This is a genomic window from Nonomuraea sp. NPDC050547, from assembly GCF_044457345.1.
Lineage (GTDB): Bacteria > Actinomycetota > Actinomycetes > Streptosporangiales > Streptosporangiaceae > Nonomuraea.
This window is the reverse complement of the sequence record NZ_JBITGW010000001.1, coordinates 165,923-223,593: the sequence shown is the minus strand read 5'-3', so window position 1 is coordinate 223,593 and position 57,671 is coordinate 165,923. Positions and strand designations below refer to the sequence as shown.

The 57,671-nt window shown below is 71.9% G+C and carries 47 protein-coding genes (2 of these 47 running past the window's edge); 25 read left to right on the top strand and 22 right to left on the bottom strand.

The window, feature by feature from the left end; genetic code table 11:
- Positions 1-195: the final stretch of a DUF4191 domain-containing protein gene (locus ACIBHY_RS01050; RefSeq protein WP_379611558.1), read on the top strand. The gene continues 480 nt to the left of window position 1, outside the view; the window shows 195 of its 675 coding nt (coding positions 481-675); the start codon falls outside the window, past its left edge; its stop codon occupies positions 193-195.
- Positions 195-956, top strand: coding sequence for a class I SAM-dependent methyltransferase (locus tag ACIBHY_RS01045; protein ID WP_397305556.1), 762 nt, complete (start codon positions 195-197; stop codon positions 954-956). The genes ACIBHY_RS01050 and ACIBHY_RS01045 overlap by 1 nt, the downstream gene beginning before the upstream one ends.
- On the opposite strand, the gene ACIBHY_RS01040 is transcribed toward ACIBHY_RS01045, so the two are convergent.
- Together ACIBHY_RS01040 and ACIBHY_RS01035 are read right to left on the bottom strand one after the other, a co-directional pair.
- Positions 940-1,860, bottom strand: a complete 921-nt coding sequence (locus tag ACIBHY_RS01040) for a hypothetical protein (RefSeq protein WP_397245627.1) — start codon at positions 1,858-1,860, stop codon at positions 940-942. The genes ACIBHY_RS01045 and ACIBHY_RS01040 overlap by 17 nt on opposite strands.
- A complete protein-coding gene (locus ACIBHY_RS01035; protein ID WP_397305555.1) occupies positions 1,857-2,468 on the bottom strand; it encodes a TetR/AcrR family transcriptional regulator in 612 nt (203 codons plus the stop codon). The genes ACIBHY_RS01040 and ACIBHY_RS01035 overlap by 4 nt, the downstream gene beginning before the upstream one ends.
- 119 nt (positions 2,469-2,587) lie before the next feature.
- Between ACIBHY_RS01035 and ACIBHY_RS01030 the strand changes: the two genes are divergently transcribed.
- Complete coding sequence (locus tag ACIBHY_RS01030) at positions 2,588-6,871, top strand: GH92 family glycosyl hydrolase (protein ID WP_397305554.1); 4,284 nt, start codon at positions 2,588-2,590, stop codon at positions 6,869-6,871.
- A gap of 11 nt (positions 6,872-6,882) precedes the next feature.
- On the opposite strand, the gene ACIBHY_RS01025 is transcribed toward ACIBHY_RS01030, so the two are convergent.
- From ACIBHY_RS01025 to ACIBHY_RS01005, 5 genes are read right to left on the bottom strand one after another with little or no spacing between them, the layout of a single operon-like run.
- A complete protein-coding gene (locus ACIBHY_RS01025) occupies positions 6,883-7,968 on the bottom strand; it encodes an SMP-30/gluconolactonase/LRE family protein (protein ID WP_397305553.1) in 1,086 nt (361 codons plus the stop codon).
- Positions 7,965-8,723 carry an SDR family NAD(P)-dependent oxidoreductase gene (locus ACIBHY_RS01020; RefSeq protein WP_397305551.1) on the bottom strand — a complete coding sequence of 253 codons (759 nt, stop codon included), beginning with the start codon at positions 8,721-8,723 and terminating at the stop codon, positions 7,965-7,967. Before ACIBHY_RS01020 ends, ACIBHY_RS01025 begins: the two co-directional genes overlap by 4 nt.
- On the bottom strand, positions 8,720-9,562 hold the full coding sequence (locus ACIBHY_RS01015) for an amidohydrolase family protein (protein ID WP_397105126.1): 843 nt from the start codon (positions 9,560-9,562) through the stop codon (positions 8,720-8,722). Before ACIBHY_RS01015 ends, ACIBHY_RS01020 begins: the two co-directional genes overlap by 4 nt.
- Positions 9,552-10,733 carry a mandelate racemase/muconate lactonizing enzyme family protein gene (locus ACIBHY_RS01010; RefSeq protein ID WP_397245615.1) on the bottom strand — a complete coding sequence of 394 codons (1,182 nt, stop codon included), beginning with the start codon at positions 10,731-10,733 and terminating at the stop codon, positions 9,552-9,554. Before ACIBHY_RS01010 ends, ACIBHY_RS01015 begins: the two co-directional genes overlap by 11 nt.
- Entirely contained in the window at positions 10,733-12,073 is a 1,341-nt protein-coding gene (locus ACIBHY_RS01005; protein ID WP_397305549.1) for an aspartate aminotransferase family protein, read from the bottom strand. The genes ACIBHY_RS01010 and ACIBHY_RS01005 overlap by 1 nt, the downstream gene beginning before the upstream one ends.
- A 218-nt stretch (positions 12,074-12,291) precedes the next feature.
- On the opposite strand from ACIBHY_RS01005, the gene ACIBHY_RS01000 reads away from it, so the two are divergent.
- The 9 genes from ACIBHY_RS01000 (at position 12,292) to ACIBHY_RS00960 (ending at position 23,240) form a co-directional block, all read left to right on the top strand.
- Positions 12,292-13,032 (top strand): IclR family transcriptional regulator, encoded by a 741-nt coding sequence (locus ACIBHY_RS01000; protein ID WP_397305548.1) that lies wholly within the window; start codon positions 12,292-12,294, stop codon positions 13,030-13,032.
- Positions 13,033-13,204: 172 nt separating this feature from the next.
- Positions 13,205-15,154 (top strand): hypothetical protein, encoded by a 1,950-nt coding sequence (locus ACIBHY_RS00995; RefSeq protein ID WP_397305547.1) that lies wholly within the window; start codon positions 13,205-13,207, stop codon positions 15,152-15,154.
- Positions 15,155-15,188: 34 nt separating this feature from the next.
- Complete coding sequence (locus ACIBHY_RS00990) at positions 15,189-17,270, top strand: hypothetical protein (protein ID WP_397245607.1); 2,082 nt, start codon at positions 15,189-15,191, stop codon at positions 17,268-17,270.
- A complete protein-coding gene (locus ACIBHY_RS00985) occupies positions 17,271-18,497 on the top strand; it encodes a Gfo/Idh/MocA family protein (RefSeq protein WP_397245605.1) in 1,227 nt (408 codons plus the stop codon).
- A gap of 28 nt (positions 18,498-18,525) precedes the next feature.
- Positions 18,526-19,746 (top strand): ABC transporter substrate-binding protein, encoded by a 1,221-nt coding sequence (locus ACIBHY_RS00980; RefSeq protein ID WP_397305546.1) that lies wholly within the window; start codon positions 18,526-18,528, stop codon positions 19,744-19,746.
- Positions 19,743-20,591, top strand: coding sequence for a carbohydrate ABC transporter permease (locus ACIBHY_RS00975; RefSeq protein ID WP_397245601.1), 849 nt, complete (start codon positions 19,743-19,745; stop codon positions 20,589-20,591). Before ACIBHY_RS00980 ends, ACIBHY_RS00975 begins: the two co-directional genes overlap by 4 nt.
- Before the next feature lie 2 nt (positions 20,592-20,593).
- Positions 20,594-21,478 carry a carbohydrate ABC transporter permease gene (locus ACIBHY_RS00970; protein ID WP_397245599.1) on the top strand — a complete coding sequence of 295 codons (885 nt, stop codon included), beginning with the start codon at positions 20,594-20,596 and terminating at the stop codon, positions 21,476-21,478.
- Positions 21,478-22,401 (top strand): hydroxyacid dehydrogenase, encoded by a 924-nt coding sequence (locus tag ACIBHY_RS00965; protein ID WP_397305545.1) that lies wholly within the window; start codon positions 21,478-21,480, stop codon positions 22,399-22,401. Before ACIBHY_RS00970 ends, ACIBHY_RS00965 begins: the two co-directional genes overlap by 1 nt.
- On the top strand, positions 22,398-23,240 hold the full coding sequence (locus ACIBHY_RS00960) for a GNAT family N-acetyltransferase (protein ID WP_397305544.1): 843 nt from the start codon (positions 22,398-22,400) through the stop codon (positions 23,238-23,240). The genes ACIBHY_RS00965 and ACIBHY_RS00960 overlap by 4 nt, the downstream gene beginning before the upstream one ends.
- Position 23,241: 1 nt before the next feature.
- Here the strand turns inward: ACIBHY_RS00960 and ACIBHY_RS00955 are convergent, their stop codons facing one another.
- Entirely contained in the window at positions 23,242-23,703 is a 462-nt protein-coding gene (locus ACIBHY_RS00955; protein WP_397245593.1) for an RDD family protein, read from the bottom strand.
- A gap of 90 nt (positions 23,704-23,793) precedes the next feature.
- On the opposite strand from ACIBHY_RS00955, the gene ACIBHY_RS00950 reads away from it, so the two are divergent.
- Complete coding sequence (locus tag ACIBHY_RS00950) at positions 23,794-24,720, top strand: hypothetical protein (protein WP_397305543.1); 927 nt, start codon at positions 23,794-23,796, stop codon at positions 24,718-24,720.
- A gap of 93 nt (positions 24,721-24,813) precedes the next feature.
- Positions 24,814-26,238, top strand: coding sequence for a type I glutamate--ammonia ligase (glnA, locus tag ACIBHY_RS00945; RefSeq protein WP_184970754.1), 1,425 nt, complete (start codon positions 24,814-24,816; stop codon positions 26,236-26,238).
- Positions 26,239-26,286: 48 nt separating this feature from the next.
- On the opposite strand, the gene ACIBHY_RS00940 is transcribed toward glnA, so the two are convergent.
- Positions 26,287-28,329: a tetratricopeptide repeat protein gene (locus tag ACIBHY_RS00940; RefSeq protein ID WP_397305542.1), complete on the bottom strand. Its 2,043-nt coding sequence runs from the start codon at positions 28,327-28,329 to the stop codon at positions 26,287-26,289.
- Between the two features lie 101 nt (positions 28,330-28,430).
- Between ACIBHY_RS00940 and ACIBHY_RS00935 the strand changes: the two genes are divergently transcribed.
- The 3 genes from ACIBHY_RS00935 to ACIBHY_RS00925 are packed head-to-tail and all read left to right on the top strand — an operon-like array spanning position 28,431 to position 30,779.
- Positions 28,431-29,462, top strand: coding sequence for a hypothetical protein (locus ACIBHY_RS00935; protein ID WP_397245587.1), 1,032 nt, complete (start codon positions 28,431-28,433; stop codon positions 29,460-29,462).
- A gap of 20 nt (positions 29,463-29,482) precedes the next feature.
- Positions 29,483-30,247, top strand: a complete 765-nt coding sequence (locus ACIBHY_RS00930; RefSeq protein ID WP_397245584.1) for an aminoglycoside phosphotransferase family protein — start codon at positions 29,483-29,485, stop codon at positions 30,245-30,247.
- A 4-nt stretch (positions 30,248-30,251) separates the two neighbouring features.
- Positions 30,252-30,779: a GNAT family N-acetyltransferase gene (locus tag ACIBHY_RS00925; protein WP_397305541.1), complete on the top strand. Its 528-nt coding sequence runs from the start codon at positions 30,252-30,254 to the stop codon at positions 30,777-30,779.
- Here the strand turns inward: ACIBHY_RS00925 and ACIBHY_RS00920 are convergent.
- Together ACIBHY_RS00920 and ACIBHY_RS00915 are read right to left on the bottom strand one after the other, a co-directional pair.
- Positions 30,776-31,426 (bottom strand): GPP34 family phosphoprotein, encoded by a 651-nt coding sequence (locus tag ACIBHY_RS00920; protein ID WP_397245580.1) that lies wholly within the window; start codon positions 31,424-31,426, stop codon positions 30,776-30,778. The two genes, ACIBHY_RS00925 and ACIBHY_RS00920, sit on opposite strands and share 4 nt — an antisense overlap.
- 79 nt (positions 31,427-31,505) lie before the next feature.
- On the bottom strand, positions 31,506-34,469 hold the full coding sequence (locus ACIBHY_RS00915) for a bifunctional [glutamine synthetase] adenylyltransferase/[glutamine synthetase]-adenylyl-L-tyrosine phosphorylase (RefSeq protein ID WP_397305540.1): 2,964 nt from the start codon (positions 34,467-34,469) through the stop codon (positions 31,506-31,508).
- Positions 34,470-34,546: 77 nt separating this feature from the next.
- Here ACIBHY_RS00915 and ACIBHY_RS00910 point away from each other — a divergent pair, with 77 nt between their 5' ends.
- A complete protein-coding gene (locus ACIBHY_RS00910; RefSeq protein WP_397305539.1) occupies positions 34,547-35,077 on the top strand; it encodes an HXXEE domain-containing protein in 531 nt (176 codons plus the stop codon).
- On the opposite strand, the gene ACIBHY_RS00905 is transcribed toward ACIBHY_RS00910, so the two are convergent.
- The gene (locus tag ACIBHY_RS00905; protein WP_397305538.1) at positions 35,034-35,735 is read right to left on the bottom strand and encodes a type 1 glutamine amidotransferase; all 702 of its coding nucleotides are present in this window, start codon (positions 35,733-35,735) and stop codon (positions 35,034-35,036) included. The genes ACIBHY_RS00910 and ACIBHY_RS00905 overlap by 44 nt on opposite strands.
- Before the next feature lie 51 nt (positions 35,736-35,786).
- On the opposite strand from ACIBHY_RS00905, the gene ACIBHY_RS00900 reads away from it, so the two are divergent.
- Both ACIBHY_RS00900 and ACIBHY_RS00895 read left to right on the top strand, forming a co-directional pair.
- Positions 35,787-39,227 (top strand): protein kinase, encoded by a 3,441-nt coding sequence (locus ACIBHY_RS00900; protein ID WP_397305537.1) that lies wholly within the window; start codon positions 35,787-35,789, stop codon positions 39,225-39,227.
- Positions 39,228-39,236: 9 nt separating this feature from the next.
- Complete coding sequence (locus tag ACIBHY_RS00895) at positions 39,237-40,106, top strand: alpha/beta fold hydrolase (RefSeq protein WP_397305536.1); 870 nt, start codon at positions 39,237-39,239, stop codon at positions 40,104-40,106.
- A gap of 4 nt (positions 40,107-40,110) precedes the next feature.
- Here the strand turns inward: ACIBHY_RS00895 and ACIBHY_RS00890 are convergent, their stop codons facing one another.
- Positions 40,111-40,824 (bottom strand): PaaI family thioesterase, encoded by a 714-nt coding sequence (locus ACIBHY_RS00890; protein WP_397245568.1) that lies wholly within the window; start codon positions 40,822-40,824, stop codon positions 40,111-40,113.
- A 254-nt stretch (positions 40,825-41,078) separates the two neighbouring features.
- Here ACIBHY_RS00890 and ACIBHY_RS00885 point away from each other — a divergent pair, with 254 nt between their 5' ends.
- On the top strand, positions 41,079-42,323 hold the full coding sequence (locus ACIBHY_RS00885; protein WP_397305535.1) for a serine hydrolase domain-containing protein: 1,245 nt from the start codon (positions 41,079-41,081) through the stop codon (positions 42,321-42,323).
- Positions 42,324-42,339: 16 nt separating this feature from the next.
- On the opposite strand, the gene ACIBHY_RS00880 is transcribed toward ACIBHY_RS00885, so the two are convergent.
- Together ACIBHY_RS00880 and ACIBHY_RS00875 are read right to left on the bottom strand one after the other, a co-directional pair.
- A complete protein-coding gene (locus ACIBHY_RS00880) occupies positions 42,340-44,574 on the bottom strand; it encodes a M9 family metallopeptidase (RefSeq protein WP_397245564.1) in 2,235 nt (744 codons plus the stop codon).
- Positions 44,575-44,923: 349 nt separating this feature from the next.
- The gene (locus ACIBHY_RS00875; RefSeq protein WP_397245562.1) at positions 44,924-46,984 is read right to left on the bottom strand and encodes a SufS family cysteine desulfurase; all 2,061 of its coding nucleotides are present in this window, start codon (positions 46,982-46,984) and stop codon (positions 44,924-44,926) included.
- 196 nt (positions 46,985-47,180) lie between these two features.
- Between ACIBHY_RS00875 and ACIBHY_RS00870 the strand changes: the two genes are divergently transcribed.
- On the top strand, positions 47,181-48,392 hold the full coding sequence (locus ACIBHY_RS00870; protein ID WP_397305534.1) for a helix-turn-helix domain-containing protein: 1,212 nt from the start codon (positions 47,181-47,183) through the stop codon (positions 48,390-48,392).
- On the opposite strand, the gene ACIBHY_RS00865 is transcribed toward ACIBHY_RS00870, so the two are convergent.
- Both ACIBHY_RS00865 and ACIBHY_RS00860 read right to left on the bottom strand, forming a co-directional pair.
- A complete protein-coding gene (locus ACIBHY_RS00865; protein ID WP_397305533.1) occupies positions 48,349-48,834 on the bottom strand; it encodes a methylated-DNA--[protein]-cysteine S-methyltransferase in 486 nt (161 codons plus the stop codon). The two genes, ACIBHY_RS00870 and ACIBHY_RS00865, sit on opposite strands and share 44 nt — an antisense overlap.
- Positions 48,835-48,850: 16 nt before the next feature.
- Positions 48,851-49,663 (bottom strand): TetR/AcrR family transcriptional regulator, encoded by an 813-nt coding sequence (locus ACIBHY_RS00860; protein WP_397245556.1) that lies wholly within the window; start codon positions 49,661-49,663, stop codon positions 48,851-48,853.
- A 69-nt stretch (positions 49,664-49,732) separates the two neighbouring features.
- On the opposite strand from ACIBHY_RS00860, the gene ACIBHY_RS00855 reads away from it, so the two are divergent.
- Positions 49,733-51,370 (top strand): right-handed parallel beta-helix repeat-containing protein, encoded by a 1,638-nt coding sequence (locus ACIBHY_RS00855; protein ID WP_397305532.1) that lies wholly within the window; start codon positions 49,733-49,735, stop codon positions 51,368-51,370.
- Here the strand turns inward: ACIBHY_RS00855 and ACIBHY_RS00850 are convergent.
- Complete coding sequence (locus tag ACIBHY_RS00850) at positions 51,367-51,765, bottom strand: nuclear transport factor 2 family protein (protein ID WP_397305531.1); 399 nt, start codon at positions 51,763-51,765, stop codon at positions 51,367-51,369. The two genes, ACIBHY_RS00855 and ACIBHY_RS00850, sit on opposite strands and share 4 nt — an antisense overlap.
- A gap of 64 nt (positions 51,766-51,829) precedes the next feature.
- Between ACIBHY_RS00850 and ACIBHY_RS00845 the strand changes: the two genes are divergently transcribed.
- A complete protein-coding gene (locus tag ACIBHY_RS00845; protein ID WP_397305530.1) occupies positions 51,830-52,393 on the top strand; it encodes a TetR/AcrR family transcriptional regulator in 564 nt (187 codons plus the stop codon).
- On the opposite strand, the gene ACIBHY_RS00840 is transcribed toward ACIBHY_RS00845, so the two are convergent.
- Positions 52,390-54,159, bottom strand: a complete 1,770-nt coding sequence (locus ACIBHY_RS00840; protein ID WP_397245547.1) for an NAD+ synthase — start codon at positions 54,157-54,159, stop codon at positions 52,390-52,392. The genes ACIBHY_RS00845 and ACIBHY_RS00840 overlap by 4 nt on opposite strands.
- A gap of 68 nt (positions 54,160-54,227) precedes the next feature.
- Positions 54,228-55,442 (bottom strand): MDR family MFS transporter, encoded by a 1,215-nt coding sequence (locus ACIBHY_RS00835; protein WP_397245545.1) that lies wholly within the window; start codon positions 55,440-55,442, stop codon positions 54,228-54,230.
- Between the two features lie 59 nt (positions 55,443-55,501).
- Between ACIBHY_RS00835 and ACIBHY_RS00830 the strand changes: the two genes are divergently transcribed.
- On the top strand, positions 55,502-56,488 hold the full coding sequence (locus tag ACIBHY_RS00830; RefSeq protein ID WP_397305529.1) for a DUF5937 family protein: 987 nt from the start codon (positions 55,502-55,504) through the stop codon (positions 56,486-56,488).
- Here ACIBHY_RS00830 and ACIBHY_RS00825 read toward each other — a convergent pair.
- Positions 56,432-56,920: an expansin C-terminal domain-related protein gene (locus ACIBHY_RS00825; protein ID WP_397245541.1), complete on the bottom strand. Its 489-nt coding sequence runs from the start codon at positions 56,918-56,920 to the stop codon at positions 56,432-56,434. The genes ACIBHY_RS00830 and ACIBHY_RS00825 overlap by 57 nt on opposite strands.
- Positions 56,921-56,950: 30 nt before the next feature.
- Positions 56,951-57,671 carry the 3' portion of a terpene synthase family protein gene (locus ACIBHY_RS00820; RefSeq protein WP_397245539.1) on the bottom strand. Its footprint extends 236 nt past the window's final position, so only the last 721 of its 957 coding nucleotides appear in the window; its start codon lies off the right edge, out of view; it ends in the stop codon at positions 56,951-56,953.

Here is a 57,671-nt window from a genome sequence, read left to right as displayed (position 1 = left end):
CAGTGCGGTGACGGCGAGGGCCAGATCCCGCTGGCCAAGCTGCAGCGGCACATCATGAAGCTGCCGCGCAACCTGAAGAAGCCCGCGGTCAACGAGGTCAAGGACCGGCTGCGTTCGCTGCCCAAGAACATGCCGCTGCCCAAGGGCCCGATGCCCAAGGGCGCGCGGGTCCCGCGCGGCCCCAAGATGCGCTAGTGCTGTCGCCGTCGTCGCGGGCCAACCGCTGGTGGTGGGACGGCAACGCCGACGAGTACCAGGTCGAGCACGGCCACTTCCTCGGTGACGCGCGGTTCGTGTGGTGCCCGGAGGGTCTCGACGAGGCCGAGGCCCGGTTGCTGGGCGAGGTGCGCGGGCGCGAGATCCTGGAGATCGGGTGCGGGGCCGCGCAGTGCGCGCGGTGGCTGGCCGGGCAGGGCGCCCGGGTGGCCGCCTTCGACATCTCCCACCGGCAGCTGCGCCATTCCCAGCGCATCGACCTGGAGACCGGGGTGACGGTTCCGGCCGTCCAGGCGGACGCCGAGGCGCTGCCGTTCCTCGACGCCCGGTTCGACCTGGTCTGCTCGGCTTTTGGGGCGCTGCCGTTCGTGGCCGATCCGGCGGCCGTCCTCCGTGAGGTGCGCCGGGTGCTGCGGCCGGGCGGGCGGTTCGTCTTCTCGGTGAGCCATCCGATCCGGTGGGCGTTTCCCGATGATCCCGGGCCGCGGGGGCTGACCTCCGACCGGTCCTACTTCGACCGCGCGCCGTACACCGAGACCGGCGAAGGCGGCGAGGTCACCTACGTCGAGCACCATCGCACGCTGGGTGACTGGATCGGGCTCGTGGCCGCGGCGGGACTGCGGATCGACGGGCTGGTCGAGCCCGAGTGGCCGCCGGGGCACGAGCGGGTGTGGGGTGGCTGGAGCCCGTTGCGCGGGCGCAACCTGCCCGGCACCGCGATCTTCAGCTGTAGCGCCTAGCCATGGCGCGGAAGACCGCCTTCGGCTCCCAGCGGGTGTCGTCGAGCATCCTGACCACGCCGTAGGAGCCGAGGTCGCCGGCGTTCTGGCGGGTGTAGCCGGCGAAGGTGAACCACAGCGCGGTGTCGACGCCCTCCCGCTCGAAGACGTCCATCAGGTCCTCGAGGTAGCGGACCTGCTCCTGCTCATCGGGTACGGCGTCCGCCGGCGGCTGCCAGGCCATGCCGCCGAGCAGACCGGCCCCCGTGTAGGCGCAGGTGCCGAACTCGGTCACCACGACGGGCTTGCCGTGGCGGGCGTGGGCGCGGATCTCCTCGGGAAAACTCTCCAGGTTGTACGCCGCGCGGTAGGCGTCGACGCCCACCAGGTCGAACGGCGTCCAGTCGATGGGCTCCCACGGCGCGCTGGCATAGGTGACCGGGCCGTCGAAGTGCTCGCGCACCGTCTGGGCGGCCTCCGCCAGGAAGGTGTTGAGCCGTTCGATGATCGGGCCGAGGTTCTCCCACCAGGCGGTCTCCGCGTCGGCCATCAGCTCCAGGCGCTCGGAGTAGGTGTCACCGGGCATGAAGCCCTGGCCGAAGGCGCTGGTCTCGCAGCCGGTCACCATGACCGTCCGGCCGTCGAGCGCCTGGGCGCGGCGGGCGCACTCGGCGTAGAGGTCGAGCATCTCGGCCGTGGACCGGTCGACGGGGAACGGCGCGAAGTAGACCTCCAGCCCGGCAGCGACGGCCTCCTCCGCCGCGACGCTCAGCCGCCCGGGGTCCCTGCCCGACACACGTACGGTCGAGCAGTGCAGGTCACCGGCGATGACCCGCATGTCGGCGCGGGCCGTCTCCCGGTCGAACACCGCTCGCGTGCCGGGCTCCGGCAGGAAGCCGGTGTCGTAGTTGATGCCCTTCTTCATGTCCCATGTCCCCTTTCCAGCAGGTCGAAGGCCCGATCCACGTCGGGACGCAGCGACTCCCCCGCCTCGCGCAGGCCCATGCCTCCGGCCAGGCGATCGAAGAAGGCCTCCTGCAGCAGCAGGATCGTCGCGGTGATCTGGGCCGCCATCAGGTCGGCGGTGAGGTCGTCGGCGGGCAGGTGCCAGGTGTCGCGCCCGCTCAGGACCATGGCCAGGGCGGCGCGCTGGCCGTACTGGATCTCCTGCATGGCGGCGGTCAGCGTGGGGCTCGCGATGATCACTTTCATCCTGGTCATGAGCTCCGGTATGTCCACCTCCGCCTCCAGGTGCTCGGCGAAGAGCAGGTAGTGCTCGCGCAGGGCGCGCAGGGGGGTCTGGCCACGTCTGCGGCAGCCGACGACGCCGGCGATGTCCTCTTCGACGCCGTCGAGTACCAGGGCCTCCTTGTTCGAGAAGTAGTTGAACAATGTCACCTTGGCCACGCCGGCCGCCTCCGCGATCTCGTTGACCGTGACGGCCTCGAAGCCTCGTTCGGCGAACAGGCGCAGGGCGGTGTCGCCGATGTGCTTGCGCCGCTGCGCCTTCTTCTCCTTGCTCACCCCGACCATGAGAGGAACGATAATGCGTACCGGGTTCAAAAGTAAACCCGGTACGGTTCTGTGCATCGGCCATTGACAACGTTGTCTTTTGGGTTTCTTCTGGTGACAACGTTGTCAGGGAGGCTCGTATGCGCAGAACGCATCTGGCGGTCGTGACGGCCGTCGCCGTGGCGGTGTTCGCGGGGTTATCCGGGGTGGCGGCGGCCGATCCACCGCCGTCACCGCTGCCGTCGGACGCCCCGTCCGCGGCCCCCACCCATCCGGCTCCGATCGAGGAGCGGCCCTCGGCCCCGCGGGCGGCGGGCCCGAGCCGGGTCGGCGCGGCGCCGCCCGGGGCGCTGTTCCACTCCTCCTTTGAAACGGGGCAACCCCAGCCCGACTGGGTCAACACGCCCGAGGAGGGCAGGCCGGCGGAAGGGGTCACCGGGAGCACCACGGGCGGGATTCCGGGCAACATCACCGACGAGATCGCCGAGGTGGCGGCCAGCGGCGAGTACTCCCAGGCGGGCGAGGTCAAGGAGAACCTGCTCGACGGGGACGTCAACACCAAGTGGCTCGTGTTCACCTCGACCGGCTGGGTCTCGGTCAGGCTGACCAAGCCGATCAAGGTCGTCCGCTACGCGCTGGCCAGCGCCAACGACGCGGCCGAGCGGGATCCGCGCGACTGGGCTCTGGAGGGATCCCAGGACGGGCGGAGCTGGACTGCCGTCGACACCCGTGCGGGCGAGGTGTTCGACGCACGGCTGAAGACGCGGGAGTTCGAGGTGGCGAACGCGGCGCCGTACCTGCACTATCGCTTGAACGTGACCCGCAACGGGTCCGGCGGGATCGTGCAGCTCGCCGAGCTGCAGTTGTCCGACGGGGACACGGCGCCGAAGCCGCCCTCGCCGATGCGCGGTGTGGTCGGGCCGGGCCCCGGCAGCGGGTTCGCGGCCAAGCTGCGCGCCGGGTACACGGGGCTGCAGGCCTTCCGGTACTCGGGCAGCACCACGCGTGAGCAGGGTGGGCGGGCCACGAACAAGGTGTTCGAGACCGACATCGAGGTGGCGGCCGACACCGAGCTGTCCTACAAGATCTTCCCCGAGTTCACGGGGGCGTCGACGGCCTATCCGAGCACCTTCGGGGCGGTGGATCTGGCCTTCGCCGACGGGACCTATCTGAGCGACCTCAAGGCGGCCGACCATCACGGGGTCACCCTGAGCCCGCGCGCCCAGGGGGTGTCCAAGACCCTGTACGCCGATCAGTGGAACCACAAGAAGGTACGCGTCGGGGACGTGGCCAAGGGCAAGCGGATCAAGCGCATCCTCGTGGGCTTCGACGCGCCGGCCGGGCCGCTGTCGTTCAAGGGATGGCTGGACGACGTCACGCTCGCCCCGGCCGACGACAGGAAGCCGGGCAGCGTGGCGGACTACGCGCTGACCACGCGGGGCACACACTCGACGGGCGGCTTCTCGCGGGGCAACAACTTCCCGGCCACGGCGGTGCCGCACGGGTTCAACTTCTGGACGCCGATGACGGGGTCGGGGTCGAACTCCTGGCTGTACGAGTACCACCGCAACGGCAACGCCGACAACGTGCCGACCATCCAGGCGTTCGCCGCCTCGCACCAGCCGAGCCCGTGGATGGGCGACCGGCAGTCGTTCCAGGTGATGCCGTCGCCGCTGGCCAGGCCGAACGCGGACCGGGTGGCCAGGGCGACGCCGTTCTCGCATGACAAGGAGACGGCGCGGCCGTACTACTACGGGGTGGATCTCCTGAACGGGATCCGCACGGAGATCGCGCCCGCCGACCACGCGGCGGTCTTCCGCTTCACCTTCCCGGGTGACGGCGGCAGCCTGATCTTCGACAACTACAACAACGACGGCGGGCTCACCGTCGGCGCCGACGGCGTGGTGAGCGGCTTCACGGACGCGCGCAGCGGACTGTCCGCCGGGGCGACGAGGATGTTCGTGTACGCCGTGTTCGACCAGCCCGTCACCGCCGGTGGCAAGCTGACCGGCGCGGGCCGCGACAACGTCACCGGCTACACCGCCTTCGGCGCCAAGCAGGTGACCATGCGCATCGCCACCTCGTTCATCAGCGTGGAGCAGGCGAGGCTGAACCTGGCCGAGGTCGCGGACGGGTTCGAGCCGGTGAAGGCGCGGGCCAAGCGGGCGTGGGAGGACAAGCTGGGCGTGATCGAGGTGGAGGGCGCCTCGCGGGACCAGCTCACCACGCTGTACTCCAACCTGTACCGGCTGTTCCTGTATCCGAACTCGGGCTTCGAGAACACGCCGCAGGGGCCGAGGTACGCCAGTCCGGTCTCGCCCCCGGCCGGGCAGAACACGCCCACGCAGACCGGGGCGAAGGTGGTGGACGGCAAGATCTACGTCAACAACGGGTTCTGGGACACCTACCGCACCACCTGGCCCGCGTACGCGCTGCTGTCGCCGCAGGCCGGGGAACTCGTGGACGGCTTCGTCCAGCAGTATCGCGACGGCGGCTGGATCGCGCGCTGGTCCTCGCCCGGCTACGCCGACCTGATGGTGGGCACCAGTTCGGACGTGGCCTTCGCGGACGCGTACACCAAGGGCGTGCGCGGGTTCGACGCCAAGGCCGCCTACACGGCGGCGCTGCGCAACGCGACCACGGTGCCGCCGAACGCCTCGGTGGGCCGCAAGGGCATGGCCACGTCGGTCTTCCGCGGGTACACGGCGCTCAACGAGGTCGGCGAGGGCCTGTCGTGGGCGGTGGACGGCTACATCAACGACTTCGGCATCGCCGAGATGGCCAAGGAACTGGCCAAGACCGCCACCGGCCCAGAGAAGACGAAATATCTCGATGAAGCCGAATATTTCGGCAATCGGGCGCTCAACTATCTGAACATGTGGGATCCCGCCACGGGCTTCTTCCAGGGCCGCGACTCCACCGGCAAGTGGCGCCATAGCAAGGCCACCTACGATCCCCGCGTCTGGGGCTTCGACTACACCGAGACCAACGGCTGGAACATGGCCTTCCACGCGCCGCAGGACGGCGTGGGACTGGCCGGCCTGTACGGCGGCCGCCCGGCCCTGGCCAAGAAGCTCGACGACTTCTTCACCACCCCGGAGACCGCCACCTTCCCCGGCTCGTACAACGGCGTCATCCACGAGATGCGCGAGGCCAGGGACGTGCGCATGGGCCAGTACGGCCACAGCAACCAGCCCAGCCACCACATTCCCTACATGTACAACTACGCCGGGCAGCCGTGGAAGACGCAGGCGAAGGTCCGCGAGGCCCTGTCCCGCCTGTACCTCGGCAGTGAGATCGGCCAGGGCTACGCCGGTGACGAGGACAACGGCGAGATGTCGGCCTGGTACCTGTTCGGCGCGCTCGGCTTCTACCCGCTCCAGATCGGCAGCCCGCACTACACCGTCGGCTCGCCTCTGTTCACCAAGGCCACGGTCCACCTGCCCTCGGGCCGCGACCTGGTGATCAACGCACCGGCCAACAGCGCGAAGAACGTCTACGTCCAAGAGCTCAAGGTCGACGGCAAGGCGTGGTCGTCGACCTCGCTGCCGCACGACGTGCTGGCCCGCGGCGCCGTACTGGACTTCGCGATGGGACCGGAGCCGTCGGCCTGGGGAGAGCCGCTGAACTCGATCACCCCGGACGGCGCGACGCCGCGCCCGCTGCGCGACATCCCCGTGAGCGGCGGCCCGGCCGCGCTGTCGGACGACACCTCGGCCACGACCGCGCAGCTGTCCGGCCCGGTCACGCTGCGCGCGGGCACCAGGGAGAAGGTCTCCTTCTACACGCTCACCTCGGCGCAGACGGGGCCGTCGTCGTGGACGCTGGAGGGCTCCCTGGACGGCACCACCTGGACGGTCGCCGACCGGCGGCAGAACGAGCCGTTCACGTGGTCCCGCCAGACCCGCCCCTTCAAGATCGCCAACCCGGGCCGTTACGCCCACTACCGCCTGACCGCCACGGGAACGCTGGCCGAGCTGGAACTCCTGGCCCGGCCCGACCCGGCCTGCACCCAGACCGTCGCCGGCACCCATCCCGGCCCGCTCACCGTGAACTCCGGCGTCACGTGCCTGGCCGCCGGGGCGAAGGTGACGGGGCCGGTGGTCGTCCGCGAGGGCGCCGGCCTGTACGCGCTGGACTCGGCCACGATCGGCGGCCCGCTCAGCGCGGCGGGCGCCGAGACGGTCGCGCTGCTCGGCACGTCGATCGGCGGCCCGCTCTCGGCCACCGGCGTGGCGGAACTGTCGCTGGAGGCGGTGACCATCGGCGGACCCGCGGCGCTGACCGGCAACACGGGCCCGCTGATCGCCGCCTCGGCTGTGCGGGGTCCGCTGACCTGCACGGGCAACCGGCCGGCCCCGACCGCCAACGGCCTGCCCAGCACCGTGGGTGGACCGGTCACCGGGCAGTGCCGTTCACTCTGACCCGTCAGGGCTCACCCGGCGAACGGTGTGGGCGGGACTCCCCCGCCCACACCGGTCACCGCCAGCAACGACCCGCCGTCGGGGGCTGCGGTGGTCACGTAGAGCGTGCCGCCGCCGAAGGCGCAGCTCGTGGGGCGGGCGCAGGGCGTCTCGACGACCGTGTCGAGCCGCCCTTCAGGCGTATAGCGGTGTACGGCGGCGCCGTCCCAGACCGCCACCCAGACACAGCCGTCCTCATCGACGGCCAGACCGTCGGGCAGCCCGCCCCGGACCCGCGCCACCACGCGCCTGCCGCTGATGCGGCCCTCGTGGACGTCGAAGGCGTCGAGGGTGCGGGCCGGGGTGTCGATGTAGTACATGGTGCGGTGGTCCGGGGCCCAGCCGAGGCCGTTGGAGCAGGTGACGCCGGCGAGCTCGGTGGTGGTACGGCCGTCGGGAGCCACCCGGTAGAGGGCGGCCGTGCCGGGGCGGTCGGTGCACATGGTGCCGATCCAGAAATGTCCCCACGGGTCCACGGCGCCGTCGTTGAACCGGGTGTCGTGCGGCAGCTCCCACCGCCCCAGCGGCACTCCCCCGGGCTCCAGGGTCAGCCGGTCGCCGCGGGCCACCACCAGGCCCCCGCCCCGTCGCGGGGCGATCGCCGTCACCATCCCGGCCCGAGGATCGCCACCCCGCCCTCCGGAGCCCCCGCCTCGCAACCCCGTGCCTGGGGCGCCCCGGCCGGGGAAGTCCGTGCCTTCCAGCAGATCGGGAGAGGAGGTTGCGCGGCCACGGGAGGGGGCCGAGCCGAGGGCGACGGAGCTCATGGAGCCGGGAGTCGTGGAGCCCCAAGGGGTGGCGAGGTTGGAGCTCGTGGAGTCGAGGGAGGTGGAGGTGGTCGTGCCGGGAGGGGTTGGGGGCGGGCGTCCGTGAGAGGGGGCGGGGGTGCGAGGGGTGGGGGTGGAAGGGGTGAGGGTGGAAGGGGTGGGGGTGTAGGTGTGGATCATGCCGCGGGGGAGGTCCACCCAGAGCAGGAGGCCGCGGCCCTCGTCCCATACCGGGCACTCCCCCAGCTCGGCCGTCCCCGGTACCACGACCTCCGCCCGGAGCCGCCTCACAACGAGTTGCGGTAGGGCGGCATGAAGCGTAGCCGCGGCATCTGGTCGGCCAGGACGCCGCCATCCACCACGAGGGTGGCGCCGGTGACGTAGCGGGCCTGTTCCGAGACCAGGTAGCGGACCGCCCCTGCCACGTCCTGCGGCGTGCCGTACCCGCCGTGAAGGGGGATGCGCTCCTCCCACGCCCCCTCGAACGCGGCGCGGTCGAGCGGGAAGTCGCCGTCGATGGGGGTGGCGATCATGCCGGGGGCGACCGCGTTGACGGTGATGCCGTGCGGGCCCAGTTCGGCGGCGAGCGACTTGGTGGTCAGCTCCAGCGCGGCCTTGGAGGCGTTGTAGTGGGCCAGTCCGGCCTCGGCCACGAGGCCGTTCTTGGAGGAGATGTTGACGATCCGCCCCCGGACGCCGTCGGCGATCATGTGCTCGGCCACCCGCTGCGCCAGGAAGAAGGGCGCCTCGCTGTTGACCCGCATGACCCTGCGCCACTCCGCCACGGTGATCTCGTTGAAGTGGCGCAGCGAGGCGATGCCCGCGTTGTTGACGAGGACGCCGATCGGGCCGTGCTCGCGCCGGACGCGGTCGACCAGTGCGGCGATGGCCTCGGTGTGGGCGAGGTCGAAGGCGTAGGAGGGCGGGGGTTCGGTGCCGGGCAGGTCGACGGACACCACACGGAGGCCGGCGGCGAGCAGGTCGGCGGCGATCGCCTGGCCCAGGCCGCGGGCGGCGCCGGTCACCACGGCCAGTTCGGCGCTCACGACAGGCCCAGCAGGTCGAGCGACGGGCGGTGGATGAGCTTCTCGATCTCCTCGCGGTCCAGTGGGGGCAGGCCGGGGATGCCGGGTACCGCGCCCACCGCGCGCAGGCCGTCCACGGAGGCGTTCACCGTGGTGAAGGGGTAGTCGCTGCCGAACAGCAGCTTGTCCCACACGCCGTAGTCCTGGACCAGCCGCAGGCTGTGCCACAGCTGGAAGGGCCGGTAGTGCAGGGCGGAGACGTCGGCGTAGACGTGGCGGTGTTTGCGGATGACCGCGATGCACTCCCCCTCGTACGGATGGCCCAGGTGGGCCAGGACCATCCGCAGCCCGGGATGGCGGATCGCGACCTCGTCCAGGTGGACGGGCAGCGCGTACCGCAGGGGCGCGGCCGAGACGAACGTGGTGCCGGTGTGCACGAGCAGGGGGAGCCCATGGGTCTCGGCGTAGGTGTAGAGGTCGTCCAGTTCCGGGTCGGCCGGGTCGAATCCGGCGTACATCGGCATGAGTTTGATGCCGCGCAGTCCCAGGTCCTGGTGGCCGTGGACGAGTTCGTCGCGCCAGCCGGGCTGGGTGGGGTCGAGCGCGAGGTAGCCGATGAGGCGGCCGGGGTGGGCCGCGGCGTAGGCGGCCACCTCGGCGTCGTCCACCCACAGGCCCGACCGGCGCGCCTTGCCGCCGACGACGATGGTCGTCGTGTCCTCGGGTGCGGTGGCCGCGTAGCCGGCCCAGCGCACGGTCAGGTCCACCTCTCCCCCGTGGGCCCTGGCCGACTCGGCCGCGAACGGGTCGCCCAGGTCGCCGGGGCAGGAGAACAGGTGCGAGTGGACGTCAACGATCACGCTTTTCCCAGCCTTCGGCGAACATGTTCCAGAAGCGGTGGGACGGCGGGTGCTCGGCGAAGACCTCGTCGACCAGTTCGATCCCGAGCCCCGGCCTCTCAGGAATGCTGATGTATCCGGACTCGACGGGCAGCGCGCCCCGCACCGCGTCGTGGACATGCGGGTCCACCATGCCGTCGAACGTCTCCAGGATCAGGAAGTTCGGCATCCCGAGCACCGCGTGCACGCTGACCGTGGTGCAGACCGGCGAGTTGGAGTTGTGCGGCGCGACCAGCATCGCGTGCACGTCCGCCTGCGCCGCCAGCTTCCTGACCTCGGTGAACCCACCGGCCATCGACAGGTCGGGCTGGATGATGTCCACCGCGCCGGTGGCGAACAGCCGCGCGTACTCGTAGCGGTTGTGGAAGTGCTCCCCGCCCGAGATCGGCATCGTGGCCCGCTGCCGCAGCTCGGGGTAGCGCTCGATGTGGGTCCAGGGCAGCGGCTCCTCGAACCAGCCGAGGTCGAACGGCTCCAGCTCCCGCACCAGCCGCTGGGCGGTGGGCATGGCGAAGCGCGCGTGCCCCTCCACGAACAGGTCGGCATCCGGTACGGCCGCGCGCACCGCGGCCACGATCTCCACCGACAGCCGCAGCTCCTGCCTGGACAGGGACCCCAGCCCGGCCCCGAACGGGTCGAACTTGAGCGCGGTGTAGCCACGCGCGGCGACCTCGCGGGCCTTGGCGGCGAACGTCTCGGGGTCGCGCTCGCCGGTGTACCAGCCGTTGGCGTACACCCGGACCCGCTCGCGGCAGGCGCCGCCGGTCAGCCGGTAGGCGGGGACGCCGAGCGCCTTGCCCATGATGTCGTAGAGCGCCTGGTCGATCCCGGAGACCACGATCCCGCCCACGTCGCCGCCGCGCAGGAAGTCGCCCTGGTACATGCGCAGCCAGATCTCCTCCACGTCGAAGGGATCGGCGCCGATCAGGTGGCGTTCGGCCATGGACTCGGCCAGCGAGCACGTCTCGCGGCCCCGGTAGGGGTGGGTGATCTCGCCGACGCCCGACAGTCCCTCGTCGGTGTGGACGCGCACGTAGGAGAAGTCCCGCCACGCCGTACCCAGGGAAAGGGTCTCCACGCGGCTGATGCGCCCGGCCGGTCCGGTGGGGCGGCTCTTGTCGACGGTCAGCATCAGCGGGTCCCGCCCATCGTGCTGGCGCCGCTGAGGTCGAGGTCGGCGCCGGTGGCGAGCTGGGCGCTGGCGGCCAGGGCGGCCGCCTCCAGCAGGTGGTCGACGTCGGCGTCGGTGTGGGCGTAGGAGACGTGGCTGCGCTTGAGGTTCAGCGGCAGCTCGAAGATGCCGTGTTCGAGCAGCCGGCGCCGGTAGCCGATGAACATGCTGGCATCATTGCGCAGCAGGTCGTCGTAGGTGCGGGCGGGTCCGTCCATGAAGTACTCGACGAAGACCGAGCCGTATCCGGTCACCAGTGAGGGGACGCCCAGCGAGGAGAAGATCCCGGAAAGGCCGGTGCGGATGCGCTCGCCCAGCCGGAAGACGTGCTCGTGCACCGGCTCGGACTGCAGCTTGCGCAGGGTGGCCAGCGCGGCGGCGACCACGGCCGGGTGGCCGTTGTAGGTGCCGGCGAAGAAGGCGGGCCCACCGGGCCGGGAGCTGAACAGGTCCATGAGGTCGGCGCGGCCGCCGATCGCGCCCACCGGGTAGCCGTTGGCGATGGCCTTGCCCATGGTGGTCAGGTCGGGTGTGATCCCGCTGATCGCCTGCCAGCCGCCGAGGTGGTGGCGGAAGCCGGTGATCACCTCGTCGAAGACCAGCACGCTGCCGGCCCGGGTGCACTCCTCGCGCAACGTCCGCAGGAACTCCTGCTCCGGAAGCAGGCAGCCGACGTTGTGCGGCACCGGCTCGACGATGACCGCGGCGATGTCGGCGCCGTGCTCGGCGAAGGCCTGCCGTACCGCCTCGGCGGAGTTGAACGGCAGCACGAGCGTCGCGTCGAGCACCTCGGGCAGGATCCCGGCGGAGATGGGGTCCTTGCCGCCCACGCGGTCGGGGGCGGAGATCACGTTGAGGCTGACCGCGTCGTGCCAGCCGTGGTAGCAGCCCTGGAACTTGACCACGAACCGCCGCCCGGTGGCCGCCCTGGCCACGCGCAGCGCGTGGAAGGTGGCCTCGCTGCCGGTGCTGGTCAGCAGCACCTGCTCGACGCTCGGGACGAGCTCGGTCAGCGCCTCGGCGAGCTCGACCTCGTCCTCGGTGACGCCCACCCCGCACAGGTCGACGGTACGGCCGGCCTCGGCGACGGCCGCCGAGACGTCGGGGTCGTTGTGACCGAGCAGGGGCGGGCCGAAGGCCGCGTGGTAGTCGACGTACTCCCGGCCGTCCCGGTCGCGGAAGCGGGCGCCACCGGCCTTGGCGATGACGAGGTCGCCGAGTCCCGGGACGTTGCGCTGCCCGCTGTTGACGCCGCCGGGGATGACCCGGCGGGCGCGCTCGGAAAGGACACGCTGATTCAAGATCTCTCCTCGAAGCGCGCACGTCGCGGCCCAGCCCGGCCGCGGCGAGCACTGACGATCCACCGCTGATGTGCATTTGCCGAACGCTGTTTGGCATAACCGAACAGCTTGGAAGGACCATAAACAGCCCAAGGCCTGGGTGTCAACGACGAACTCCGCTAAGCTGTTCGGTTGTGACGAACACTCCTGCTGAGGATTCGCGATATTGGGTGCGGAGCGTGGCCCGCGCCGCCGAGGTTCTGGAGGCCCTGAGCAAGAGCGACGGCGGCGTGAGCGTGACCGACCTGGCCGCCGCCTGCGGGCTGAGCAAGAGCGCCGCCTTCGCGACCCTGTACACGCTGCGCCAGTACGGCCTCGTGGCCGACGACGGCGAGGGCATGAACCGCCGCTACCGGCTCGGCATGGCGCTGGCCAGGCTCGGCTCCCGCGCCCAGGACCAGCTGAGCCTGCGCGACGTGGCCCGGCCCGCGCTGGTCGAGCTGACCCGGCAGACCGGGATGAACTCCCGCCTGGCGGTGCCCGACGAGGGTCAGGCGGTCGTCGTCGACCAGGTCAGCAACGGCGAGCGCATCCAGGTCGACCTGCGCATGGGCACCCGCGAACTGCCCCACTGCACCGGCCTGGGCAAGGCGCTGCTGGCCGAGATGGCCGACGAGGAGGTGACGGCGCTGGTCGGGCGGGTCGGCCTGCCGTACCGGACGGGGCACACGATCACCGACCTGCCGGTGCTGCTCGCGCACCTCAAGACGGTCAGGGAGCTCGGCTACGCGGTCGACGACGAGGAGGACGCCGACGGGATCTTCTGCATCGGCAGCGCGCTGCGCGACCACACCGGCGCCTGCGTCGGCGCGATCAGCATCACCTCGCTGAAGCGCGACCTGCCGGCCTGGCGTTATCAGGAGCTCGGCCGCCAGGTCAGGGCCACCGCCGAGCAGATCTCGGGGGAACTCGGCGCTTGACAGAACCCACGGACGCTGTCTAGCGTCCACGGCTAATCGTTTCGGGCGCATCACTGGCTCCCGCCGCCGCAGCCCCGGCGCCGGGAAGTACGGCCAGCAGCACCGCCGCCTGCACGCCTCAATGCGTGTCGCCCGGCCTTCCATCCCCTTTGAGGCCAGAACCATGAAACAGGTGGCCAGTGTCGCGCGCCTTCTCACGCTCGACGCTTCCAAGCTCGCCGATGGCACGGTGCTCCGTGTCGCCGGCTACCGCGCCGCGGGCGACGGCGGCGGCATGCTCGTCCGATGGGACGCGCGCTCGACCGCCAAGGCGAACGGCGGCACCGTCCTGGGCGCCGCCGGAAGGGGCCGCTGGCTCCAGATTCACGACGGATGCCTAGATTTCCGGAAATTTGGCATCTTCGACGCCAAAACCCCCGCAGACGCCGCACTCGACGCCATGGTCAACGACCCCGGCGTCAGCCGGATCGAAGCCCGCACCGACCTGAACTTCACCAAGCGCCACACCTTCCACCGCTCGGACCTCGTGCTCGACTTCGGCGGCCACCTGATGACCACCGACGGCATCGAGAAGAACTCCCATGACAACCCCTTCGGCGCCGTCCTGTTCTTCCAGGGCGAGCGCACGAAGACCACCCACGTCCACAAGCTCACCGCCGTCCTGCCCGATCTGTCCGACGTCTTCGAGGTGGGCGACTCGGCCGGCTTCGCGATCGGCCAGTGGTGGGCGGTCGAGGTGGACGCCCTGTCCGGGACGTACGAGCGTGAGCTCCAGCGCCTGGTACAGATCACGCGGATCGTGGACGGCTCCCACATCCGCGTGAACTACAAGAACGGCTGGGAGCTGGCTCCCGGCCGGTCGCTCACCTGGACGCGCGTAATACCGGTCGAACGCGTCCAGGTGAGCGGCCTCCGCTTCACCGGCGTCCCCGGCGGCGACCAGTACACCGGCTCCCACCCGCTGGCCTACGAGTACGCGGTCCACTGCGACGTCGCCGACGTCCAGGCCGAGGGCTCCTTCTGGCCGGTGATCATGCGCCGCTGGTGCACGTTCTTCCGTACCGAGCGGTGCGGGCTCAAGAACCCGCCCACGGTCATGTACGGCGGCGCCGGTTACCTCACCCAGCAGATCTACTGCCTCTACGGCCACGTGGCCGACTGCACGACCTCCAACGTCCGCCACCTCAACGACTTCACCGCCAGCGCGTACTGCACGGTCGAGAACTGCCACGGCGACGGCGACGACGAGGGCGGCAACCCCTTCACCACCCACGGCCAGTACGAGCACGACCTGGTCTTCACCGGCAACTCCGGCCTCATGGACCTGGCCAACAGCGGCGCCCTGTGGGGCACCAGCGCCAAGCGGATCACGGTCAGGAAGCACCTGTGCTCCTGGTTCGTGGCCGGAACCAAGATCACGGATCTGACGCTGGAGGACGTCAGGGTCATCCCCCGCTCGACGTTCGACCCGGCGGGAACGCTCCAGGTGAACGCCGACGGCGTCCAGATGCGCGGCTGCTCGGCGAAGACGTTCGCGATCGGCCAGCGCTCCAGCCGCTCCACCCGGCCCAACGTGATCGAGGGCTGCTCCTTCGAACTGCCCAAGGGCCAGGTGGTCGTGCAGACGCCGGTCACGAACGCGGTGCACTTCAAGGACTGCGCCTTCACCGGCCTCGACGGCGCGACCCTGCGCGGCTCCGGCCCGCTCACGTTCACGGACTGCGTCCTGGACGGCGCCGGCCCTCTCCTGCTGGGCTCGGCGAGCGTCACGGTCAGGGGCGGGCGCATCACCGGCACCCCGGTCCAGCTCACCGCCGTGCGCGACCAGATCCTCAGGCTTGAGGGCGTGGAACTGGACGGGTCCCCGCTGACCAGGGCGGACGGCCCCGGCGCCATCACCTGGGAACTGGCCGGCGTGCGCAGCCGCGCCGAGCGATCCCACCTGGAGCTGACCGGCGGCGAGAACCGCTACCGGGCCACCGGCTCCGCCTTCACCGGCGGCACGCTCGCCCTGACCGGGGCCGCCGAGGTCCTGCACACCGGCTGCGTCGAGGACGGCGTCGAGCGCCGGTTACCGCCGCCGGGCCCGCGCGTGCTGGTCAGCCACACCATCACGCTCTGAGCCGATCACCCCCACTCCCAGCAAGGAACCACCCATGGAACGTCGTGACATCCTGCGCGCCTCCGGCCTGGCCGCCGCGGGCACCCTCCTGCTCGCCCAGCCCGCGCTGGCCGATCCGGGCAAGAAGCCCAAGGAGGAGGTACGCGCTGCCGCCACCGTCGCCGAGCTGCTCGCCTTCGAGGCGGCGAAGCTGGCCGACGGCACCCTGGCCCAGGTCGCCGGCTACCGCTCCCCCGGCGACGGCGGCGGCATGCTGGCGCGCTGGGACGCGAACTCCACCGCCCCGGCCAACGGCGGCACCGTCCTGGGCGCCGCCGCGAAGGGCCGCTGGCTCCAAATTCACGACGGATGCCTAGATTTCCGGAAATTTGGCATCTTCGACGCCAAAACCCCCGCAGACGCCGCACTCGACGCCATGGTCAACGACCCCGGCGTCTCCCGGATCGAAGCCCACACCGACCTGAACTTCACCAAGCGCCACACCTTCCACCGCTCCGGCCTGGTGCTCGACTTCGGCGGCCACCTGATGACCACCGACGGCATCGAGAAGGCCGGCGCCGACGACCCCTTCGCCGCCGTGCTCCTGTTCCGCGGCAAGGTCACCGAGACCAAGGTCACCCACAAGCTCACCCAGGTCATGCCCGACCTGTCGGACGTCTTCGAGGTCGGCGACTCCGGCCGGTTCAAGGTCGGCCAGTGGTGGGCGGCCGAGGTCGACCAGGGCGCCGGCCGCTGGGAGAAGGAGCTGCAGAAGCTCGTCGAGGTCACGCAGATCGTCAGCCCCACGCAGATCCGGGTCAACTACAAGAACGGCTGGGAGCTGAAGGCCGGCCGGAGCGTCACCTGGACGCTGGTCGAGCCGGTCGCCCGGGTCCACGTCCGCAACCTGCGCTTCCGCGGCGTCGTTCCCGGCGACCAGTACACCGGCTCCCACCCCCTCGCCTACGAGTACGCCGTCCACTGCGACGTCGAGTCGATCCACGCCGAAGGCACGTTCTGGCCGGTGATCATGCGCCGCTGGGCCACGCACTTCCGTACCGACCGCTGCACGCTGAAGAACCCGGCCAGCGTCACGTGGGGCGGCGCCGGCTACCTCACCCAGCAGATCTACTGCCTGTACGGCCACGTCGCCGACTGCCACGTGGCCAACTCCCGCCATCTCAACGACTTCACCGCCAGCGCGTACTGCTACGTCGAGAACTGCCACGGCGACGGCGACGACCAGGGGCCCTTCGTCACCCACGGCCAGTACGAGCACGACCTCACCTACACCGGCAACTCCGGCCTGATGACCTTCGCCAACTCCGGCGCCGCCTGGGGCTCGGCGGCCAAGCGCATCACCGTGCGCAAGCACGTCTGCTCGTGGTTCGTGGCCCGCGTGAAGATCACCGATCTGACACTGGAGGACGTCCAGGTCATCGGCAAGCCCTCGCTCAGCGGCTCGGGCATGATCTGGGTCAACGCCGACGGCGTGCAGATGCGCGGCTGCTCGGCCAGCCACACGCTGATCGTCTCGCAGCAGTCGAAGCTGTCGGGCCGCCCCAACCTCATCGAGGGATGCACGTTCACGCTGCCCGCCAAGAGCGAGGTCGTGCAGGCCGGCGTCACCAGCCCGGTGCACCTCAGCCGCTCGGTCCTGCACGGCCTGGACGGCAACACGTTCAACGGCGCCCAGACGGTCTTCACCCACGTCGTCTTCAACGCCGCCCAGAACGCCGCGCCGCTGACCTTCGCCGGGTCGGCGACGCTGACCGGCTGCACGCTCAACGGCCTCGGCCTGCGCGCGGCGGGCAAGGCCGACCAGCGCCTGCGGCTCGACGGCGGCACGGACATCTCGGGCGGGGGCGAGGGCGGCGCGCTGCTCTCCCGCGCGGAGCCGGCCGGCCTCGTGTCCTGGGAGCTGTACGGCATGCGCAGCCGTACCACCGGAGCCCACGTCCTGCTGGAGGCGGGGCGCAACCGCTACACCGCGACCGGCAGCCAGTTCAGCGGCGGCAAGCTCACGATCAAGCAGTTCGAGCTGGTCCAGCACACCGGCAACGTCGAGGAGGCGGTGACCAGGGAGCTGCCGCCGGACGGCCCGAAGGTCCTCACTTCCGGAAATCTGGTGATCTAGGTGCGGAAAGTCACGCTGGCCATCGCCGGAGCGGGCAACAGGGGGCAGACCTACGCCTCCTGGATCGCCGCCCATCCCGACCGGGCCGAACTCATCGCGGTCGCCGACCCCGACCCGGCCAGGCGCCGCGCGATCGGCGCCCGGAGCCCCGGCATCCAGGAGTTCGGCGACTGGCGGGACCTGCTCGCGGACAGGGTGGCCGACGCGGTCATCCTGTCCACGCAGGACCGCATGCACGTCGAGCCCGCCATCGCGCTGGCCGGCGCCGGCTACGCGCTGCTCATGGAGAAGCCGCTGGCCCCCACCGAGGAGGAGTGCCGGCGCATCGTGCGGGCCGTGTCCGAGTCGGGGGTGCTGTTCGCGGTCTGCCACGTGCTGCGCTACACGCCCTACACCGAGCTGGTGAAGCGGGTCACCGGCAGTGGGGTGATCGGCGAGATCATGAGCGTCGAGCACCTGGAGCCGGTCGGCTGGTGGCACCACGCCCACTCCTACGTGCGCGGCCCCTGGCGCAGCGAACGGCTGGCCAGCCCGATGCTGCTCGCCAAGTCCTCGCACGACCTCGACTGGCTCACCTACGTCACCGGCCGCCGGATCCGGCGGGTCTCCAGCTTCGGCTCGCTCGGCCACTTCCGGCCGGAGCGGCGCCCGCCCGGGGCCGCCGACCGCTGCCTCGACTGCCCGATCGAGCCGGTCTGCCCCTACTCCGCGCCCAAGCTGTACCTCAACCGCGGCTACGACTGGCCGACCAGCGTGCTCGGCGGCACCGAGGCCGAGGTCATGGACGCCCTGCGCACCGGCCCGTACGGCAGGTGCGTCTACGCGAGCGACAACGACGTGGTCGACCACCAGGTGCTGGCCATGGAGCTGACCGGCGGGGCCACGGCCACGTTCACGATGACCGCCTTCACCGAGCAGACGCACCGGCAGACGAAGATCTTCGGCACCCATGGGCGGCTGATCGGCGACGGCGAGTCGGTGGAGGTCCTCGACTTCCGCGACAGCCGTACCACCCGGTGGGAAGGCGTGAGCAGCGGGTCGAACGCCGGCGACGGCCACGGCGGCGGCGACGCCGGCGTCATGGACGCCTTCGTGAGCGCGCTGGCCACCGGGGACCGCTCGTTCGTGCGCTCGGACCACACCGAGTCGCTCCACAGCCATCTCGCGGTCTTCGCCGCCGAGCGGGCCCGTCACACCGGCACGGTCGTCACCGTGCCCTATGCCTAAATGCCCGAATCCTAGAAGAGGAACGATCATGCGACCTCGCGCACTGGCAGCCGCGCTGCTCGCCGTCGGAACGCTCGCCGCCTGCGGCGGGTCCGGCGGCGACGGCAAGCAGGCCGTGACCATGTGGATCTACCCCATCATCGCCGACCAGGCCAAGCACCAGGCGTTCTGGGACGGGCAGATCAAGGCCTTCGAGTCGGCCAACCCGAACGTGGACGTCAAGGTGGAGATCTACCCGTGGGCCAAGCGGGACGAGGCGCTGTCCACGGCGATCGCCGGTAACAAGGCGCCCGACGTGGTCTACCTCATCCCCGACCAGCTGCCCAAGTACGTGAAGACGCTGGAGCCGGTCGACGCCTACCTCGCCGACAAGGCCGGCTACCGGCCCAACGCGCTCCAGGCGGTCACCGTCGACGGCAAGGCCATGGGCGCGCCCGTCCTCATGTCGGCCAACCCGCTGGTGTGCAACCAGAAGGCCTTCGACGCCGCCGGGATCAAGGACTTCCCCAAGACGTGGGAGGACGTGCTGCGCCTGGCCCCGCAGTTCAAGGCCAAGGGCGTGGACGTCACCAACTACTGGGCCGACCCGGCCGCGACGCTCAACCAGTCGTTCTACCCGCTGCTGTGGCAGGCCGGCGGCGACGTCTTCACCGCCGACGGCAAGGCCAGCGCGTTCGGCGGCCCCGAGGGCGTCAAGGCGCTGACCTTCCTCAAGCAGCTCGCCGACGGCGGCTTCGTGGAGAAGGACCTGCTGACGGGGCTGCCCAAGTTCGAGCAGACGCGCACCGCCCAGAACAAGGTGGCCTGCACCTGGCAGCAGCTGCCCGCCGACGTCGAGCCGTTCTGGGGCAAGGAGAACATCAAGGTGGTGCCGCCGCTGACCGGCGCCAAGCAGGTCGCCTACGGCACGGTCGGCTCGCTGAGCATGCTCAAGGCGAGCAAGAACAAGGAGGCGGCGGGCAAGTGGATCGCCTTCGCCACCGGGGCCGAGCCGAGCAAGGCGTTCAACCTGGCCTCGGGCTTCTTCTCGCCGCGCACCACGACCGGCGCCCTGTACGCCGCCGACCCGGTCCAGTCCGAGGTGGAGAAGACGCTCGACCTGACCACGGCCGGGCCGCTGCACGACAAGGCCCGTGACGTCATGGGCGTGCTGGCGCCGGAGATCCAGGCCGCGCTCATCGGCAAGAAGACGCCCGAGCAGGCGCTGGCCGACGCGACCAAGGCCGCCGACGCCCTGCTGGGCCGATGAGGTTCACGCTGCGCTGGGAGGCGCGGACCGGACTGCTGTTCGTCCTGCCGTGCCTCCTGCTCTTCCTGGCCTTCCGCTTCGGCCCGTCGATCGCGGGCGTGCTGCTCGGCTTCTTCGAGTTCGGCATCGGCGAGAGCCCGGCGTTCACCGGCCTGGACAACTTCCGCCGCATGGCCGGCGACCCGGTGTTCTGGGACTCGCTGCAGGTCACGCTGATCTACACCGTGCTCTACGTGCCCATCTCCATGGCCGCCTCGGTCGGCATGGCGCTGCTGGTGCGCCGTTCCTTCCGTGGCGCGCGCTTCTTCCGCTCGGTCTTCTTCCTGCCGGTCGTCACCAGCCTCGTGCTCGCCGGGACCGTCTTCACCTGGCTGTTCTCCTCCGAGGGCCCGATCACCAAGCTGACGGGCCTGTCCTGGCTGGCCTCGCCGACGCTGGTCCTGCCCGCGCTGGTGATCGTCTCGGTCTGGTCGAGATTCGGGTACGGCATGCTCATCGTCCTGGCCCGCCTGCAGGATCTCCCCCGCGAACTGGAGGAGGCGGCGCTGTCCGACGGAGCCTCGACCTGGCAGCGCTTCCGCCACATCGTCCTGCCCCAGCTGCGCCCGGCGCTGTTCTTCGTGGCCGTCATCGAGACGACGACCTCCTTCCAGGTCTTCGACCTCGTCTACGTGATGACCGGCGGCGGACCCGCGCACGGCAGCTTCACACTCGTGATGGCGCTGTACGAGCAGGGGTTCAAGAACTTCGAGTTCGGCTACGCCAGCGCGATCGGCGTCGCCCTGTTCGTCATGACCCTCGTGGTGGCGCTCATCCAGCGCCTGATCATCGGGAGGAGCAAGTGACCATGCAGGCCACGCGTCAGGCCACGCGGCCGCCCGCCGTACGCTCGAAACACCCGTCCTACAAGGCCCTGGAGCCCACGCGCGGCGGGAAGATCGCCAGGATCGTCCTGCTGGCGATCGCGACGCCGGTGACGCTCTTCCCCTTCTACGCGATGGTCGTGCTGTCGCTGAAGCCCGGAGCGGCCGTCACCTTCCCGCAGAGCATGTTGCCCTGGCCGGTCGACTTCAGCGCCTACGGCGAGGTACTCGGGGGGCGCGACCTGCTGAAGTGGACGTTCAACACGCTCGTCTACTCCGTGGTCAGCGTCGTGGCCGTGCTGCTGCTGGCCTCGCTGGCCGGGTACGCCTTCGCCAAGAAGCGTTTCCCGGGGCGCGAGCCCATGTTCTGGTCGTTCCTGGCGATGGTGATGGTGCCCTACCACGTCACGCTGATCCCGACGTTCGTCCTCATCGCGCAGCTCGGCGGCGTGGACACCTACTGGGGGCTGATCCTGCCGACGCTGGCCAACGCGCAGGCGGTGTTCCTGATGCGGCAGTTCATCATGGGGCTGCCGGACGAGCTGTTCGAGGCGGCGCGGCTCGACGGCGCCTCCGAGTGGCGGATCTTCACCAGGATCGTGCTGCCGCTGTGCAAGCCGATCCTGGCCACGCTGGGGGTCTTCGTCTTCCTGTGGCACTGGAACGACCTGCTGTGGCCGTTGATCGTGGGCGGCAGCGCGGACATGCGGACGCTGACGGTCGGCATCGCCTCGCTGCACCAGGAGAACGTGCCGCTCAGCGTGGTGCTGGCCGGGGCGACGGTGGCGTTCGTGCCGATCTTCGCCGCGTACCTGGTCGGGCAGCGCTACTTCACCGAAGGCGTCACGATGTCGGGGATCAAGGGCTGATGGGCGGACGGGTGGTGGTCGCGGTCCCGCCGGGGCTGCGGGAGCAGTTCTTCCCCGGCCCGGTCCCGCCGCCCGGGGCGGACGGGGAGCTGACGGCGGAGGCCGAGGTTCTGGTCACCTCGTGGGGCGTGCCGCCGCTGACACGTGAGGTGCTCGACCTGGCTCCCCGGCTACGGCTGGTCGCGCACACGGGCGCCTCGGTCAAGCCGTTCGTGACGGACGAGGTGTGGGCGCGCGGCATCCGGGTGACGCAGGCGGGCGCGGGCATGGCCAGGCCGGTCGCGGAGGTGGCGCTGGCCTTCACCCTCGCGCTGCTGCACCGGGTGCACCGCTTCGACCACGCGCTGCGCGGCGGCCTGCCGTGGGCGGTCGCCGAGCGGGCCCCGGCCAGGCACGAGATCGGCGGCTGCCCGATCGGCGTCATCGGCGCCTCGCGCACCGGCCGCGCCTACATCGAGCTGGTCAGCGCGCTCGGCGCCGAGGTGAAGGTGGCCGACCCCTTCCACCCGGGCGCCGTCGAGCTGGACGAGCTGCTGGCAGGGAGCCGCGTCGTCGCCGTGCACGCGCCCGCGCTGCCGGAGACCCGCCATCTGCTGGGCGCGCGCGAGCTGGCCCTGATGCCGGACGGCGCCATGCTGGTCAACACGGCCCGCTCCTGGCTGGTGGACGAGGCGGCGCTGCTGACCGAGCTGCGCTCCGGCCGCCTGGACGCCGCGCTCGACGTCTTCGACGAGGAGCCGCTGCCGGCCGGGCACCCCTTCCGCGCGCTGCCGAACGTGCTGCTGACCCCGCACCAGGCGGCCGCGACCGTCGAGGGCCGCCGGCGCCAGGGCGAGATCGTGGTCGCCGAGATCGCCCGGTTCCTGGCCGGGGAGCCTCTGGAGCACGAGGTCACCGCGGACATGCTGGCGAGGATGGGATGATCAGGACGGCCCGCCCCGGCGACCGCGACGCGCTCTACGCGCTGTGGGCGACGTGCTTCGACGCACAGCACCTCGTGCCGTTGTACGAGAGCGACCCCGGCCGCCACGAGCGCACCTTCGTCGTGCCCGGCCCCGGCGGCCTGCTGGCCGGCGTCTACTACCTGCCGCGCCCGATCCGCGACGGCCGCGGCGGGGTGCTCCGCGTGGGCGGCCTCGCCAACGTCGCCACCCGCCCCGACGCCCGTGGGCAGGGCCACGTCCGCCGCCTGCTGGCGGCAGCGGCGGCCGCGATGGCCGCCGACGGCTGCGCCTGGTCGCTGCTGTTCACCGGCACCCCCGCCGTCTACTCCGGCTGGCGTTCCTTCGAGCTACCGCTGGTCAGCGGGCCGCTGGCCGTTCCCGGCCGGATCCGGGCGCCGTTGCGGGCCGCCGTTCCCGGGGAGCTGGCCGCCCTGCACGAGGCGCACAACCGCCGCCGTCCGCTGACCACCGTCCGCGATCCGGCGCACTGGCGGGTCAGGGTGCCCGTCTGGTACGGCGAGCTCCTCCGCACCGACGACGCCTACGCCGCCGTGCGCTGGCACGCCGACGAGCTGGAGATCCTCGAGGTCGCCGGGGACCTGGAGACGCTGCTGCCCGCGCTGGCCGGTGCGGCCCTGCGGCGCGGGATCCTGCGGGCGCGGGCGCGGCTCGCGTGGGACGATCCGGCGGTGCCGTACCTGCTGGCGAGTGTGCGGCGCGGCAGCGACCGGACGGGGATGGCCCGCGCGCTGCTTGCCGACCCTGACCCGGTCGTGCGGGCGCCGGGCGCGGCCCACTGGCCCGCCGACTACTTCTGAGCTACATGGTGACGGTGATCGTGTTGGACGCGCGGTCGTGCATGCCGCGGTTGTCGCGGTCGTAGATCACCGCGGGCACCGCCAGGCAGAGCAGCACGGTCCGCACGAACACCGGCAGCAGCCTCGGGATGCCGCCGTCCATGGCGACGACCTTGATCTTCATCAGCCGGTGCCCGAACGTCTGGCCCAGGAAGGCCACCAGCAGCAGGTACTGCAGGGCGAAGATGAGCACCGGCGCCCACGGCGACCCGGTGGGGCTGATGCCCAGGATGAGCTGCGCGATCGCCCAGGTGCAGATCATCCAGTCGATGACCAGCGCCGCGATCCGCCGCCCCCACCCGGCCACCGACCCGCTGCCCCGCTCCGGCAGTCCCAGCCGCTGACCCGGGTACCCGAGGTCGACCCCGGCGGCGCGCACGCCGCCGAGCCAGGTCTGCGTCCAGCGCGGCTGCTTCTCACTCATGCCCACCACGGTATCCGGCGGGGGCGCCGGTCGCGATTGTGACCCAATCGCGCTTCTGCCTGGGCGTTTCCGCACGCATGATGTCTCCTCATGGACGACCTCGACGCACGCTTCCAGGAGCTGGTGTCCCAGATCGGGGAGGACGAACAGCGCAGGATGCGCGAGGCCGCCGCCAAGGCCGCGCGCCGGGCCGCGCCGCCCTCGTCCCGGCGGCCGTCCTCACGCGCGCGGCGGTGGGCGCTGGCCGTCGTCCTGGTCCTGGCCGTGCTGGTCGCCGCGGCGAGCGTGCTGGCCTTCCGCCCCGAGTTGCTGACGCCCGAGCCCGCCGTGCGGCGGATCCAGCCCGCGCCGACGAGCACGCCGGAGCCGCCCGCGCCCGCCGACCCCTTCGAGGGCTCGCCCGCCGCCGGATACGCCTCGGGAGCGGCGGGTTTCGAGCTGCCCGCGCCCAAGGCGATCGGCGGGCTGTCGGCGAAAGAGGCGGGCAAGGGGCTGGCGCGGGTGCGCGACCTGCTGACCGCCGCCTACCTCGACCCCGCGACACTCATGGGCGGCGAGCCCAGGGCCTTCGCCGCCCTGGCCGACGCCGAGCAGCGTAGGAAGGTCACCCGGGCCTGGGTCAACAGCTTCGCGCCCGGCACCACCGAACTGGCCACCGACGTCATCAAGGTCCGCGGCGAGGCCACGCTCTCCCGCTACCGCGAGGGCGCCCGTGTGAAGGTCACCTACCTGGTCGTCTACGCCGTCCAGCCACCGGGCCACCCCGACCAGGTGGTCCGGCTGGTGACGCACGCGCGGGGCTCGTTCGACATCTTCGAGTCTGCGGGCAAGGTCCGCGTGTGGGTCGAGAGCCTGGGCGCCGGCGCCACCCCGGTGCGTTGCGACACCGACGACTACATCCACCCGCAGTTCCCCGTGTCCGACCCGGGCCAGGTACGTGGCACCGGCGCGCCGAGCGACCCCTATGACCTGCATCAGCCCCAGGGCGACGGATGCACGGCCTCGTCGGCCACGTGAGGCCCCTTAACACCGGCGAAACAAACGAGACACGGCGTGGAAATCGCCTCGCCCTAACGTCGGGCTGATACCCGTCCCCAGGGAGGTTCGAGAGTGTTCAACTCCGCCGACGACGTCCTGAAGTTCATCCGGGACGAAGGGGTGCAGTTCGTCGATGTCAGGTTCACCGACCTGCCGGGGACGACGCACCATTTCACCTTCCCGGTCGAGAACTTCGGCGCCAGCGTCTTCACCGACGGCCTCATGTTCGACGGCTCGTCGATCCGCGGGTTCCAGGCCATCCACGAGTCGGACATGCTGCTCCTGCCCGACCCGACGAGCGCGGTCGTGGACCCGTTCCGCCAGCACAAGACGCTCAACATCAACTTCTTCGTGCACGACCCGCTGACCGGCGAGGCCTACAGCCGCGACCCGCGTAACGTCGCCCGCAAGGCGGAGGAATATCTCAAGGGCACGGGCATCGCCGACACCGTCTTCTTCGGCCCCGAGGCGGAGTTCTACATCTTCGACGACGTCCGCTTCGAGACGAGCGCGAACGCCGGCTACTACTACATCGACTCCATCGAGGGCGCCTGGAACACCGGCAAGTCCACCGAAGGCGGCAACCTGGGCTACAAGCCGCGCTACAAGGGCGGCTACTTCCCCGTCCCGCCCATGGACCACTTCACCGACCTGCGCTCGGAGATGGTCCGCAACCTCATCGAGTGCGGCATCGACGTCGAGATGCAGCACCACGAGGTCGGCACCGCGGGCCAGGCCGAGATCGACTTCAGGTTCGGGACGCTGCTGAAGACCGCCGACAACCTGATGCTCTACAAGTACATCATCAAGAGCACCGCCCTGGAGTACGGCCACACGGTCACCTTCATGCCCAAGCCGATCTTCGGTGACAACGGCTCCGGCATGCACTGCCACCAGTCGCTGTGGAAGGACGGCTCCCCGCTCTTCTACGACGAGGTGGGCTACGCCGGCCTGTCCGACACCGCCCGCTACTACATCGGCGGCCTGCTCAAGCACGCCCCCTCGCTGCTGGCCTTCACCAATCCGACGGTGAACTCCTACCACCGCCTGGTGCCCGGCTACGAGGCCCCGGTCAACCTGGTCTACAGCCAGCGCAACCGCTCCGCGTGCGTCCGCATCCCGATCACCGGCTCCAACCCGAAGGCCAAGCGCATCGAGTTCCGGGTGCCCGACCCGTCGTGCAACCCGTACTTCGCCTTCGCCGCCATGCTGATGGCCGGCATCGACGGCATCCGCAACAAGATCGAGCCGCCGGAGCCGGTGGACAAGGACCTCTACGAGCTGCCTCCCGAGGAGGCGCGCAACATCCCGCAGGTCCCGGGCTCCTTGACCGACGTCCTGAACGCCCTGGAAGCCGACCACGACTACCTCCTGGAGGGCGGCGTCTTCACGCCCGACCTCATCGAGACGTGGATCGCCTACAAGCGCGAGAACGAGGTCGACCCGATCCGCCTGCGGCCCCACCCCCACGAGTTCGAGCTGTACTACGACGTGTAGGCGGCGGCCTGGGCCCGGCATCGACCTCGGTGCCGGGCCTTCGCCTGTTCAGGGCCCGGCCGGGTCGTGTGGCCGGGCGAGGGTGGCCAGGTGGGATCGGGCCTGTTCGGTCACCACGTGGCCGGGGCCGAGGACGCGTTCGCCGGTTTCCAGCAGTTCCGCGTACAGCGTGAGCGCGGTGGCGGGGGCGCCGGTCAAGGCCAGGAAGTCGGCGAACACCAGCTTGGTCTGCAGGGTGAAGACGTTGTCGGCGCCGAGTACGCGCTCGTATCCGGCGATGCAGGCGCGGTAGAGCTCCGTCGCGCGCCGGTCGTTTCCGGAGTTGCCCACCACCATCGCCAGGCCCCGCTGGGCCATCAGCGTGTCGGAGTCGTTCTCGCCCAGTGACCGGACGCAGTCGGCGCAGGTCGACTCCATGAGGGCGATCGCGCGTTCGTGCTGGTCGGCGTGGCTGACGGTCAGGGCGAGGAGGCCGCGGCGGGCCAGCGTGGTGCGGTGGCCGGAGCCCAGGACCCGGACGTGTTCGGCCACCGCCCGCTCCTGCAACGGCACCGCGTCGACCGGGTCGTAGTTCAGGCTGTAGACGTCGGCCAGGCCCGCGTAGGACTTGAGGGTGCCGCGGTGGTCGGGGCCCAGGACGCGGATGTAGTCGACGATGGTGCGCTCGTAGAGTTCCACCGCTCGTTCCGGCTGGCGTAGGTGGCTGTAGGAGAAGGCCAGGTCGGCCCTGGTGTTCAGGGTGATTTCGTGGTGGGGGCCGAAGACGCGCTCGAAGTCGGCCACGCACTGCTCGTAGAGTGCCACGGCGTCGGCGTTGCTGGAGTGGCGGGCCCGGTAGCCCACGGCCAGTTGCCTCAGGGCGGCCAGTACGGGAACCGGGCGCTCGCCCACATGGGCGTAGACCGCCTCTGTCTGAGTGACGAAGGACTCCCATTTGTCGCGGTCCACCCAGGTGTCCAGCGGGCGGTAGTCCTGGAGGAGTTCGGCGGCGCGGTCGAGGGCGTGGCCCGTGGCGCCGGGGTCGCGTTCCCTGAGCACGCGCTGCGTCACCCGGTGCACCACCACGGACAGGCGGTCCTGGCTCCAGGTCAGCAGCGACCTGCGCACGAGGGCGGCCAGGCGGTCCAGGGCGTCGTCGTCGATCGCCGGGTAGAGCAGGCAGCGCGGGACGCCGTCAGGGGACAGGACGGACAGGACGTTGAGGACGTCGGCCGCGCCGTCGATCTCGGCCTCCGCCGCCTCCACCGCGAGGGTCACGGCCTGCACGGCGCTGTCGGGATAGGCGTCGCTGTCGAAGCTGCGCAGGCTCCTGGCCAGCGGTACGCGGCGCAGCGTGGCCAGATACGCGGCGTAGGTGGAGCCGCGATCCTCGATCAGGGCCGCGGCCTGCGCCAGGGCGAGCGCCAGGTGGCCCAGTTCGCGGGCCAGGGCGGCGGCGCCGGCGGGGTCGTCCAGGCCGGTGGCCCGCTCCAGGAAGGCCACCGCCTCGCGCTCGGTGAACACGTCCACGGGCACCCGCGCGCCCAGCCGGTCGAACGCCCGGTCCCTGGTGGTGATCACCGTCTGCACGTTGCCGGTCGCGGGCACCCATCGGCGCAGCTCGCGTACGCTGGCCGCGTTGTCGAAGACCACGAGGCAGGGCTCGCGGGCGGCGGCCAGCCAGTCGCGGGCCTTCTCGGCGGCCTCGGCCGCGGAGTCGCCGGCGCCGCGCAGGCCCGCCCGATCGGCGAGACGGCCGAGCCCGGCGACGATCTGCTCATGCGTCTCGGCGTGGACCCAGGCGACGACGGCGAACGAGGCGCCCTGGCATTCGCGGGCGTACGCGGCGGCCATCGTGGTCTTGCCGACGCCCGGCGCCCCGCTCACCGAGCGGACCACGCTCACCCGGTCCTCGCCGCGCAGTCCGGACATGATGCCGGGACGCTCCTGGAAGGAGGCCGGGGGCTGGGGGATGTCCCCCACGACGAGCCGCCCGGCGGCAGCCGGAGGCGCCCCTACCTGAACGGTGTTGTGATCGCCTGGGATGACGATGGCGCGCTCGCCGACAGAGCCGGCGGCCACGGCCCGGTCGCCCGCCGCGTCCTGGGTCATAGTCCAGTATGTGCATTTCGGGGGTCCGTCGCAGGCGTGATCCGCCGATCGCATTGCGGGCCGTACGTGCCGGGGTGTATCAAGGCGCGGGGTGATCCATTGTGCTGTCTCTTTACGTTGATCTCGCGATCGGGCTGATCCTGTCGTTCCTGCTGCTGTCGTTGCTGGTCAGCGGCATCAACGAGGGCATCGTGCGGCTGCTGGCCATCCGCAGCAAGTTTCTGTGGGCCTACCTGCGCGACACCCTGGACGGGTCCTCCGGAGGCAGGGCGTGGCTGCCGGCCAAGATCCGCGACGTCTTCACGGCGCTGCCGTTCCTGCGCGACCCGCGGCCCAAGCACAGCGACCAGCCTGCGCCGGTGGAGTCCACGATGCCGGCCCACGAGTCGGCGGGCGACGACGCGATGACGAAGCTGCTGTACGAGCGGGTCCGCGAGATCGACCATCCCAAGACGGGCAAGACCAGCATCTCCAACATCCCGCCCGCCCGCTTCGCCGTGGCGCTGATGGAGCTGGCGGCCACCGACCCCAACGGCGTCGAAGGCTGGCTGGCCAAGCTCAAGGCGATGAAGAGCCCGCTGTACGGCCACCTCATGGGCGTCTGGGAAGGCGCCCAGCGCGACCTCGACCGCTTCAGGCAGGGCGTCGAGACCTGGTTCGACGGCGAGATGCAGCGCCTGTCGATGCTGTACAAGCGCTACGTGAAGTGGGTCATGGCCGCGCTCGGGCTGGCGGTGACGCTGCTGTTCAGCATGGACGGCCTGGAGTACGCCAAGACGCTGCTGCGCGACAACGCGCTGCGCGCCGGCGTGGCCGCGGTGGCCGCCGGTGACCCGGCCACCGTCAACGAGCTCAAGGCCAAGTGCACCGAGAACATCCAGCTGACCGACTGCCTCACCGAGACCCTCAGCTCGCCCGCGCTGGTCAAGATCTTCGACAACGCGATCATGAGCATCGCCATCCCGGCCGACGGCGACCCCAGCGTCCACTGGAACGGCGGCGTGTGGTGGGAACGCCTCACCACGCTCAGCCACTGGCCCGGTTACCTGCTGACCTACGTGGCGCTGCTGTTCGGGGCGCCGTTCTGGTGGGACCTGTTCCGCCGCGTCACCGGGCTCAAGGGCCGCCGATAAGATCGTCCTCACTCCCGGCAGTGAGGACGATCGTGATCGACGACTACGCCCGCGCGATGGGCCGCACCCCCGACGGCCTGCGTCTGGTGCGCGGCGAGCACGCCGACGTGGTGCTCGACGACGACGCCGGGCTGGCCTGGCGATTCCCCCGCTACGGCGCCCCGGTGGAGCCGCTCGCCGAGCGGATGCGCCTGGTGCGCGCCCACGGCCTGCCCGCTCCGGAGGTGGTGCTCGTGCGCGCCGGCTGCCTGGTGACCCGCCTGCTGCCGGGCGTGCCGCTGTCGGAGCTGACGCCCGTGGAGCCGGACGCGCTCGCCGCGCTCCTGGCGCGCCTGGCCGCCGTCCCGCACGACGGCGCCGCATCCTGGCGCGCGGAGTGGCGGACCCTCGCCACCGAGGTACGGCACCGCGTCGTCCCCCTGCTGTCCCCCGAGGCGGGCCGAAGGGCGCTGGCCGAGGTCACCGCGGCCGCCGAGACCGCCGCGAGCGCCCCGGCCGGGTTCGTCCACGGCGACCTGGGCGGCGCCAACGTCCTGATCGAGAACGGCCGGGTGAGCGGCGTCCTCGACTGGGACGAGGCGGGGCCCGGCGATCCGGCGGTCGACTTCGCGGCGCTGTCGGTCTCCTCGCCGGATCCGGTCAGGCGGCGGCTGGCCGTACGGTTTCCCGATCTCGCGGAACGGGCGCGCGCCTATGCCGCGACCTTCGCCCTCCAGGAGGCCGTGCACGGGCTCCTGCACGACGAGCGGGAGGCTGTGGAGGCGGGGCTTTCGTCCTATCGTTGACAGGATGGAGACCGAGCGACTGATCATGCGCCGCTGGCGCGAGGAGGACCGCGAGCCGTTCGCCGCCATGAACGCCGACCCGGAGGTGATGGAGCACTTCCCGGCCCGGCTGACGCGTGCGCAGAGCGACATGATGATCGACCGCATGGAGATGGGCTTCGCGCGCGACGGCTACGGGCTGTGGGCGCTCGAGGTGCGGGAGAGCGGGGAGTTCGTCGGCTTCACCGGGCTGATCTACTGGGACTTCCCCGCCCATTTCACCCCGGCCGTCGAGATCGGCTGGCGGCTGACCAGGTCCGCCTGGGGCCACGGGTACGCCACCGAAGCGGCCGGGGCGGCGCTGGCCCGCGGCTTCGGCGAGCTGAACCTGAAGGAGATCGTCTCGATGACCGCCGTGCGCAACGTCCGCTCCCGTGCCGTCATGGAACGCCTGGGCATGACCCGCGACCCGGCCGACGACTTCGACCACCCGAACGTTCCCGAGGGCAGCCCGCTCCGCCGTACCGTTCTTTACCGGCTGAGCCGTCCTTAGAGCGCGCCGTCCCCGAGGATCGTGTTGAACGCCGTCGTGGCCAGGTCACCCTTGGCGCCGCCGTAGTAGGCGAGCAGTTCCTGGCCGACCCAGTCGCCGGCGACGAGCTCGTCGGCCCGAGCGGTGTCGGCGCCGGGGAACAGCTGGGGCAGCAGGCGCGCGGCGTACACCAGGGCCAGCACCGCGGCGGTGCGGGGCGTGACCTCCGCGCCGCCGAGCCCCGCCTGGATCCGCTCCCGCACCTCCTGCTCGAAGGCCGGGTCGCCCTGCGGGTAGCGGGTGCTGGTGAAGACTCCGAAGCTCCTGCGCCGGTCGGCCCGCAGCGCTCCGGTCCTGGCCAGGCCCGCCAGGATCGGGGCCGGGTCCTGCTCGGCGTGCAGCCTGGCGAACCACGTGCGCGGCAGGAGCGTGGTCTCGACCTCGCCGAACCTGGCCAGCACCGCGTCGAGCGCCGCGTCGCCGGTCGGCGCGCCGTCCAGCAGCAGGACGCCGCCGTCCTCGTCGAGCTCGATCCGCTCCCTGAGCGCGAGCTCCGCCATCAGCGCCGCGACGAGGACGAGCTTGAGCCGCTCCTCCTTGACCAGCGGCTTGCCGTCCTCGTCCCCGTGTGCGAGGAGCACGAACTCCTCGGCGATGCTCAACGTCATGCCCCGAGTGTGCCTCCTGCCGCCGGGGCGGGTGCAGACTCCCCCGTCATCGATCCCGCCTGACAAACGTCATCCCGGCTCAGGAGCCGTAGAAGACGCGTTCCACCACCTGGCGGGCGCGGCGGGTGACCCGGCGGTAGTCGTCCAGGAGGTCCTCGGAGCCGTCCGGCGGGTAGCCGAGGGTGCGGGCGATGAGGCGGCGCTCCGGGGCTCCGGCCGGGAGGCTGTCGCCCGGACGGCCCTTGACGAGCATGATGGCGTCCCGGATGCGGGAGGCGGCCCGCCACGCCTCGCCCAGCACCGTCTCGTCGGCCGCGTCGAGCAGGCCCTCCTCCACCGCCGCGCGCAGCGTGCGCAACGTCCGGGTGGTACGCAGGGGCGGGTGCTCGTGGGCATGCTGGAGCTGGAGCAGCTGGGCCACCCACTCCACGTCGGACAGGCCGCCGCGGCCCAGCTTGGTGTGCAGGGCCGGGTCGGCTCCTCGGGGCAGGCGCTCGGCCTCCATCCTGGCCTTGAGCCGGCGGATCTCCCTGACCGCCTCCTCGCCGATGCCGCCCTTCGGGTAGCGCAGGCCGTCGGCCGCCGCCGTGAACTCCGCCCCCAGCCCGGCGTCCCCGGCCGAGAAGCGGGCGCGCAGCAGCGCCTGCGACTCCCAGGGCGAGGACCACCGGGCGTAGTAGGCGGCGTAGGAGGCGAGCGTACGCACCAGCGGGCCCTGCCTGCCCTCCGGCCGCAGGTCGGGGTCGATGAGCAGGGGCGGGTCCTGGGCGGGCAGCGCCAGCAGCCGGCGCAGCTCGTTGGCCACCGCGAACGCGGCCTCCGACGCCTCCCGTTCCGCCGCGCCCGTGAGCGGCGAGTGGACGAACATGACGTCGGCGTCGCTGGCGTAGGAGCACTCCATCCCGCCCAGCCGGCCCATCGCGATCACCGCGAAGCGGGTCGGCGGCGGGGCCCGGCGTTCCAGGGTGACCTTGGCCACGGCCGCGTCGAGCGCCGCCTGGATGGTGACGTCGTTGAGCTCCGACAGGGCCACGCCCACCTGTTCGATGTCGATCAGGCCGGAGATGTCGGCGACGGCCGTACGGAAGAGCTCCTTGCGGCGCAGCGCGCGCACGGCGGCCACGGCCGCTTCGGCGTCGTCGTGCCGGGAGACCGCCGCGGAGGCCTCGGCCAGCAGCGCGGCGGCGGGACGGGTGGCGAGCTCGTCGTCGGAGCCGAGCAGCGCGACGGCGTCGGGGGCGTTGGTGAGCAGGCCGGTCGCGTAGCGGCTGGTGCCCAGCACGCGGGCCATCCGCGCGGCCACGGCGGTCTCGTCGCGCAGCAGCCGCAGGTACCACGGCGTCGAGCCCAGCTTGTCGCTGACCTGGCGGAAGCCCAGCAGTCCGGCGTCGGGATCGGGGGTGCCGGCGAACCAGCCCAGCATCACCGGCAGCAGCGTGCGCTGGATGGCGGCGCGGCGGGAGACTCCGCTGGTCAGTGCGGCGATGTGGCGCAGGGCTCCGGCGGGGTCCACATACCCGAGCGCCTCCAGCCTGGCCGCCGCGGCCGACGGGGAAAGGCGCGCCTCCGACTCGGGCAGCCGGGCGACCGCCTGCAGCAGCGGCCGGTAGAACAGCTTCTCGTGCAGCCGCCTGGCCTCCATGGCGTGGCGGCGCCAGCGCGCGGTGAACTCGCCCACCGGGTTCACCTGCGTGCCGAGCGCGCGGCCGAGGCGGCGCAGGTCCTCGTCGGCGGTCGGCAGGACGTGGGTACGGCGCAGCCGGTGCAGTTGCAGCAGATGCTCGACCTGGCGCAGGAATGTGTAGGCCTCGGCCAGCTGGCGGGCGTCCTCGCGGCCGACGTACCCGCCTCGGGACAGCGCGGCCAGGGCGGGCAGCGTGGCCTTGCGACGCAGCAGCGGGTCGAGGCGGCCGTGGACGAGCTGCAGCAACTGCACCGCGAACTCGATGTCGCGCAGGCCGCCGGGCCCCAGCTTGATCTGCCGCTCGCCCTCCGCCCGCACGTGCCGCTCGACGCGGCGGCGCATCGCCTGGACGTCCTCGACGAAGTTCTCGCGGGTGGCGGCCGACCAGACCAGGTCGTTCACGGCGGCGACGTAGGAGGCGCCCAGCTCCAGGTCGCCGGCGATCGGGCGGGCCTTGAGCAGCGCCTGGAACTCCCACGTCTTGGCCCAGCGGCGGTAGTAGGCCAGGTGGCTGGCGAGCGTGCGTACCAGCGGGCCCGAGCGGCCCTCCGGGCGCAGGCCCGCGTCGACCTCCCACAGGGCGCCTTCTGAGGTGGCGGCCGAGCAGGCGCGCATCATCGCCTGGGCCAGGCGGGTGGCGGTGCGCAGCGCCTTGGTCTCGTCGGCGCCGTCGCGCGGCTCGGCCACGAAGATGACGTCGACGTCGCTGATGTAGTTGAGCTCGCGGGCGCCGCACTTGCCCATGCCGATGACGGCCAGCCGTACCGTGTCCAGGCCGTCGGGGGCCTCGGCGCGGGCGATCGCGAGCGCCGCCTCCAGCGCCGCGCCCGCCAGGTCGGACAGCTCCGCCGTCACCTCGGCCGGCGCGGCCTGACCGGTCAGGTCGCGCGCGGCCAGGTGGAGCAGGCGGCCGCGGTAGGCGACCCGCAGCGCCACCAGGGTGTCGGTCGCCGCGCTCGCGCGGGGCTCGGTCGCGGCGGGCTCGGCGCCGACCGCGCGCAGCAGCTCGGCGCGCGCTTCACCCGGCTCCGGTACGGCCAGCAGCCCCACCTGCCCGGGATGGCGCACCAGGTGTTCCCCGAGCGCCGCGCTCACCCCGAGGACGGCGAACAGGCGCTCGCGCAGCGGGCGGTCGGCGTGGAGGGCGGCCAGGACGGCGGGGTCGCGTTCGGCGAGCCGGGTGAGCGAGGTCAGCGCCAGGTCGGGATCGGCCACCCGCACCAGGTCGTCGAGCAGTTCTTCCACGACGGACGCGCCGGACGGGTCCGGGGTGAGGCCGGCGACCAGGCGGGCCGCGCGGGCGCCGTCGGCGAAGCCGAGCTTGGCCAGGCGGGCTGCGGTGGACTCGATCCTGGGCACCTCCCCATCTTGACAGGTGGCCTCGTGAAACGCTTAGAGTGAAACGCAACGGTGCGTTGTGTTTTGTCGGGAGGGCGATGATGGGGCAGGTTCCGAAGACCGTGACGTGGGGGCTGCTGGCGGCGTGGGCGGTGCACGACGCCGAGGAGCTGGCGACGATGGCCGGGTGGGTGCGCGACAACCGGGAGCGGCTGGAGGAGCGGTTCCCGCAGGTGCCGTGGGAGCGGCTGGAGATGTCGCAGCGGCAGGTGAACGTGGCGATCGGGCTCATGGCCGGGGTGATCGCCGGCGCCGCGGCCGACGGGGCGCGTACGGGTGGGCGCAGCCCGCTGTTCCAGACGGTGCTGGCCGGGTTCGGGCTGCACGGGCTGGTGCACCTGGCCCAGGCCGCGATCACCCGCGGCTACACGCCGGGGCTGGTGACCTCACCGCTGGTGGTGCTGCCGTTCTCCGTGTGGGCGTGGCGGCGGTTGAAGGCCGAGGGGGTTGCGGTGCGCGGGAGCACGGCGGGGCTGCTGTACTTTCCCGTGGTGCTGGGCGGGGTCCACGCGCTGGCCCACCTGCTCACCCGGCCGCGGAAGCCCCGGGAGAACGACCGCTGGTTCTGACGACGGCGGCGAAGGCCTCGGCGACCGGCCGCCAGGTCGCGACCAGGGCCGCGTCGGCGGCCTTCACCTCGGCCGCCAGCTTCTGGTCCTGCCCGGAGGCGGCGATCCAGCGGTCGAAGATCTCGGGGGTGACCTCGGGGTGGAACTGCACCGCCCACGCGCTCGTCCCCAGCCGGTAGGCCTGGTGGGGGTAGCGCTCGCCGGTCATGAGCGGCGTCGCGCCCTCCGGCAGGGTGGTCATGGCGTCCCTGTGGAACTGCGCGGCGGGGACCGTTCCCGCCAGGCCGGAGCCGGACAGAAGGGGGTCGGCGACGGGGAGCAGGGTCACCCGGCAGGCGCCGACCTCCAGGCCGGCGGCGCCGCGTTCGACCGTTCCGCCGCAGGCCAGCGTCATGAGCTGGGCGCCCAGGCAGATGCCGAGCACCGGGGTCTCCTCGGCGACCGAGCGGCGGATCAGGTCGCGGGTGGCGGGCAGCCAGGGGTAGGCCTCGTCCTCCCAGGCGGCCATCTCGCCGCCGAGCACGATGAGGCCGCCGGCGGCGCGGGCGGGGATCGGGTCACCGAGGTAGGGGCGGACGATGTCACAGGGCAGGCCGAGCCAGGCGGCGAAGTACCCGAGGGGCGCGTCGGCCTCGTGTTCGATGACAGTGATCCGCATATGGCGTAATTTACCGGCAACTTTCCCCAGATCAGACGCATCCAAGTGGCCATGGGGAAGTTGATCGACGGGGACCCGCAGCGGCTCGGCTCGTACTGGCTGGCGGGGCGGCTGGGCGCGGGCGGGCAGGGCGTCGTCTACGAGGGGTACGGCGAGGACGGCCGCCGGGTCGCGGTCAAGGTGCTGCACGGCGACCAGACCGCCCAGCTAGTCAGGGAGGCGGAGGCGGCCCAGCGGGTGGCGTCCTTCTGCATCGCCGAGGTGGTCGGGGCCGATCTGGAGGGGCCGCGGCCGTACATCGTGAGTGAGTACGTCGAGGGGCCGAGCCTGCGGGCGGCGGTCGCCGGCGGGCGCCGGTTCGCGGGCGGGGACCTGCACCGGCTGGCCACGGCGATCGCCACCGCGCTGACCGCGATCCACGACGCCGGGGTGGTGCACCGCGACCTCAAGCCGGACAACGTGCTGCTCGGGCCCGACGGGCCCCGGCTGATCGACTTCGGCATCGCCAGGACCGCCGAGATGTCGCTCACGACGACGGGGCTGGTGACCGGGACGCCCGCCTACATGGCGCCCGAGGTGTTCACGGGGCAGCGGGCGGGGGCGCCGGCGGACGTGTTCGCCTGGGCCGGCGTGCTCGTCTTCGCCGCCACCGGCGCCGACCCGTACGAGGCCGACAGCCTGGGCGCCATCATGCACCGCGTGCTGTCGTCCACGCCCGACCTGAGCGTGCTGCCCGGCTCGCTGCGCCCGATGGCCGAGGCGGCGATGAGAAAGGACCCGGCCGAGCGCCCGAGCGCCCGGGAGCTGCTGCTCGCCCTGGTCAGCGGCGACACCCGGCTCGACGCCGCGCATCTGAGCCGCGGCGGGCCGGGCGGCTTCGACACCGGGCGCCTGCTGGCAGCGGGCGGGCGCGAGGCGGCGCGGATGGGCGCCGAGGCCGACGACCCCGCTCTGGGCACGCTCGCCGAGGAGACCTACGGCCTCCTCGATCCGGCCGTGCGGGAGCTGGCGCCCGAGGTGTTCCTGCGGCTGGTCACGGTCGGCGCGCGCGGCGAGCTCACGGTACGGCGGGCCGCCCTGGCCGAGATCCTCGACGGCCGCCCCCTGCCCGAGGCGGCCGCGGCCAAGCGCCTGCTGGAGGTCTTCGGCTACCTCCTGACCAGGACGGACGACGAGGTGACGCTGGCCCGCCCGGCACTCCCCCACGCCTGGCCGCGCTACCGGCGCTGGATCGAGGCCAACCGCGACGGCCTGGCCGTACACCGGGAGATCCTCGCCGCGGCGAGCCGGTGGGAGGCGGCGGGACGCAGGGACGGCGACCTGTTCCAGGGCAGCGGCCTGGAGAACGCCCTGCAGTGGGCGGCCACGGCGCGCCGGAACATCACGCTGTCCACGGCCGAGCGCGACTTCCTGGAGGCGGCCGCGCGGCTGTCGCGCAGCCGGGCCAGGCGCTCGCGGCTGGCCGCGCTGAGCCTGGCGGGGATGCTGGTGATCGCGCTGGTGGCCGGCGGGCTGGCGATCCACCAGGGGCGGCTGGCCGACGAGCGGGCCGAGCAGATCGCCGGGCAGTTACGCAGGTCGGAGGCGGACCGGCTGGCCACGCTGGCCGCCTCGACCCGGCGCGCCGACCCGATGCTGGCGGCGCTGTTCAGCGCGACGGCGTGGAGGCTCGACCGGACGCCGCGCACGCGGGCGGAGCTGACGGTCTCCGCCAACCAGCGTGAGACCGGCATGTTCCGTGATCCCGCGACCAGCCCGGACACGATGCGGGCCATCAGCGCGAACGGCCGCCTGCTGGTGAGCGTCGGCGACGACGAGGCCCGGTTGTGGGACCTGCGGACGGGGCGGCGCGCGGGCGGGGTGCGCGCGCTCGGGCTCAAGGGTGCGTTGGTGGGCGCGGTGGAATTGTCGCCGTCCGGGCGCACGCTCGTCGTCGTGACGGCGAAGGGCGCGAAGGCGTGGGAGGCGCGCTCGGGCCGTCCGGTGCGGAGCCTGGCCTTCGCCAAGCCGTTCGACCTGGTCGACGAATGGGCCGGCGTGGTCTTCCGCTCCGAGGACACGCCCGTGGTCGTCGGCCCCGACACGGGCCTGCGGTGGGACCTGCGCACGGGCGCGAGCGGGCCCTCGCGGGTGCGCGACGGCATGGTCTTCAGCCAGGACGGACGCTGGCGAGCAGAGGAGACCGGCGTGCCCGACCCTGATCGGGTGCGGCTGACCGGGCGCGGGCGGATGGAGGAGCTCGGTGACCTCGACGGCGCGGGCACGCAGGGCGTCTGGAACAAGGGCGCCCCGGTCTTCGACGGCGACGGGCGGCTGGTGGCCACCGTGGCGGAGGAGACCGTCCAGTTCTGGCGGATGTCCGACACCCAGTTGCTCGCCTCGGTGCCGGTCAGGGGCGAGGCGGAGGAGGCGTCGCGGCCGACCGGCGGCTTCGACGGCACGACCTTCCGCTACCTGCAGGCCGACCAGGTCTTCTCGCTCGACGTCGCCGACCTGCGCGGCGGGCCGGTCAACCCGGTGGAGGTGGGGCAACTGGCGCCGGGCGGGGCCAGGATGGCGATCGGCGGCCTGGACGACGGCGTGCGGATCCGGCGGGTGTCCGACGGCAGGCCCGAGGGCGGGGCGCTGGAGCTGGAGACGGCCCACTTCAGCCCGGACGGCCGCCTGATGGTCAGCACCGACCTGGATGGACGGCGGGTGACGGTGGTCGAGGACGGCACGGTCCACACGTTCACCCCGGACGCGAAACTGGGGCCGGAGCTGGTCTCCGTCAGCCCGGACGGCGCCCTGCTCGCGCTGTCGATGACCTCGCCGGGGTTCAAGCGAAAAGATGACTATCTGGTTCAGGTCTGGGACTGGCGGACCCGCCGGATGCTGTGGCAGTTCAGGCACGACGGTCAGCCGCTCACGACCTTCTCCCCCGACGGCCGGCGGCTGGCCCTGGGCGGGCGGCAGGTGACGGTGATAGACGTGGCCACCGGCAACCCGATGGGCCCGCCGTTCGCCGGCAGCGGCAGGGACAGCGCCGTCGTCGGCCTGCACTTCGACCGTGCCGGCGGCACCCTGTTCGTGATCGACTCCCGCGAGCGCATGACCGGCTGGGACCTGGCCACCTGGCGGCGTACGGGCGGGGTCTCCACCGGCGTCGGCACGATCAGCGCGCGCTCGCCCCGCGAGGACGTGGTCGCGGCCTGGACCACCGCCGACGGCAGGGTCCGCCTGTACGAGCCGGTCAGCGGCACCGAGCTCGCGACGCTGCGCGACACCGGCGGCGCCATGGACCCCCAGGTGCGCGAGGTGCTCTCGCTGGCTTTCAGCGCCGACGGCTCCACCCTGCTGACGCTGGACCGCGACGGCCGGCTGAACGAGCACCCGGTCGCCCCGGCCAAGGTCGCCGCCGCCGTCTGCGCACGCGCCGGCCGCTCGCTCAGCGAGGCGGAATGGCGGACCTACGTGAATCCGGGACTCCCCTACGCGAAAGGCTGCTCCTAGGATCACGTCATGCGATACGACGAGGTGGACGGGATGCGGTTCGCGGTCTTCGGATCCGGGCCGAAGCTGATCGTCGCGGTGCACGGCATCACGGCCTCGCTGATGGCGTGGAACGCGGTGGCCGCGCACCTGCCGCCGGAGTGGTCGCTGGTCGCCATGGACCTGCGCGGACGCGGCCACAGCGCGGACCTGCCCGGCCCCTACGGTCTTGAACGGCACGCCGAAGACGTGCTGCGGGTGGCCGGGCACGTGGGCGCCGGCCCCGGCACGGTGCTGACCGGGCATTCGATGGGCGCGTACGTGGCGGTGCTGGCGGCGGCGCGGCGCGCGTTCGAGCGGGTGGTGCTGGTGGACGGCGGGCTGCCGTTCCCGCCCTTGGCGCCGGGGGCGGACGTGGACGCCGAGATCGAGGCCACGCTCGGCCCGGCGATCGCCCGGCTGAGCCAGACGTTCGCGTCGGCGGACGACTACGTGGCCTTCTTTCAGGCGCATCCGGCCTTCGCCGGCCACTGGACGCCCGCGGCCGAGCAGTACGTCCGCTACGACCTGACCGGGCCCGAGGGGGCGCTGCGCTCACGGGCCGTCGGTACGGCGGTACGCGAGGACGGCCGGTGGATGCGGCTCAAGGGGGCGGAGATCGGGTCGGCGCTGGCCGCGATCGAGGCGCCGGTGACGTTGCTGCGGGCGCCGCGCGGGCTGCTCGACCAGGAGGTCGGGATGCTGCCCGGCCCGCTGGCCGCGCACTGGGCGCAGCGGGTGCCGGGGCTGCGCGACGAGTTGGTGCCCGGCTGCAACCACTACACGATCATGTTCGACGGGCGGTGCGCGGCGCTGGTGGCCGCCCGCCTGTCAGGGGTACGGCCGGGCCGTACCCCTTGACGGGTCAGCGTGGAGCGATCCACGTGGCGCGCGCGGCGGCGACCAGGGTGCCGTCGCCGTCGTAGATGGCGCTCTCACCGAAGAGCTTGCGGCCCTCGCGGCCGGTGGCGCGGCCGACGACCGAGTAGGTGCCGTCGGGGTAGACCCGGCGGTGGATCTGTACGGCCAGCCGCCCGAGCAGGGCCGACTCGCCGGGGCCGAAGTGCGCCCAGCCGGTGACGCAGTCGAGGGCGGCGCCGACGATGGCGTCGGGCACGCCGTCGTCACCGGCGACGTTGTACGGCACCCGCCAGCCGGCCGCGACCAGGTCGGTGCCCTCGACCGGGCCGGGGTAGATTCGCAGGCCGTCGCCGGGGGCGCGCAGGCCGCAGACGAAGCACTCGGGGAAGGCGTGGCCCTGCCAGCCGGGGAACCCGGCCTCGGCGCGGGCGGCGTCGGCGAAGCGCACGTACTCGGGGGCCTTGAGGTCCTCGTGCACGGGGATGGCCTCGACCAGCAGCTTGTCGCCGTGGTAGAGCGAGGCGGTGTTGGCCACGTGCTCCAGGCGCAGTTCGGTCTCCACGGGGGTGGGGGCGTGGAGGGTGACCTCGACGGCGTTGCCTCGGCCTCCCAGAGCTTCGGCGACCGTACCGGCCAGCCAGCCTCCGTTGACGATCCCCTGGGGACCCTGGAAGCGCTCAGGAACGGTCAAAACAGTCTGCAGAGCAGCCGTCGTCATGCGTCATCCTCCTTCATCGCGATATAACGCCCACGCCAGAAAGTTCATTTCAAACAGACCTATTTTAGGGGCTCTTGCCTGGACCATTGCGCTCGCCCCAGGCTGTTCGGGGACCCCAGGTGTGCGAGACATCCGGAAAGGTCCGTAATATACGGACCTCATTGAGACGGATGTGACTCGGGGGTCACCTGTGAGACTACCCGGCCGCGGCCGGGACGCAGCTGACCCGTCGTACCCCTAGGAGATCCCACCCGATGACCGTCAGCCGCCGGACCCTGCTCAAGACCGGCGCGGGACTACTGCCCGCCGCCGCGCTCGTCACCCGCCCCGCGCAGGCCGCGCCCGTGCCCGTCGTCGAGGCGAACGGCGTCGCCCCGTCGCAGCTGGCCGGGTTCGACAACCTGATGAAGAAGTTCGTCAAGGACCGCAACATCTCGCAGTCCCAGCTGGCGATCATGAAGAACGGCCGGATCGTGCTCGCGCGGGCCTACCGCTACAACGACGGCTCCCGCGCGGTGCCCGCGATCACGCCGACATCGCCGATGCGCATCGCGAGCCTCAGCAAGAACATCACCGCCGCCGCGGTCATGCGGCTGGTCCAGGACGGCAAGCTCAACCTGTCGGCGAAGGTCGCGCCGCTGCTCGGCCTGTCCACCACCACCGACCCGCGGTTGGCCCAGGTCACCGTGCTCCGGCTCATCCACCACCTGGGCGGCTGGGACCGCGACGTGTCCAAGGACCAGCTCTGGCTCGACCACACCATCGCCGCCGCCCTCGACGTGCCGCTCCCGATCGGGCACGCCCAGATCATGAAGTACGGCTCGCAGCGCCGCCTCGACCACGACCCCGGCACCAAGATGGTCTACAGCAACTACGGCTACATGCTGCTGGGCCGGATCATCGCCAAGGTCTCCGGCCAGTCCTACGAGTCGTACGTGCGCTCCAAGCTCCTCGCGCCGCTCGGCATCACCCGGATGCGGCTCGGGCGCAGCCTGCGCGCCGAGGCGTTCCCCGGCGAGGCGATCTACGAGTCGAAGTACACCAACAAGAGCGTCGTGGACGCCTCGGGCAAAGTCCTGCCCTACCCGTACGGCGGATTCAACATGCCCAACCAGGACGCCAACGGCGGCTGGCTGGCCTCCGCCGTCGACCTCGTGCGCTGGACGCTGGCCATGGACCGGCCCGGCAAGGTGCTCAGCTCGGCGTCGATCGCCCGGCTCATCACCAAGCCGGAGACCGGGGTCAACGAGTTCGGCTCCTGGTACGGCGGCGGCATCTGGGTGCGCCAGGTGCCCGGGAACATCAACACCTGGCACAACGGCTCGATGCCGGGCACCTACACCTACCTGTGCCGGATCCAGAACGGCTTCAGCTACGCCGCCTGCTTCAACCGGCGCGAGGAACAGGGCTCGCCCGACTTCGACGGGTTCTCCGAGCAGATGAACAAGGTCCCGGTGAGCTCGTGGCCCACCGGGGACCTCACGTCGCGCTACTTCTAGAAGCTGGTGATCACCTTTAGAAGCTGGTGGTCACCGCCGCTCCGGTGAAGGCGGCGGTGCCGTACAGGCTGACGTAGTGGTAGCCCGCGGGCGGGTTGGTGACGGTGAGCGTGTGCGCGTTGCCGGCGCCGGTCGCCCGCTGGGTGTAGGAGCCGGTCGTGGCCCACGACGAGGAGCTGTAGTAGAGGTCGGCGTCACCGGTGCCGGCGTCGCTCTTGATGGTGAGCTTCGCCGTACCGGCCGGGACGAGGATGTACAGGTAGGCGTAGTTGCCCTGGGTGGCCGACAGGCCGCTGCGGCGGCAGTTCTGGCCGAGCGCCCGCGCGTCCGAGCCGGTGCACTCGGGGACGGGCGGCTCACCGGTGTCGCCGCCGCAGGCTCCGGCCGCGCAGGCCGTCAGCCAGGTGTCGAAGCTCGCGTTGTGGTTCAGTGACCTGAGGTGGGTGCGGGCGGCGTTCCAGTTGCCGGTGCGGTAGTGGCCGAGGACGGTGTTGACGTCCGCGCGGTGCTTTTCGAACATGTAGCGGACCGCGAGGTAGCCCCACCGGTAGACGCGCTGGGTGTCGTGGTCGTAGGTGGTGTCGAAGAGCGTGCTCAGCTGGTACGTGTGCTTGGCCGCCTCCTCGATCGCGGCGTCGTAGACCAGGCGGCGGTAGCCGTAGGAGACGTACTCGGCGAAGCCCTCGATCCACCAGATCGTCGGCGTGCTCACGCCTGCCCCGAAGTCGCCGTGCATGTTGAAGCGGCCGTCGAGGTAGTGCGTGTACTCGTGGTTGAGGTTCCAGATGTGGAACGCCGGGCGCAGCCACTCGGCCTCGTAGGCGATGAACCTGGGCAGGTTCCCTGCGGCCGACGGGTCGCCCTCCAGGTACATGCCGCCGTTGTTGGTGTCGATGCCGAAGATGGCGCCGGCGTAGGTCTGGTAGTCGTCGCTGGAGTCGAAGGCGTTGACCTCCAGCGTCGTGTTGTTGTCACCGGCGACCGGGCCGTTGTCGGCGGCCAGGTTGTGGAAGTAGGCGTCCTGGCCGCTCAGGCTGGAGCAGGTGCCGCTCAGCTCGGCCGCGGTCATCTGCTGGGCGCGGATCCTGAGCGTGGGGCCGCAGGTGTGCCGCACGGGCAGGGCGGCGGCGGTCAGGCGGTTCTGCAGGTCGCAGGTGTCGTAGAAGGCGCAGTTGGCGCGGTCGTAGAAGTCGGCCATCTCGGCCACGCCCACCCAGAGCTTGGCGGTCGGGCCGGTGATCCGCGAGCGCTGCAGCAGGTCGCGCAGCATAGGGCGGACCGTCGCCTTGAGCTGGGCGTGCTGCACGAAGCGGGCCAGCTCGCGGCCGGCGTTGCCGGTCAGGTAGGCGCGCTCGGTGCTGAGCAGGTTCAGGTGGTTGACGGCGAAGTCGCGCAGCGTGGTCAGGGTGCTGGGGTCGTTCTGGACGGCGGTGACGAACTCCGGCAGCTGGTGGCCGCGGAACAGGACGGTGTAGACGCTGTTGACCGCGTTCACCATGGACCACGAGGCGTCGTAGGTGCTGTTGTAGGCGGTCAGCAGGCGGCGTACGACGGGCAGGTAGCGGGCGTTCTCCTGGGCGCTGTCGATCAGGATGACCGCCTCGCCGAGCACTTCGCCGTTGGCGTCGCTGACCGTGCCGGACCGGGAGTTGTTGTGGAAGGCGTCGAGCCCGCCGCGGATGGCGGTCCTGAGCGCGGCGCCGTACTGGCCGACGTCCTGCGGGTAGTACCACTGCACGTAGTAGCCGGCGCGCAGGTACAGGACGAGCTGGAGTGTCTTGGTGCTGTTGTCGCCGGGGTAGGCGGCGGCGGTGGCGCGCAGGGCGTTCGCGACCGTCACCATCTGCGACTCCTGGAAGGCCGCGCGGGCCCGGGAGCCGGTGAGCGAGAAGAGCCCGTTGAGACAGCTCAGGTCGGCGGCCTTGACGGCGGTGACGAGGGCGGCTCCGGTGCGGCCCTCGACCTCGCAGGCGGCCAGCGATCTCTGCTGCCGGGCGGGCTCGTCGTAGTCCTGCTTGAGCTGGTCCGTGGTGGCGGGGAGGGGCGGCCGGACATCGGCCTTGAGGGGCTCGTCCTGCTGGTGCCGGGCTTCGGTGGTCTCGGTCGCCGGACGGGGGGCCGGGTCGGTGCGGGGGGCGGGGTCCGTGCGCTGGGTGACGGTCTGTGAGGCGGGCGTCTGGGCATGGGCGGGTACGGCGAGGCCGCCGAGCACCAGCCCGGCCGCCACGAGTAAGGATCCTGCGACTCGCATCGCATACTCCTGAGTTGGGGGGTGGGTAATGTGATATGTAAAATTTCACATTGCGCGTAGGCGAATCAAGCCCAAACCTCACGGAAAATCCGCCACGCACGCCTCGGCAACAGAGGCGCATCCCCAAGGGACCGATCCCACCTGGCCCGTTGCGCGACGTTGGACGACTCCCAGGGCGCCAACCCTTCCAGACCGGCGCCGGCCGTACCCCAGGCTGCCCGGCGCCAGGACCCGCAGGGCTCAAGGGACCGCAAGACCCGCACAACCGCAGGATCTGCGACAACCACGAGGCCCGCCCCCGGGGCCGGTGGTGTGTGAAGGGGGCGGGCGCGGCGGGTCGGCGCAGACGTTAGAGGGCGGTGGCCGTCACCACGCTGGACGCCGTCAGCGCGTGGACGCCGTCGGCGTCGGTGCGGTCGGCGAGGTTGGCGCGGACCGCGTCCAGCAGGGCGGTACGCCGCTCGTCCCCCAGCCCGGCCACCTCGGGCCCCACGGCCGAGAACGAGTACAGGCACGACAGCGCCTCGGCCCCGCCGGACACGGTGACCGGCACCGTCCAATGGTCCAGCCGCACCTGCCCGAACCCGGCGAACGCGACCAGGTCGGCGACCTCCTCACCGCCCAGCGACCACGGTTCCTCGAACAGCGCCGCCGTCTCCCGTCCCAGCACGGAGGTGAGCGCGGCGTGCAGGGCCTGGAAGAGCGGGTTGCGGTCCAGGGGCAGCCAGGTGGCGATCGCGAGACGCGCCCCCGGCCGCAGCGCGCGGCGCAGTTCGGCGACGGCGGCCCGGCGGTCGGGGACGTACTGGAGGACCTGCTGCATGGTGACCAGGTCGAACGCCTCGTCGGAGACGTGGAGCGGCGCTGCGCCGCACTCGACGTACTGGATGGCGGCGCTGCCCGCCGCGGGCGGCTCCTCCTTGGCGAGGGCGAGCATGCCGGCGCTGATGTCGGTGCCGACGACGGCTCCGGTGGGTCCCACGGCGGCGGCCAGGAGGCGGGCGACCGTACCGGGGCCGGTGCCGACGTCGAGGGCCCGTGCGCCGGGCGCGGGGGCGAGGGCGCCGACGAGCGCGTGGCCCCACGGCTCGAAGATCCCGGGCATCAGGATCTCCTTGTACGGGCGGACGGGGCGGGTGTCGGTCAGCTCGGGCGGGGTGGCGTAGACGGTGGTGGTGGAGCGGGTGCGCTCCAGGGTGTCGGCCAGGAAGTCGACCTCGTCGGGGGTGTTGTACAGGTAGAACGAGGCGCGCACGGCGGCGGGGATGCCGAAGCGGCTGCAGGCCAGCTGGGCGCAGTGGTGTCCGGAGCGTACGGCGATGCCGGCCTGGTCGAGGGCGGTCCTGACCTGCTGGAGCGGTACGCCGTCCAGGACGAAGGACATGAGGGGCAACCGGTCGGTGGTGTCCTCCGGGCCGATGAACCGGATGCCGGGGACCTGGGCGAGCCGGTCGAGCGCGTACTCGATGAGGGCCTGGTCGTGGTCGGCGATGGCGTCCATGCCGAGGGAGTCGAGGTAGTCGCAGGCGGCGCCGAGCCCGACGGCCTGGGCGACCGGCGGCGTGCCTGCCTCGAAGCGCAGGGGCGGCGGCGCGTAGGCCATGGCGTCCAGGGTGACGGTCTCGATCATCTCGCCGCCGCCGAGGAAGGGCGGCAGTTCGGCGAGCAGGTCGTACTTGCCCCACAGGACCCCGATGCCGGTGGGCCCGCACATCTTGTGCCCGGAGAAGGTGACGAAGTCGGCGCCGAGCGCGTTCACGTCGATGCCCAGGTGCGGCACCGACTGGGCGGCGTCGACCACGAGCAGCGCGCCCACTTCGGCGGCGCGGGCGGCGATGGGCGCGATGGGGTTGACGGTGCCGAGGATGTTGGAGGCGTGGACGACGGCGACCAGCTTGGTGCGCTCGGTCACCCGCTCTTCGAGCGCGGACAGGTCGAGGCGGCCGTCGTTCGTGATGCCCAGGTAGCTGATCTTCGCGCCGACCCGCTCGGCGAGCAGCCGCCACGGGATGAGGTTCGAGTGGTGTTCCATCTCGGTCACGACGATCTCGTCGCCGGGGCCGATGCGGTGCTCGTCGGCGGCCCACATGAGCGAGTTGGACAGCAGGTTGACGGCTTCCGTCGCGTTCTTCGTGAACACGATCTCCTCGCTGCGCCGCGCGCCGACGAAGGCGGCCACCTTGCTGCGGGCGCCCTCGTACAGCTCGGTGGCCTCGACCGCGAGGCGGTAGACGCCGCGGTGGACGTTGGCGTTGGAACGTGTGTAATAGGCGTTGAGCTGGTCCAGCACCGCCGCGGGTTTCTGCGTGGTCGCCGCGCTGTCCAGGTAGACCGGTGGGCGGGAGCCGTCAGCGGCCGGGTCGAAGAAGGGGAACGCCTTCCGAATCGTTTCGACGTCCAGTAGCCCCATCGTGATCTCCTTCTGCCGAAAGGTGTAGGGGCAGTCTGGGCACTGGAGATCGGGCTAGATCCAACTGCTGTTGTACGGCAGGCGATCCTTTCCACGGTAACCCGGATCCGGCCCCGCGGAACCGGCAGCAAGTGGCCGCCCTTCCTGGCCGCCGGGAGCCGCGGGGCGCCGCCGGATCCTCGCCTACGGTGAAATCATGACCAGCGACTTCATGGTCGACGGAGCCAGGATCATGGCCGTACGCCGCTCGCGCGGCATCTCGCGGCGGATCCTGGCGAACCTCGTGGGCTGCAGCGAGGAGTGGCTGCGCCTCATCGAGAACGGCGCCCGGCCGCTGGACCGGCTGTCCACCATCCTGCGCATCGCCGACGTCCTGCGGATCAGCGACCTGTCGGAGCTGGTCGGCGGCGACGTGGCGCTGCCGGCGATGGGCGCGCAGGGCGAGTACGACGAGATCGGCCACGCGCTGCTCTACCCCAGGCGGCTGTCCGGGGACCCGGCCGAGAGCGCGCACCGGATCGCCCGCCACGTCTCGGCCGCGTGGGACGTCTGGCAGCGTTCGCCGCGCCGCTACTCGGAGGTGCGCAGGCGCCTGCCGGAGCTGCTGGTGATGGCCGAGAGCGCGCCGCCGGACGAGGAGCCGGGGGCGGCGGGGCTCACGCAGGTCTACCGGCTCTTCTCCACGTTCCTGCGCGGCTGCGGCCAGCACGCGCTGGCGCTGCTCGCCGCCGACCGGGGCGTGGCCGCCGCCGGGCGCGCGGGCGACCCGCTGCTGTCGGCGGTGGCGCGCGCGGAGCTGGCCGAGGTCCTCATCCACCTGCGCAGGTACGGCGACGCCCGCCAGCTCTGCCTGGCCGCGATCGACGGCGTCGGGCAGGCGGGGCCGTCCGCGATCGCCGTGGCCGGTGGCTGCTACCTGACCGCGGCGCAGGCCGCCGCCGAGGAGAACGACGTCCCGCACACCGAGGAGCTGCTGCACCGCGCCAGGAAGATCGGCGAGTCGCTGGGCGAGGACCGCGACGATCTGCACGCCCCGTTCGGCGCGGCCGAGGTGGAGGCGCAGGCGGTGGCCGTGGCGGTGCGCCTGGGACGCTACCGGCAGGCCATCCGCCTGTCCGGGGGGATCGACGCCGCCCGCCTGCGCGCCAGGGACCGCCAGGCCCGCTACTTCCTGTCGCTGGCCAGGGCCCATTCGATGGAGCGTGACGCGGCCGGCGCCACGGCGATGCTGCGCAGGGTGCTGGACGGCTGCCCGGAGGAGCTGACCTACAACCCGCAGGCCGCCCGCGTCATGGAGCAGCTGCGGCTGGTCGACTGCGCCACGACCCGCGGCGAACTGCGCGAGATCACGCTGTCGACGCGGCTCAGAAGAGCGTCCCTCGCTCGAAGTCGAGCAGGTAGCGCTTGACGGGCAGCCCGCCGCCGTACCCCGTCAGGTCGCCGTTGGCGCCGACGAGCCGATGGCAGGGGACGATGATGCTGACCGGGTTGTGGCCGTTGGCCAGCCCGACCGCGCGGGCGGCGCTGGGCGGGCGGCCGAGCCGTTGCGCCAGCCCGCCGTAGGTGAGGGTCTCGCCGTGCGGGATCTCCATGAGCGCCGTCCAGACCTCTTTCTGGAACGGCGTGCCGACCAGGTTCATCGGCAGGTCGAAGACCTTCAGGTCACCGGCGAAGTACGCCCGCAGCTGGCCGGTCACCTCGCCGAAGGGTTCGGGGTCCGGATGCCCGAAGAACTCCTCCGGCGGCCGGTAGCGCTGCTCGCGCATGTAGAGGCCGGTCAGCAGCCCGTCGAGGGCGACCAGCGTGAGCGGCCCGACGGGGCTCTCGATGATGGTGTGCGTGCGGATCATGACATCTGCCAGCGTTTCATACTTTGCGGCGCCGGTAGGCCTTCTGCTGGCAGGCGCGCGAGCAGTAGGCGCGGGGCCGTCCGGTCTCGGCCGGATCGATCACCTTCTCGCAGACCGCACATCGAGTTTCGTCACGAACTTCATCACGAATGAGTGCCTCGATCCCGTCGAGCACCCGCTGCAGCCCGAACTCGAACGGGTCGAGCGGCTCGTCGAAGCCGCCTTCCCCGTAGATGCGGGTGAGCGTGGGATAGCGGTCGAGGTGCCGGTAGAGCGAGTCGCGCGCGCCCCACCACTCGTCGTGGCCGACGCCGGTCCGCCGCTCGACCTTCGCCGTCTCGACGACCTCGCGGGCCGCGCTCTCCACGAAGGCCCCGACCAGCCCCACCACGGCCACCACCTGGGCCGGCGGCAGCCCGGTCGCCGCCATGATCGTCAGCGCGGACTCGAAGGACGCGATGGCGTTCGGCCCCGGCACGTGCCGCACGCCCGCCGACTCGAGCAGCCACGGATGACGCCGGTAGAACTCCAGGCCCGAGCGCGCCCACTCCTCCGTGTCCGCCCGCCACCCGCGCGGCGGGCCGAGGTCCGGCTCGTCCCCCAGCACGGCGTCTCGCATGAGGTCCACGAGCTCGGCCTTGCCGGGAACGTGACGATAGAGCGACATCGTGGTGTAGCCGAGCCGCTCGGCCACCCTCCGCATCGACACCGCCGCCAGCCCCTCGGCGTCGGCGAGCTCGATCCCGGCGCGCACGATGCGCTCCAGGTTGAGCCCGCCGCGCCCCTTGGCACCCCACAGCAGTTCCGTGCTGCGCTCCGGATCGGCCACCTGTTGACTCCTCTCCCTGTCTATGCTGTATACCAGATGTGTACACCGCATACCTGGAAGGAATTCCTCATGATCTTCGTCGACCCCTCCGGCGACGACTCCGGCCCCGGCACGATCGAGCGCCCCTTCGCCACCCTGGAACGCGCCCGCGCCGCCGGCGGCGTGATCACCCTCAGGGCCGGCGTCCACCGGCTGACCGAGACGCTCCGGCTGACCGAGGCCGACTCCGGGATCGTCCTGCAAGCCCACGGGTACGGCACCGCCGTACCGGAAAAGGTGGTCGTCAGCGGCGGCACGCCGATCACCGGCTGGCAGGAGGGCGACGGCGGCGTGTGGACGGCGGCGGCGCCCGCCACCCCCGTGCGCCAGCTCTACGTGGGCGGACGCCGCGCCGAGCGCGCCTCACTCTCCCTCGGCGAGACGGCGATCACCGCCACCGAGACCGGTTACGTCCTTGAGGAGGCCGTGGACTGGCCGGGCGCGGTCGAGTTCGTCTACCGCGGCGCCTACCCCTGGTCGGAGGCGCGCATCCCGGTGGCGTCGGTCTCCGGCACGAGCGTCACCATGGCTCAGCCCGCCTTCGGCTGGGCGCGCGAGCTCTACCACTCGATCATCACCTGGGAGGGCGGCGGCGAGCACTACGCCGTGGACGCGCCGACCTCGGCGGAGAACAGCCCCGCCTTCCTGACCCCGGGCACGTTCGCGGTGAGCGAGGGCGTGATCCACTACCTGCCGCTGCCCAGCGAGAGCCCGGACGACGTGGTGGCGCCGGTTTTGGAGACGCTGGTGCACGCCGACGGGGTACGCGGCGCGGCCTTCCGCGGCATCACCTTCGCCGAGGCGGCGTGGACCCGGCCGAGCGGGCGGGAAGGGTTCCTCCACTACCACGGCAACGGCTTCTACGCCGGCGGCGACCTCCAGGTCGTCACGTTCGACGGCGGCCAGGTCACCGTGCCGGGCGACCCGGCCGACATCCCCGGCAACGTGGTCGTCGACGGCGCCTCGGACGTGCGCGTGGAAGGCTGCCGGTTCACCCGGCTCGGCGGCGTCGCGCTGGAGTTCCGCGGCGCCGGGGCGCGCAACGCGCTGCTCGACAGCGAGATCGACGAGGTGGCGGGCGGCGGCGTGGTCATCCGCGGCGGCGCCCGCGAGCACCGGATCGAGCGCACCCGCCTGCGCCGCGTCGGCCTCGACTACCACGGCTCCCCCGCGATCCTGATCGCCGGGACCGAGTCCACGGTCGTGGCGCGCAACGACGTCGGCGAGGTGCCGCACAACGGCGTCGTCGTCAACGCCGGCCGCGGCACCCAGGTGCTCGGCAACCTGATCCACGACACGATGCAGGTGCTGGCCGACGGCGGCGGCCTGTACGTCTCCGGCCCCCAGGGCTCCTCCTACGCCAGCGGCGCCCTGATCCGCGGCAACGTGATCAAGGACACGGTCACGCCGTACAACTACGGCCTCTACACCGACTACGGCGCGGCCTGGGTGACCGTGCAGGGCAACGTGGTGCACCGGGCCGACAACCCGGTGGTGCTGGAGGTGTCGCCGCCGCTGGAGCACGTGGCGTTCATCGGCAACTTCTGGGACGCCGACCCGGGCGAGGCGCCGAAGGGCGTGACGCTGTCCGACAACACCGTGCTCGGTGAGGGCGCGCTGGAGTCCGACCCGGCGGTGGCCGACATCGTGGCGGGCGCCGGGATCTAGGCGGCCAGCGCCTCGTGCCAGCGGGCCGTGTCGGTGTACTGGTGCAGCCGGGAGATCCGGCCGTCGGCCACCCGCCACAGGTGGACGAACTCGGCCTCGTACTCCCGGCCCGTGGCCCGGGCGCGGCCCCGGTAGTGCCCGGTGACCACGACCGTCCCGTCGGCGGTCTCCTGCCAGGTCTCGTCGTAGGGCGCGGTGTCGTACTCCGCGAACACCGCGCCCCACACCCGGGTCAGCGCCTCCGCCGGCCCGCTGAAGACGCCACCGGCGCCGCACGGCATGCCCGGCGCGGTGCGCGCCTCGAAGTCCGGATGCAGCAACGCCAGGATCGCGCCCCCGTCGGCGGTCTGCGCGGCGCTGTAGAAACCCTTGACGACGTGGCTCGCGGCGGACATGCCTGCCTCCTCAATTAGATGGTACATTCTAGAACCAATCCACTAATACCATCGAAGGGCGAGCGTGGGAAGACCGGCGAAATTCACCCAGGACCAGATGCTGGACGCCGCGCTGGCCATCCTCGGCGCCGACGGCCCCGCCGCCGTCACCATGACCGCCGTCTCGGCCCGCACGGGCGCCCCGATCGGTTCCCTCTACCACCGCTTCGCCTCCCGCGACCTGCTGCTGGCCACGCTGTGGCTGCGGTGCGTGAAGGGTTTCCAGGCGGGCTTCGCCGCCGCCATGGCCGACGACGACGTCGAGGCGGCCGCCCTGCACACGCCCCGCTGGTGCCGCGCCAACCCCGCCGCGGCCGCCGCCCTGCTCCTGTACCGCAGGGAAGACCTGGCCGCCCAGTGGCCGGACCAGCTGGGGCCCGAACTGGCGGCGGTGGACGAGCGGACCACCGGCGCCCTCGACGCCTACCTCGCGCGTCACCCCGGCACGGACCGGCAGCACCTGATGTTCGTCCTGGCCGACGTCCCCTACGGCGCCGTCCGCCGCCACCTCCTGGCCGGACGCACCCCTCCCCCGGAGCTGGACGACCTCATCCTGACCACCTGCCGGGCCGTCCTGGCCGCGGGTTAGACCTCCTCGCGCCAGCGGCTGGTGATGGGCAGGCGGCGGTCACGGCCGAAGTTCTTCGGGGTGATCTTGGGGCCTGGCGGGTACTGGCGGCGCTTGTACTCGGCCAGGTCGACCAGCCTGATGATCCGGGTGACCAGCGCCGGATCGTGGCCGGCGGCGATGAGCTCGGCCGAGCCCATGTCCTTCTCCACGTAGTCGTCCAGCAGCCGGTCCAGCACCTCGTACGGCGGCAGCGAGTCGGTGTCGCGCTGGTCGGGGCGGAGTTCGGCGCTCGGCTCCTTGGTGATGGAGTTCTCCGGGATGGGGGACGGGGCGTCCATCGCGAACAGCGGGCTGTGGTGGGCGTTGCGCCAGCGGGCCAGCTCCCACACCATCGTCTTCGGCACGTCCTTGATGGGCGCGAAGCCGCCGGCGGAGTCGCCGTAGAGGGTGGAGTAGCCGGTGGCCAGCTCGCTCTTGTTCCCGGTGGTCAGCACCAGGTGGCCGTGCTCGTTGGACAGGCCCATGAGGATCATGCCGCGTACCCTCGCCTGGAGGTTCTCCGCGGCCAGGCCGGACAGCTCGATCTCCTTCTCGAAGCCGTTGACGATGTCGCCGATGGGCACGACGCGCGCGTGGACGCCCTGCCGCCGCACGAGCTCTTCCGCGTCGCCGATGGAGTGCTCGGAGCTGTAGCGCGAGGGCATGAGCACGACGTGGACCCGCGAGGGGCCGACGGCGTCGGAGGCGATGGCCGCGGTCAGGGCCGAGTCGATGCCGCCTGACAGGCCCAGGATGACCGACTGGAAGCCGTTCTTGGCCACGTAGTCGCGTACGGCCAGCACAAGCGCGTGGTAGACCTCGGCGGGCGCGTCGAGCGGCGCGGCCAGCGGCGCCGGGGCCGGCTCGTAGGGGGCGAGCGGTTCGGGGGACAGCACGAACCGGTCGACGGTGATCGTGGAGCCGTCGCCGGCGTCGTAGGCGACCTGCGAGGGCGGCGCGTCGGACACGGCCAGCTCCAGGTCCACCACGAGCAGGTTCTCCTGGAACTGCGGCGCCCGCGCCACCAGCGCGCCCGTCGCGTCGACGACCAGCGAGTCGCCGTCGAAGACCAGCTCGTCCTGCCCGCCGACCTGGTTGACGTAGACGAGCGGGCAGCCGGCCTCGCGCGCGCGCCGCGCGCACAGCTCCAGCCGCACGTCGTCCTTGTCCTTCTCGTACGGCGAGGCGTTCGGCGCGACCAGCAGCCCGGCCCCCGCCTGCCCGACGACGGCCACGGGCCCCCCGTCCTGCCAGAGGTCCTCGCAGACCGCGACGGCCACGTCGACCCCGTGCAGCCGGAAGATCGGCAGCCGGTCGCCGCGGACGAAGTAGCGGTACTCGTCGAAGACGCCGTAGTTGGGCAGGTGGTGCTTCGCCGTACGGTAGACGACCTCGCCGCGGTGCAGCAGCGCGGCGGCGTCGAGCGGCGCGCCCCTCGGCCGGCCGGCGCGCGGCGCGAGCCCGGCGCGGTCGACGTAGCCGACCAGCACCGGCAGCTCGCCGAGCCCCTCCGCGGCCAGGCGGGCCGCCGACTCCTCCAGCGTGCGGATGCTGGCCTCCACGAAGGAGGTGCGGAGCACGAGGTCCTCGACGGGATATCCGGTGAGGAACATCTCGGTGAAGACCGCGAGGTGGGCGCCGCGCCCGGCCGCTTCGCGGGTCCACGCGAGCAGCTTGTCGGCGTTGGCGGACAGGTCGCCGACCGTCGGGTTCGTCTGGACGAGCGCGATGCGCAGTTGAGCCACGTGACCAGCCTAGTCCGCGTCGCATTCGTACCCGCGGAAGCGTTGCCGCGCGGGGATGTCCCGGGGCTCTAGGCCGCCAGGGCGCTTCTGCGGCGGACGGCGGGCCCGAGGGCGATCATCCCGGCGGCCGAGAGGATGCCGACGCCGCCGAGCGTGAACCACAGCGCGCCGGCGCTCACGCCGAGCAGCGCGCTGCCGGCCAGCGGCGCGAGCACGGTCGAGACCGACCAGGCGAAGCCGAACAGCCCGGAGTAGCGTCCGCGCAGGTGGGCGGGGGCGAGGGCGGCGACGATGGTGCCGACGATGCCCGCGGTCACGATCTCGCCGGCGGTCCAGACGACGATGGTGAACGCGAGCATGGCCACGTTGGTGACGAAAGCCGTGAGGGCGAAGCCGACGGCCATGACGGCCAGCCCGGCGGCCAGCGTGACGGGCGCGTCCAGGCGGCCCAGCCAGTTGGACACCAGCGGCTGTACCACGACGATGAGCACTCCGTTGAGCGCCATCGCCAGCCCGAACTCGCCGGTACTGAGCCCGACGACCTTGGTCATGGCGACGGGCAGCATGGTGAACGTCTGCGAGTACATGAGCGCGTCGCCCAGCACCACGAGCGTGAAGCCCACCATGACCCGGTCGCGCAGCACCGTGCCGAACCCGCCGCCGGCCGTCCCCTCGGCCGGGGGCGGCGCGGTCTCCGGCACCGCCCGCCACACCAGGACGGCGAAGGCCACGCTGGTGGCGGCGTTGATCCAGAACAGCCAGACGAACCCGAGCTCGGCCAGCCAGCCGCCCGCCGTCATGCCCACCGCGTAGCCCAGGTTGATCGCCCAGAACAGAAGCCCGTAGGCGCGCGGCCGTTCGGCGGGCGGGACCAGGTCGGCCACGAGCGCGTTGGAGGCGGGCCGGTAGGCGTCGATCACGATGCCGAGCACGAACATGGCGGCCAGGATCGACGGCAACGAGGTGCTGTAGCCGAGCCACATCATGGTGGCGGCGGTGGCCAGCATGCCGCCGGCCAGCGTGGCGCGGCGGCCGATCCTGTCGGTCAGCACCCCGGCCAGCAACTGGGAGATCAGCGAACCCGCGCCGAACACGGCCATCACGAGTCCGGCGGCGGCGACCGACAGCCCGCGCGCCTGGGTCAGGTAGACGCCGGTGAACGGCAGCACCATGGTGCCGAGGCGGTTGACGAGCGTGCCGCTCCACAGGGCCCAGAAGGGCCTGGGCAGCCCGCCGACCTTCGATCGTAGGAAAGACGGCTTCTCGGCAAGTGCGTTAGTCACCCCCAGAGCATGAAATATCCGCTTTTGAGGCTCCAACGATTTAGGGCACACTAAAACCTATGGGAGTGACCTGGAAGCTGAAGAGCGAGGACGTCGCCAGGATCCGCTTCGGCTTCTCCCCGCTGTGGGAGCTCGTCGCCAGCCTGCGCACGCTCCAGGACCCCGCCCGCCAGCTGGTCCACCTGCCGTGGATCAAGGCGGTCCGCCCCCGCCTGGCCCAGCTCGACATGGACGAGCTCTTCGCGCTCGTGCCCGCCGAGGGCTACCTCGCCGACTTCCTCACGCCGCCGCCCGACACCCCGCTGCCCGACTTCGCGCAGGAACTCGACCGGGTACGGCGAACGCCGCCCGACACCGCCGCCCTGGAGGCGTCCAAGGTCGCGAACGTCGACCGGGCGGTGACCGAACGATTCCGCGCCGACCCCGCCACCGGTCTGCGGCGGACCGCCGACGCGCTCCAGGCGTACTGGGACGCCTGCTTCGCCGAGTACTGGCCGCGCGTCTACGGCCTGCTCGAACGCGACGTGCTGCGCCGCTCGCGGCAACTGGCCACCGGCGGCGCCCGCGAGCTGTTCGCCTCCCTCGACCCCGCCGTCGTCTGGACCGGCGAGCGGCTGCTCGTCGACCGCCCCTGGTGCGACGACAGCGACCTGCACGGCGACGGCCTGGTCCTGGTGCCGAGCGCCTTCTACTGGCCGTCGGTCGCCGTGATGACCGCGCCGTACCAGTCGGCGCTCATCTATCCCGTGCTGGGCGTCGGCACCCTGTGGGAGGACGGGCCGCCGCCCGCGCCCGGCGCGCTGGCCGCCCTCATCGGCAGGAGCCGGGCGCAGATCCTGCTCGCGCTGGCCGAGCCGGCGACGACCTCGGCGCTGGCCCGCCGCATGTCGCTCACCGCCGGCGCGGTCAGCCAGCATCTCGGCGTGCTCAGCGACGGCGGGCTCGCGGTCGGCATGCGGGTCGGCAAGCAGGTCGTCTACCGGCGTACCTCAACAGGCGACGCGCTGGCTGTCGGCAGCGGCGGGAGCCGGCGTGGGAGCGGGTGAGGGGCGGGCGGGGCCGTACAGGAAGACGCCCGTGCGCTGCACCTCGCCGGGAACCAGGTCCAGGTCGTCGACGGTCCTGCGGTGCGCGCGCACGTCGGTCACCCGGAACGCGAACGGGCCGTCGCCCGCGCCGTCGCGCGCCACCCAGGAGCCGTCGGCGCGCCGCCGCAGGTCGCGCCAGTGGCCGTCCACGCGGACCTCGACGCTGCGCAGCGGCCCGCCGTGGTCGAGCACCTGTACGGCCAGCCACTCCTCGTCCGAACCCGGCTTCACCACGAAGCCCAGCGACCGCTCCAGCTGCGGATCGGCACGCGGCGCCGCGCAGGCGGGCCCGTTCAGCAGGTTCACCGTCCACAACACCACGCCCGCCGCGCCCAGCGCCGAGATCGCACTGAGCCCCCGCCGCCGCCTACGCCGTCTGTGCCGCGCCACATGAGTACATAGCGAGATCGTGCGATCACGTTACGTATAGCGCGCCGACTCCAGCAGCCAGTCCAGGTGGGCACGCGGCGCGGCCAGGTAGGCGCAGGCCACCTTGCTGGCGTCGCGGGCCTCCTTGGGCTCCAGCTCGTCGAGCGGCAGCATGCGGGCCGCCGCGCGCATGTCGGCGCACCGTTCCTCGACGCGGTCGAGCACCCACGCGGTCGCCGCCCGTTCGTCCAGGTCGAGCTCGTGCATGGCGATGACGACCAGGTTGTGCGCGTCGCCCTGCTCCTTCGGGCGCGAGGCCACGTCGTTGCACCAGGCGATCGTGTCGCTGCACGCCTCCACCAGCTCGCGCCAGGCGTCGCAGGCGTGCACCCAGTCCGGGACCTCGACGCGCAGGCACGGCTCGACCAGGTCGTACAGGTAGGGGCCGACGGTGCCCCTGCGCAGCGCCGGGTACTCCTCGATCGTCGGGATCCGGCCCGTCGCCCGGTTCCTGGCCTCGGTACGGCAGGCGTCGTGCTGGCGCTGCAGCCCCATCGCGAACCTGGCCCGCCACCGGTCGCTCATCCTGGCACTGGTCACCCGCCACAGATCGGCGAACGCCGACTCCAGCGGATGCTGCGCCGTACCTTGGAGCAGGCCCTGGAAGATCTCCAGCGGGCACGGGCCCTCGTCGAGCTCGTCGTCGAAGTGGAACAGCCACGTCAGCCACTGCGCGAACAACGCCGCCGCGGCCGCGTCGAACTCCGCGAAC

Bases quoted from the DNA above. Each gene is read 5' to 3' on its own strand.
- ACIBHY_RS00940 (WP_397305542.1), bottom strand. From the start codon at position 28,329: ATGACCCAGGACGCGGCGGGCGACCGGGCCGTGGCCGCCGGCTCTGTC.
- ACIBHY_RS00855 (WP_397305532.1), top strand. From the start codon at position 49,733: ATGATCTTCGTCGACCCCTCCGGCGACGACTCCGGCCCCGGCACGATC.
- ACIBHY_RS00890 (WP_397245568.1), bottom strand. From the start codon at position 40,824: ATGACGACGGCTGCTCTGCAGACTGTTTTGACCGTTCCTGAGCGCTTC.
- ACIBHY_RS00925 (WP_397305541.1), top strand. From the start codon at position 30,252: ATGGAGACCGAGCGACTGATCATGCGCCGCTGGCGCGAGGAGGACCGC.
- ACIBHY_RS00830 (WP_397305529.1), top strand. From the start codon at position 55,502: ATGGGAGTGACCTGGAAGCTGAAGAGCGAGGACGTCGCCAGGATCCGC.
- ACIBHY_RS00980 (WP_397305546.1), top strand. From the start codon at position 18,526: ATGCGACCTCGCGCACTGGCAGCCGCGCTGCTCGCCGTCGGAACGCTC.
- ACIBHY_RS00900 (WP_397305537.1), top strand. From the start codon at position 35,787: ATGGGGAAGTTGATCGACGGGGACCCGCAGCGGCTCGGCTCGTACTGG.
- ACIBHY_RS00965 (WP_397305545.1), top strand. From the start codon at position 21,478: ATGGGCGGACGGGTGGTGGTCGCGGTCCCGCCGGGGCTGCGGGAGCAG.
- ACIBHY_RS00870 (WP_397305534.1), top strand. From the start codon at position 47,181: ATGACCAGCGACTTCATGGTCGACGGAGCCAGGATCATGGCCGTACGC.
- ACIBHY_RS00950 (WP_397305543.1), top strand. From the start codon at position 23,794: ATGGACGACCTCGACGCACGCTTCCAGGAGCTGGTGTCCCAGATCGGG.
- ACIBHY_RS00865 (WP_397305533.1), bottom strand. From the start codon at position 48,834: ATGATCCGCACGCACACCATCATCGAGAGCCCCGTCGGGCCGCTCACG.
- ACIBHY_RS00850 (WP_397305531.1), bottom strand. From the start codon at position 51,765: ATGTCCGCCGCGAGCCACGTCGTCAAGGGTTTCTACAGCGCCGCGCAG.
- ACIBHY_RS00910 (WP_397305539.1), top strand. From the start codon at position 34,547: ATGATGGGGCAGGTTCCGAAGACCGTGACGTGGGGGCTGCTGGCGGCG.
- ACIBHY_RS00970 (WP_397245599.1), top strand. From the start codon at position 20,594: ATGCAGGCCACGCGTCAGGCCACGCGGCCGCCCGCCGTACGCTCGAAA.
- ACIBHY_RS00880 (WP_397245564.1), bottom strand. From the start codon at position 44,574: ATGCGAGTCGCAGGATCCTTACTCGTGGCGGCCGGGCTGGTGCTCGGC.
- ACIBHY_RS00905 (WP_397305538.1), bottom strand. From the start codon at position 35,735: ATGCGGATCACTGTCATCGAACACGAGGCCGACGCGCCCCTCGGGTAC.
- ACIBHY_RS01010 (WP_397245615.1), bottom strand. From the start codon at position 10,733: ATGCTGACCGTCGACAAGAGCCGCCCCACCGGACCGGCCGGGCGCATC.
- ACIBHY_RS00975 (WP_397245601.1), top strand. From the start codon at position 19,743: ATGAGGTTCACGCTGCGCTGGGAGGCGCGGACCGGACTGCTGTTCGTC.
- ACIBHY_RS00955 (WP_397245593.1), bottom strand. From the start codon at position 23,703: ATGAGTGAGAAGCAGCCGCGCTGGACGCAGACCTGGCTCGGCGGCGTG.
- ACIBHY_RS01030 (WP_397305554.1), top strand. From the start codon at position 2,588: ATGCGCAGAACGCATCTGGCGGTCGTGACGGCCGTCGCCGTGGCGGTG.
- ACIBHY_RS00960 (WP_397305544.1), top strand. From the start codon at position 22,398: ATGATCAGGACGGCCCGCCCCGGCGACCGCGACGCGCTCTACGCGCTG.
- ACIBHY_RS00895 (WP_397305536.1), top strand. From the start codon at position 39,237: ATGCGATACGACGAGGTGGACGGGATGCGGTTCGCGGTCTTCGGATCC.
- ACIBHY_RS00885 (WP_397305535.1), top strand. From the start codon at position 41,079: ATGACCGTCAGCCGCCGGACCCTGCTCAAGACCGGCGCGGGACTACTG.
- ACIBHY_RS00920 (WP_397245580.1), bottom strand. From the start codon at position 31,426: ATGACGTTGAGCATCGCCGAGGAGTTCGTGCTCCTCGCACACGGGGAC.
- ACIBHY_RS00875 (WP_397245562.1), bottom strand. From the start codon at position 46,984: ATGGGGCTACTGGACGTCGAAACGATTCGGAAGGCGTTCCCCTTCTTC.
- ACIBHY_RS01040 (WP_397245627.1), bottom strand. From the start codon at position 1,860: ATGAAGAAGGGCATCAACTACGACACCGGCTTCCTGCCGGAGCCCGGC.
- ACIBHY_RS01035 (WP_397305555.1), bottom strand. From the start codon at position 2,468: ATGGTCGGGGTGAGCAAGGAGAAGAAGGCGCAGCGGCGCAAGCACATC.
- ACIBHY_RS00990 (WP_397245607.1), top strand. From the start codon at position 15,189: ATGGAACGTCGTGACATCCTGCGCGCCTCCGGCCTGGCCGCCGCGGGC.